This window comes from Streptomyces sp. NPDC030991, assembly GCF_055571235.1.
In genome coordinates this window covers 1-57,058 of record NZ_JBVIFR010000030.1, presented here as the reverse complement: position 1 = coordinate 57,058, position 57,058 = coordinate 1, and the positions used below count along the sequence as shown (strand labels likewise).

Sequence of the window (57,058 nt, the reverse complement as noted above, 5' to 3'; positions counted from 1 at the left end):
ACACGCTCGGCAGTTCAGGCGAGGTTGCGCTCGATCACGTGCCGGGTGATCCGGTGCAGCACGTTCGCCTCGGGGGACGGCGGCGGCAACGGTCTGAGCCGGCACCAGGCGTCTTCCAGGGTCTGCCGCGCCTCCTCGGCGCAGGCCTTCAGCGCGCCGCAGTGCTCCAGCTCGGCGATGGCCCGGTGCACAGTGTCGGGCTGCTCGACGCCGTCGCGTACCCGGTGCCACAGGGCCCGGATCCGGTTCGTGGGCAGCAGAGCGATCGCGTGGGCCAGCGGCATCGTGACCTTCCCGTTGCACGAGTCCTCACCGATGACCTTGGTCGGCGTTCCCGCCCGTCGCACTCCGCGCAGGTCCGCGACGTCGTCGCTGATCTGATCGGTGTGGTCTCTGTCGTGCCCCCGGCGATCCCCGCGCCGGGGGCACGACAGCCGTCGCGACTTGGCCGAGAAGTGCCCTTCTAGAAGAGGCCCTTGTAGCCTTGCCAGCCGGTGGCGATCTTCGTGCGCGCGCCGAACGAGCCGTTGCCATTGCCGTTGTTGCGGTACAGGCCGCCGCCGGTGTCCCGGGAGACCAGGTCGGCCTTGCCGTCGCCGGTGATGTCGCCGACTCCGAGGATCACGTTGTAGGAGCCGCCCCAGTTGGAGAAGACCTTCGTGCGGGCGCCGAACGTGCCGTTGCCGTTGCCGTAGTACCGGTACAGGTTGTTCGCCGTGTCCTGGGCGAGGAGGTCGCCGATGCCGTCGCCGTTCAGGTCCCCGGCGCCCACGACCTTCTTGTACGTCTTCCAGTTGTCATACAGCTTCACCCGCGCCGACAGCGTGCCCGTGCTGGTGCCCTGGTAGAGGTAGACGGCCCCGGTCGTGGTGTTGCGCGCGATCAGGTCGGGGCGGCCGTCCTTGGTCACGTCACCGGGTGCGGTCAGCACGTCGTACTGGTTCCAGCCGGACGTGCCCAGCGAGGTGTAGGGCGTCGACGGCTTCAGCGCGGCACCGCAGCCCGGCTTGTAGGCGCGTAGGGCCCCGCTGCTCAGCCGCACCAGAACGTCGTTGCAGCGGTCCCCGCTCAGGTCGCCGAACGGCACCGCCTTGACCGAGGTCGGCCATCCGCTGCCGCTCACCTTCTCCGAGAAGGTGCCCTGCCCGGTGCCCTGCTGGAACGTGAGCGCGCCGGAGGAGTTGAGGGTGAGCAGGTCGCTGATGCCGTCCCGGCCCGCGTGATCTCGCCGCACGGGGGTGGCGAGAGTCCCGGCCGTCATCAGATGGATGCGCTCACCGGCGTCCACGAAAGCCGCGCGGCCGCTGTCGGGGTCCAGGCTCCAGCGGACCCGTCGGTCCGAGGTACTGCCCTCGGGCATGAGATTCTTGGTCGCCGGCAGATCCGCCAGGTCAGAGGTGACCGCCTGTCCGGAGCGGACGTCGGTGCGCACGAGCTTGCCGCGCTCGTTGTCATGGCGGACCAGGAACCCGTCGGCCAGCAGCGCGTCTCCCACGGGCACGGCCACCGACCGGCCGCGGGAGCGGTCGAACACGCCGGCCTTCTTCTGCGCGGCGCACGCCCAGTAGACGAAACGGCCGTGGACCTGCAGCTCGCCGGGCACACACGCCGAGCCGACGTTGACGTCGACCGCAGCGGCAGTTGAGCCGAGGTGGCTCATCGACAGGTGCCCGGCAGTGGACGTCGTGGTCCACAGCTGTCCGTCCCACAGGGTGGCGGCCACGGCCGTGCGGGTCGACACGACCTTGGACTGCGTCCAGTCGACGAGGAAATGCTTGCGGTTCGAGCCGCCAGAGAGCAGCGCGTACCGTCCCTCTGCGGAGCTCACCTCACCGTAGAAGCCGTCAACGGTCAGCGTCTGGACCTCACCGGCGGGTGTACGGCGGTGTATCTGCTGGGAGTTGGCCAAGTCGTTGTAGACGACCGATCCGTCGCCCGCGCCGAACAGCCGCACACATCTGTTCACGAAGATGCACGGCTTGAGCCCTCCGCCGGCCGGGCGGACCAGCCCCACCTGGGGGACCGCGTCGGCCGACACAGTGCGTGTGTGGAACATGACGTCGTAGGACGGGGGCGCGGTCTCGTCGGTCCAGGCAAGGGTGCCGCCCGCCAGCGAGAGCCCGTCGATGGGTGCGGGAACCGGAGGCAGATCCATCAGCTCATCGGTGACGATCTGTCCGTCCGGCGTCTCGGAGATGCGGTGCATGCCCCAGTGCGCCGTGTCGGGACCGCCCGTCACGACGGCAGATCCGTCCGCCGATGCATGGACCCAGCCGTCCATCTGCGGGAGCAGTATGCGCCATTCCCCGGCGTCGGTGAGGGGCCGGGTGAGCACGGCACGGGTCTCGTCGCCGTAGGTGGCCACCACGACGTGGTCACCGACGATCGTGAAGTCGGTCTTTCCCACGGTGCCCTGGGCCGGAACGGTGATCACCGGTCCGTCCAGTGCGTCGCGGCGCAGCAGTCGCGCGCCGGCTCCCGGATACCACCAGCCGACGTAGTCTTCACTCAGGACGGGAAGTCGGGCCGAGTTGGTGTTGTAAGGGGTGAACACTTTGGCCCAGGTCCCGTCGCGGACATCGACGAGTACGAGCTGGTTGAGGAAGACCTGGGGGTCCTCGGTCGGCACGCGGTAGCGCAGCAGCAGCGAGCGGTCGTCCTTCCCGCTCAATGCGAGGAGCTGCGCGTCGGCGGGCCAGCCGGTCACCTTCGTGTCCTCGGTTGCGCCCCCGGCCGCCCGCTTCAGCAGGTGCAGTTCGCGTACGTTCGCAGCATTGCCCAGGTAGGCGACCACGACGCCCTCGCCGGCCGGGCCAGCGTAGGCCAGACCGGCCGGGACAGTCACCGTGCCCCGGTCCTCGCCGGAGCCGATCGCGCGAAACCGCACGACGCGTCGGCCCTCGGTGTCGGTCGACAGGGTGTAGGCGGTGTCCGACTGGGCGAGCGCGGTGGGCTGCTGAGTACCGGCGAACTCGGTCACTGCCCGGGTCCGGCGCGTCGCGTAGTCGGTCCACAGCCAGCCGCTGGATCCCTCGGGATTCGACAGCACACCCGTGTCGCCGAAGCCGATGAACACCGGATTGCGCGTGGCACTCCGGTCCGCGGCGGGCAGCACGACCTCGCCCGATCCAACGACACCAGCCCCGACGGCCACTGCCGTCCCTGTCGGCACGGCGGCCGGAGCACCCACGGCGAGGGCGACGCTCACGGCCAGGGCCGCACCCCATCTGCCGAACAGATGGCGTCGCACGACCTTGATGACCCCCACGGAACCCCCCGGTCCCTCGTCCTGGCAGTTGTGACCGGACAGGTCTGCCAGTCTGTGAATGAAATGTGCATGCCTTGAGCGGGCGACGGGAGCATATCAGCGCACACCAGTGGGGCCGCCGGGATTACCGGGGCGGCGGAAGGCGGCCCGAGCGAGCAGAGCGGTGAAGACTCTCTCCCAGGTGCCGTCGACAGCACACTTCCGCAGCCGATGGTGAGCGCCCTTCCACGAGCCGAAGTGATCGGGAAGGTCCATCCACGGCGTGCCGGTGCGGTACTTGAACGCGATCGCGTCGATCACCTGCCGGTGATCACGCCACCGACCACCCCGCTTCGGAGTCCGGCCCGGCAGCAACGGCTCGATCCTCGCCCACTGGGCGTCAGTCAACGACACACCCGATCAACAATCAGATGATCTGAAGGCCACTGCTCAACTTCCTTGGTGCTGCTGACGCTCTCGAAGTCGTCGCACATGCCTGGCGTACTGCCCAGCCTGCGACCTCTGGGCGCGATCGATCGAAAGCACCTGGGGATCCGCCGCGCGCTCGTACAACTCAACCTCGCAGGAGTCCGGTGTCCACCTCGACAAGCCGGGCCAGGGCCTTCCGATCCTGCTCAGTTGTCGGACGTGCTCAGACCCCGTCCCTCCACACCTGACCGCTCGCCTCGGCTTCGTCCATCTCGCCAATATACGTGCGGGCGGAAGGGCACGAAGCCCGCCCAAACCAAAATCCTGAACGGCCTGGTTGGCGAGCGGTGCCAGATAGGCCACTCATCTCACGCGCGCGGCTGCGCGGGACGGGGGAGAGGGCGGGGCGTGTGGAGTATCCGTCGACGTGACGCTGGCGCAGCAGGTTCCTGCCCTGCCCGAATGCGAGGGGTGGTGGTACGAGGCCAAGCTCGACGGTTCTCCAGACACCTGAACTTGTGTCAAAGCCTGTCGTGAACTGCCGTCGGCGAGTCAGGATGGCGGCTTGGTACATGCTCTACCTGTGTTCCGCAGTCTGCGCGGGCAGGACCGGCCTCCCCTGCTACTCCGAGTGGCTAGTGCAGCTCGAGTTCCCACTTTTGAAACGGCGGCTCGCGATCTGCGACCAGAAGGACGCAACGTTCGCCACGTGCATGTCGACGACGTTCTCCCAGGCCCAATGGCCCCGAGGAAACGACATATCAAGGAGCACGATCGAGTAGGCCCTCCACTGCAGGAGCTCCGCCGAACCGCTGTTCACGGACAGCCTTCGCCCCTTGCTGATGAGCTTTCGCGCGGCGGCAAGGCGCCGGTTCGTTTCCACACCTGAGTAACGGCAGACCGCGTACTGCGGGACTGGAGATCACTCGGGAGGCCTACGGCAGGGGGCTCTACCTGTCCGGGCCGGCGCTCACAGCGGGTAGCGCTGCGAGCTGCGCCTCGACGCCGATGATGTCCTGGGACTCTCCAGGCAGGCCTCTACCGACACGCCCTCCGTCCGCACCAGGAGATCCTTGTGGAACGGGTCTCCGCTCCCGACGAATGTCCATGGCTTCGCGCCCCCGCGCATCCGCTCCGCATCGGCTTTGAACAGCACTGTGATCCCCTGCTCGGCCAGCGCTTCCACGACCCGCGCCACATCCACCGAGACGCTCCCTTGCGCTGCTCATCGAACAGTCAGCAAAGCTACTGCTCTGACCGCCTAGGTTCACCGACTTGGGGCGGTGTCCGGAGCTGGAGGTATCGGGTTGGGGCCGTCTTATCGTTCGTTGGGGGTGCTCTCCATCGCCCACCTGCGGAAGAGGACGAGTACCTCGGTGAGGTTGCCTGGTCCGCATGCGGCGTCGAAGGTCATGTCGGAGGTCCGGGCCACGACCCAGTCATCTTTGCTGCGTTTGAGGTCCTGGCGGGGGAAGTCGTGTCCCTCCAGGTCGGTGCCCTCCAGGTCGATGCGGACGGACCAGCCGTGGTTGTCGAGCGTCTCGATCTTGACACCCCACTCGTGCTCCCAGTCCTCGTTGCACTGTGCGGAGTACCAAACCTGCAGCCACTCCAAGACGTTCTCGGCTCTGCTCATGGCACCAGTGGCCGAACACGGGCTCGCACCACCGCTCCTGCTGATGGGCACGGACGGAAATACGGACACCGGCCCCGGCTGGCAGAGCTGCCTGCCTCAGGTACGAAGGCCGTCTCTCCACCAGCCCGCACGACACCACGCCAGCAGCGGGCCGCGCGTGATGCTGCGACGCGCCCCGAAGAATCGTGGCCACCCTCCGTCGACGTGGCCCAGGACGTGGCGGTGTGGCCGGCGCGTCCCACGGCGGTTCTGTCTCGGTGCGAGGACAGCTGCACGAAGTGCACGCAGTGCAGGCCCTACTTCGAGTCTCTACGAGCGGAGTCCGTACGCCTGCGTCTGCGTTTCAACGAGCCGGAGCGGTATCCCTACGCGGCCGGTCAGCACACCCTGCACCGTACTGCCTGCAGGGAGATCGAGCAGACGGTCGGCTGCGTCGAGACCAGCGAAGACTCCCCGTGGCTGGAGCATGCGTCGTCCGACCTGGCGCACCGCAGCAGCAGTTCGGGAGGCTGGTACACGCACATGAGGCTCCTGACCAGCGAAGAGGCCTCGGTCTGGATCGCCGGGCGGGTGGGGCCGCGTGGCGGGTTGAAGTACCGCCTGTGCAAGATGTGCACCCCCACGCTTCCAGAACCCGCATAGCCGCCCGCCACCTCCCAGGGCAGCAGCCAGCGGCGGCAGGGGTGCTTACCAGCTGGGCGGTGCCGTGCGGGGCCGGTCGACGGTGCCGCGCGGACCCTCAGAGCCTGTCTTTGAACCCCCGTCTGCGCAGCGACGCCCGGCACGCACCCTCGCCGCACACCGATCGCACGCACCGACCGCCGCTGCGCCCGCGCTGCGCGCGGACGACGGGGGTTCAAAGACAGGCTCTCAGCGGCCGACGGACTACGGCTGTCCATGCCCGTCGACCGGACGGTGCGGGTGGCACCGCCCCTCGGGAGCGTCCGTCTGTCCCACTCGTCTCCCCGCACGGATGGAAGCCCTTGATCACCCGCGAGATTCGACGGCGCCCGCTCCTACCGTCCGCCCGGCCAGCCCCGGCCCGGGCTGCCGCGCTGCACGCGAGCAGTGGGGTCCCCGTCACACCTTCTATCCCTCGGGGTCACCCGCCCGGCCCCGCCTGCACCACCGAGTAGCTTCGGCCCCTTGGGCTGGAGGCTTGCACGTGAGGGGCGCGGTCATCCCAGAAGGCGGCGCGGTTAGCGCCGCCGGCCGCCGCCGATGCGGCGGTCGTCGGCCAGTGCGGTCAGCGGGCCGAACTCGCGGGCAAGCTGGTTCCACGTCAGAACCTCGCCACAGCGGGCCGGGAACTCCTTCGGGTTGAACTCGGGCATGGTCCAGGTGCCAGAGACCCGGTCCCGCAGCCACAGGTCACCGTCACCGTCGACCACACTCGGCGGTACCGGTACGGGCTCGGTCTGATCGGTGGGCTCCCAAGTGACCCGGCCCGGGTGAGAAGCGCGGCGCAGCTCGGTGGTGGCCAGCCGCGCGGCCGCGTCACGGGTGGACTCTTCGGCCGCCTCGACCGACGCGAGTCGGAAGGCGTCGTCAAGTACGGGCAGGGCTGGATTCTTGCTGCGCTTTGAACTCATACGCTGATTACCTCCGGTGGGGGGCGTCACATCCGTTATGGCACCCCGAGGAGGAATACGGTATCCGAAGCGGGAGCCGGGCCGGGCTACGACCACTGGCCAGGAGGGCGCTGGCGCACCAAGGGGTGGGGCCAGGTGGTGAGTTGGTCTTGGATGGGGCGCAACCTGTGGTGGTAGCGCTCAGATACGGCGGTCCGGGTCTGAGTAGGTGAGGCCGCCGGGGGCGAGCGGACGTCGGGCCGGGGCAGGTGCGGGCTCGGGCTCGCCGGGCGGCTGGCGGAAGTCGGCGCCCTGCTCGACCGGCCAACAACACGTCAGGCCCAGCCCCGGTGGACAGCCCGCCCCGCCCCGCCCCGCGCTCCGCGACGGGGCGCGGCGGACGACAGATCTCCGGCACATCTATCCCGGAACTCGCCCGCAGTTGATGCGCGGGCCCCAGAGGATCTTGACCACCAAGTGCCCCGTCATCGGTGCAGGGCAGCAGTGGTAGTAGGACTCCGTTAGGTCTTCCCGTTTGCGCTGATCAAGAGCATGTTGAGGAGCGTGGACGTACATGAAGTGGAGCGTATGCGGGTGGCGTTGTTCGTGGCGGATGTGTTGGGTCGGTGCCGCGCAAGGACCAGCGGGCCAAGAGCGACTGTTATCTGCGGGGCCTGATGATGGAGGGTCGCCGTAAGTCGGTCCAGGCCATGGCCTCGCGGCTGCCGGACGCCAATGAACAGAACCTGCAGCAGTTCGTGAACCAGTCCACCTGGGACCTGGTGTCGGTGCGCCGGCGGATCGCCGAGCGGCTGGTGCCGCGCATCGACCCGGACGCCTGGGCGATCGACGACGTGTCCTTCCCCAAGGACGGGAAGATGTCGGTAGGGGTCGCCCCGCAGTACTGCGGGGCGCTGGGCAAGCAGGCCAACTGCCAGGTCGCGGTGAGCGTGCACGCGGTCTCCGATCGCGCCTCGTGCCCGCTCACCTGGCGCCTCTTCCTACCGGCGGAGTGGGCGCTCGATGGCGACCGGCGGAGGCGGACCGGGGTGCCCGAGGAGGTCATGCACCGGCAGAAGTGGCGGCTGGCGCTGGACGCCCTGGATGAACTGGCCGCGTGGCAGCTGTCGCCGCCGCTGGTGGTGGCCGACGCCGGCTACGGTCAGAACGCCGACTTCCGCGCCGCCCTGACCGAGCGGGGGCACCATTTCGTGGTCGGTATCCGCGGTGACCTGATCGTGCAGCCGGATGCGGCGGTCCCTGTATTGCCGGCCTGGTCCGGCATCGGCCGCCGGCCGGTGTCCCGTTACCCGCAGCCACCGGTGTCGGTGGCGGAGTTGACCGCCGGCGCCGGTCGGGAAGCGTTTGGGGAAGTGACCTGGCGGGAGGGTGCACGCGGCCCGATGGCCTCCCGCTTCCTCGCGCTGTTGGTCCGGCCGGCCGGAGTGCGTCCGCGCCGGATGATCAAGGCGGCCGCGGTGGCCGCGCACGGCCGGTGGGACGGCGTCCTGCCCCAGATGCAACTGCTGGCCGAGTGGCCCGACGGTGAGGACACCCCGACCCGCTTCTGGCTGTCCGACCTGCCCGCCGACACTCCGATCGCCGCCCTGGTCCGCCTGGCGAAGATCCGCTGGCGCATCGAACATGACTACCGCGAACTCAAACACGGCCTGGGCCTGGACCACTTCGAAGGCCGCTCATGGACCGGCTGGCACCACCACGTCACCCTGGCGACCGCCGCCCACGCCTTCCTGACCGAACAGCGGCTCCCCCCAAAAGTGCCCGCACGGGCCTGACCCTCTACGAGGTCCTCGACATGCTCCAGGACACCTTGAGGTGCTGGACCGGTATCTGCACCACCTGCCAGCAGCCGCTGCCCAGAAACCGCAGATCAGCACCAACTTAACGGAGTCCTACTAGTACTACAGCCGGTTGCTCACGTGACGTGACGGCGGGTGCCTCGTTGCTCCATTCGTGGGACTGATGCTGACGCTGGGCGTGGTGCAGACTGGCGAGCTGAACGAGTTCGAGATCCGGTCGCTGGATGGCGAGTTGGAAGCGCTGTGCGCATCTGTGGACGATGTGTTCGCGCGTCCAGCCTCGCGGGAGAACCTGCGGGCGATGGTGCGCGGGCTGCTCAGCGAGGTGCCGCGCAAGAACCTGTGGCAGCTCGCCGAGTTCGCCGGGTACCCCAACCCCGACCGGCTGCAGGGCTTTCTCGCCAGTATGCCAGCCGACGTCGACCCTGCCGGAGGTTGGTAGGAGAAGCGTTGGGATACCCGTGGCACCGTTTTGTTCTGCACGTCGGCACCGTCCGGCACGTCACGCCATTCCCAGAACTGTGACGAACGGCAGCAGCCAGCCCGAATGAGTTGAGGGCTGCATTGGTTTTTGATGACGTCGCACGTTGAATGGGCCAGGCTCTGGACCCGGGCCCCCTCGTAGTGGCTGGACACTCGTGGCGGTATTCCTGCGGCGGGCCGTCGGCACGACTGCGGGGAGGCGAATGTTCTCGCCTCCCCGCGGACTGGGCCGAAGGCCCCCCGGATCACTCCCTACTCGGCCGCTTTCGAGTGAACGTAGATCTCACCGGCCTCCGGGTGCTCCACGGCCGGGGAAAGCCGCAATTCGCCGGTTTTCTCCACATGGTAGGAGTACAGGCCGAATTCTCCCGGCGTCGGCCCGCACTCTCCCGCCGCGAAGTTGACGGACACCCAGGTGTCCCCACCCGCGGGAACAGTGTCGATTCCCCAGGAGAATGTGCATTCCGGCTTCGTGTCGGCCTTCTCCATCAGTTCACTCAGCTGGAGCTGCGCCCCGTCCGAGATGGTTCCTCTGCCTCCCTTGCGGAAGGTGATCCAGTCACCGCCCTTGTTCTTCCACGAGCCGATGATCTGTCCTTCGCTCGGAACGGAGTCGGAAGCCGACTCCGAAGTGGAGACCGACGCGGAGATCGGAGCAGAGGCGAGGTCGGATTGCTTTGCGCAACCGATGGCTCCCGTGACGAGGAAGGCGGAAACGGTGACGGCGAGAAGCGCCCGCCGTCCGCTCCTAATTCGGTACATAGACTTCCTCGATCCAGTTGATCCGTACGGTGATGTCCTTCTGACCGTCGGGCCAGATGTGCTTAACGGCGTCGGAGCCCGCCTTCATGACTCCGTTGGACTTTCCGTTCTTGTACCCGTCGTCCGAAAGGCTGCGGGTGGCCGAGGCTACCGTCATCGTGTTGGAGATGGAGACGCGCACCTGTCCGACCAGCGCCCCGTGATCCCATTCCGAGTCCGTCCGGGCCGGCTCGCAGGAGACCCCGAGCAGTTCGTAGTCGAGGTTGTAGGACCCGAGGGCCATGCTCGCGGGGCTGCCGCCGTAGATCCCCTCGGTGAAGAAGCCGGTGAGGTCCGTGAGCCCCTCCCAGGCCTTCGCGACGTTGCTGCGTTCGGCGTGCGACTTGTCGAACGATCCCTTCGCGGTGTAGGTGCCGTCCTTGATCAGGCCCTGCATCTTGCGGATGAAGCCTCTAAAGTGGTCCTCCGTGCGTAGTTGCCGCACGAATTCACCGTCCGGAGGCAGCGTCACGTCGGACGGTCCGCCTTTCGCCCAGAGCATCACCAGCTCCTGAGCAGACAAATCCATCACCTTGCCCTTCTTGCCTTGCTTGCGCTCCGGTTCGGGGTTCGGCCCCTTCTTGAACTTGGGCTTGGGCTTGGTGTAAACAGCGACGTCGACGGAGGTCGTCCGGCCCGACGTGGTTCGTACCGTCGCGCTGATGTACGTGCTGCTCGTGCCCGGAACCTGGACCGTGTAGGTCTTCGTGGTGTGGTACACCCAACCGCCGTTGGGCCCCATGCCCATGTAATCCGTGTACGTGCCGCCCTTGCCGTCGCTGCAGCCCCGTTCGCAGTCCGTGATCGGGCGCAGACCGGTGGGGTCCGTCTTGGTGACGGGGGTGTTGTCGGCGTAGGCGTAGCCGTTCAGCGACTCGTGGTCCTCGGTGACGAGAATCGGGTCGACGGAGAGGAATCGGCCCGTTGCCGGGTCGTACTCGCGGGCTCCGACGTGGACGAGGCCGGTGTCGGAGTCGACGGGTTTGCCGAGGAACCCCTTGTCGTCGGGCCAGAGCGAGGGCACCGCGCCACGGCTCTCGCCGAAGGGCTTCGAGTAGCGGCGGGTGACGGCCTGGGTCGTCGCGTCCACCGCCATGGAGGCGGTGCCGTGGTGGTCGTCGACCATCCAGGTGAGGCCGGTCTCCCTGCGCACGGCGGTGATGTCACCCGCTGGGTAGTAGCGTTCGGCGGTGAACTTCTTGGCCCCTGTGTCGTAGTGGAGTTCCTGACCGGACAGGTAGAGCACGCTCGTGCCGGCCCCGCGGCGGATCAGGAGGTCGCCGTTGGCGTCGTAGAGGTAGTCCGTGGTCTTCGTTCCCTCGGTGAGCCGGACGAGCTCACCCTCGATGTCCCAGGTCAGGCTCTGCGCCGTGCCCGTCGCGCCGTAGCGCTTGGTGGTGTTGCCCTGCTCGTCGTACTCGAAGGTCTTCGCCGGGCCGCCGTCGACCGCATCCGACGTGAGCGAGTGGGGCTGGCCGCCGCCGTTCGCGTCGAGGTTCGGATAACCGTACGCGGTGGTGGTGTCGCCGGCCGTCTTGTGCTCGACCTGAGTGTCCCGCAGACCGCCTGGCTTGTAGGTCCAGCTCGTCCAGTACGGCGCGGGACCGCCCAGCGCGTTCGCCGCGCGTGCGGTGGCGCAGTCGCTGGACGACGGGGTCCATGCCTCGGTGAGGCGACGGTGCCCGTCGTAGGCGAAGCACTGGGTGTCCTTGCCGTTCGCCTTGTCCGTGATGGCCTTGACGTTTCCGGTGGCGTCGTAGGTGTAGTCGACGTCGCTGGTGTACCCGGAGTTGGTCTGGTCGACGGTGTGCATGTTGGACAGCCGGCGTGTGCCGTCCTCGTAGCGGTTGAGGACCTGCAGTTGCTTGGCCCCTGTCGAGGTTCCCAGACGGGTCTCCTCGATCTCGCCGTACGGCGAGTAGCCGATGTTCTGCACGTAGTCGGTCATGCCGTCGGTGCCGGTGAGCAGGCCGAGCTCGTTGTAGCTGTTGGTGACCGTCTCCGCGGGCAGTCCGGCCACGGCTGGCATCGAGGTGGACTGCACCGTGCCGTCGATGTTGTACGTCGTCGAGGTGGTGAAGGTGTTCGGCGCGCCCGCGACCACCAGGGGGTCACTGGCCGCGATGACGGACTTGGTGCCCTTCGGACGGCCGAGCGCGTCGTAGCCGGTGACGGCCTGCGAGTAGATCTTGCCGGTGGTGCCGCCCACGTAGCGGATCGAGGCGGTCGGCTGTCCCTTCGCCAGGGTGTCGTAGGTGAACTTCGTCAGCTGGTGCGCGCCGTCCTTGACCCCGTCCCACGTACCGATCTTGCGGCCCAGGTCGTCGTAGTCGGTGATCAGGGTGCGCGAGGTCCGGTTCAGCGTCGTGGTGGTGGTCACCGGCTGGTCGGCGTCGTTGTAGGTGGTGGTGACCTTCCCCTTGTCCGGGTCCGTGGAGGTGGTCTTGCGCCCGCGCAGGTCGTAGTCGTACGACCAGACGGCGTTGTCCGGACCCGTCATCTTGGTGAGCCTGCCCGACGGGTCGTGCTCGAAGAGGGTGCGGGTGTAGTCGCTGCCGGACGGGGCCGGGCCGCCGTACTCACGGCGTTCGATCAGCCGCCCGCGGGCGTCGACGATGCTCAGCGTGCCGGTGCCCCCGGCCGCGGCGGTCACGGCGGTGCGGTCGCCCTGGTACTCCGTCTTGGTGCGCCACTTCTCCTGGTCGTAGACGCGGAAGATCGATGCGGTAGCGCGGCCGGCGGCGTCGAAGACCGTCTCGGTGGAGGCGGGTACGGAGCCGGGGTAGGTGTTGGCCAGCGCACCCGTGGGCGCCTTACTGTCGTGGACCTGGTCATTGGCCATCGCGGTCAGGCCGCGGTCGTCGTAGAGCGTCTCGGAGATCACCCGGCCGCCGTTCGGCGCGGGTACCTGTGTCTGGCGGGACCGCAGCAGGGAGTCGAAGATCTCGTAGGAGCTGTTGTAGGTCTTGCCGTCCGCCTTGAGGGCGTCGGTGCGGATCCAGGTCTCCTTGTCGTTGTTAATGCTGTAGTCGTAGACGAGGGTCGCCGCGTCACCCAGTGCGCGGGAGCGGTCCGGCTTCCACACCGACCCCAGTCTGCCGAGGGCGTCGAGGGACCACTCGGTGACGTTGTTGTTGGCGTCGGTGGTCTTCGTAGCGGTGCCCCACGCCGGATCGACGACGGTGGTCGCCGTGTAGTTCATCGGGTCGGTGGTGGTCTTGGCGGTCAGCGGGCCGTAACCGGTGTCGTCGGGGACGTAGGCGGTGCCGACCGTGGCGCCCCGGGCGTTGGTCTCCGTCAGCGGGCGTCCCAGCTCGTCGAACGTCGCCCCGGACACCTTCTGGTAGACCGGCGCCTTGTTCGCGTCGTAGCTCGCGACGCGGTACGTCGACGTCACGGCGCCCTTCGTGGGGGCAACGCCGACGGCCTGGTTGTCGTAGGCGGTCGTGGCGTCGGAGACGACGTCCTTGGGAAGGGATGGCGTGGCCGAGCAGCCGACGGAGTAGACCTCGACCCGGCTGGGCGTGTTGACCAGCCAGTCCGTGGTGTTGCGCGCGTACGTGGTCCGCGTGCAGGTCTCGTCACCGCTCTTGGCGGTGTCGCCGAAGTCCTCCACGGTCGTCGGCATGCCGTACGTGGTGTCGTAGGTCGTCTTCTGCCCGACCGTGCGGGTGCCGGTCGAGGTCTTTGTGCGGGTGGAGATCTCGCTGGGCTGGACGATCCAGGAGTCGGTGGTGCCCCAGCTATAGGTGTGGCTGCCGGTCTTGTACGACCAGGGGGTGTTGACGGTGCCGCTGACCTCGTCCGAACCGTTGAGGACAATCGTCTCGCGGACAAACCCCGCGTACGGGCGGGAGTCGTCGATGGCGGTGCCCGTGGAGTTGGTGACCTTCTCCACGCGCGCGGTGCCGTCGAGCTCCTTCTCCCCGTTCAGGCCGCGCATGTACAGGGTGGACTTCTTCGAGCGCGGGCCCTCGGAGTCACCGGCCGTCTCGACGACCTTGCCGTAGCCGCGCCAGGCGGACCAGGTGCGGTTGGACGGCTTGGTCAGACCTTCGTCGTCGGCGTACCCCCAGCCGGCGCCGCCCTGGTAGTCGTAGGACGTCTCACCGGTGTCACCGTGGCCGTACGGGTCGTCCTGGAGAACGGAGGTGACCACGTACTTGTGGAACCAGTCGGTGGTGGGAGTCGCCCCTGACTGCGACCACTTGACGGGGAAGCAGCGACGGGAGTTCTTGTCGACGGCCGAGGGCATGTCCGAGCCCCAGACGCAGTCCGGGTCGGAATAGTTGGCGGTGAGGGTCGAACCGCTCTCCGACTTGATGGTGCGGACCCGCCACTTGAGGTAGCGAAGAGTGTCCTGGCCGCTGCCCTCGACGTGGTTCGGCATCTGGATGCCTCCGAATACGACCGGGGGGAGCTGCGCCGCGGTGCTGTTGGCCTTGCCGGTGTTCTGGATGGACTTCAGCCACAGGCTCGCGGAGGAGGCGTCGCCCGTGTCGGGGAAGCTCTGCTCCAGGTGCCAGGTGCCAGGTGTCCACGTTGCGGCGGGTGGTACCGGTACCCGTCCAGACCGAGGTGGTGATGTCGGTGAGGCGCTTACGGGTGAAGAAGGCCGGGCCGATCTGGGTGGTGCACTTGGTCTTGGCAGCACAGATCATGTCGAAGGGCACGTCCGGCCAGTTGGCCTTGGTGTCCTTGTTCAGGCTGTCGCAGCCGCCGGACGTGACGCAGCGTTCCGCATAGCTGAAGAGAACCTGCTGGGCGGCGGGCTTGGCGTAGATCAGGTCGCTGCGCAGGCCGTAGTCGATGCGGTCGAGGTGGCCGCCCCGGGTGTAGCCGGTGCCGTCGACGGTGGTGTCGGCGTTCTTGGAGTAGTAGTTCGTCTCCTTGGTGTACCAGTACGTGGAGGCGTTGCCGTGCGGGTCGACGTTACCCCGACATCCTCGGCCTGGCCCCCACCGGTAGCGGAAACGACCACGCCCGCCAGGCCGTCGCCGCCCACCTGGCGAACCTGCCCCACCGCAGCCTGCAGCTCGGCCACGACGCGGCCGCCAACGCCGACTTCCTCGCCCAGCACCTGAGCCGCTGACCCCGCCCCCGTCTCTCACGGGCCGCTCGGCGCCACCAGAACAGAACTCGCATATGACCATCACGGGTGACTTCGGCAAGCTGCCCCCGCCGCGCGACCCGACCCGATCCGCAGGACCGCAGCTACGACGGCTGGCTTCGCAGGTGTTCGTTGACTCCGTTTGTAGATGGACTCTGACTCCACCCGACGGCTCCCGGGTCTACTCTGGTAGGTGAGAACTGGGTTCTGGCACAGATCTATCTGTGCCAGAACCCCAAACTCACCTACACAGCCATCCGAGCGGGACAAGCTGTCGGCCGGCAACTTCAGATCGGCTGAACGCTTGCGTCGAGCCCGTCGGTTGACGTGAGCCCTTCGACGAACGACTCGAAGTCCGGAGCAAGGACGAGGTCGCTCTCCGCGTCGGCGTCCAACCACGTGACCGACGGCTCGCCTTGCCCGCCGCAGTTCCGGTAATCGAGCGCCACCCAGTAGTGGCCGTCGCCGGACAGAAGGACAATCGGCGCCGGGAGGTCCCATTCCTCAACTAGATATGGCGTGTCCAGAAGCGATGTGATCCGCTCACGTCGGCCGATCCCCATCAAGTCACTGAACGGCACGTGGTTCTCGCTCCACGAGGTCGGCATCCGGGTGGGAAACACGTTCCAGCGCCCCGCCACCCCACCGCCGTTCCGCACCCGCAAAAGCGTCAGCAGCGAAGCAGGAAGCGAAACGCCGAGCAGGCGTTCGGCGTCTTGAACCATCTCTTCCGTCAGCGAGGGCTGGACTCCGTAGTCGTCGTCGTTCCAGAACGATGCCCTGACCTCATTGAAGCGCGTCACGATCAGCATCGTATGGCTCGGTACCTGACGCGCGGAGAAGGCCACCGAACGTCCGAGCGCATGGAAACTCGGCGACATCGATCAAGCCGCAGGGCTCCGACGGACATCGAGGCTCGGCGACAAGCGACATCCCCGACAACCCTCACCGCCAGCTGACCACCGGTTGACCGGACGCATGTGGTCTACAGCACATTTTCCCGCGCGAGTGCTGAAAGGGGCTTCTGCCGGGCCTTGTAGTAGGGCTTCACCGCCCGACCAGACCAGTACCTAGCAGGAGGAGTACAGACCGTGGGCGCATTACCTCCCGTGCCGCCACCCGTGGGAGTCGAGGGTCTCGACTACGTCGACCTGCAATATCCCGTCGCCAACATCACCCAGCGGCTCTCGATGATGGCGGGCATCTATCCGCCCCGCAATTCCCTCTCGGTGTCCGAGCAAGCGATGCTGGGGGCCGTGGCGGCGGACATGGCTCGGCGGCAGGCCCTGTTCTACGGGCCGGTGACCAGTCTGCTGGAGGGCCAACACGCGGCAGTCCACGGGCATCACGAGGTGGTCGAGCACGTCGCGCGCCACACTCTGGGCATCCGCGGCGTGCGAGGGTCCCGGTGGAGGGAAGCCGTCTCCACAGCACTTCTAGGCGACTGGGTCCCGATGCTGCACGGGAGTGACGCGGCGCTCCTGATTCCCCGGCACGTTAAGCGAGAGGCCGAACGTACCCACACTCAGCTCCAGCCCCTGTGGGAACACAAGATCAACGGCCGTCAGGTGTCCCTGCTCGACACACCGACCACGGATGGACTCGCCCTCAGCGACCTCGCGGCCGACACTGTACGGCCGGACGGATCCTGCACCGAGCAGACGATCGATGACCCGCGCGCACGGGAGGTCCTGGCCGCGCTCGACCCGGACGAGCGCGACGTCGCCCTTCTCTATGTCCGTGACCCTTCCGTCCGTAGCTGGACCGAGGCCGCGCGACGGAGCGGAGCCACAGATCCACAGCAATTCGGCGAGCGGGTGCGCCGCAGGCTGCACCGGCTGGGTGACTGGCAGCGCAAGCAAGGGGCCGCTGCAGAGCCGCGACCGGGTGAGGGGACATGAACGGCGAACCCGGCGTGAGCCGACACGACAGCGTGCCGGCGCCGAATCACCGGTGGCTCAGCCTGATCGGCGTCCTCACCGCGTTGACGTCAGTGGTTGCTGTCGTAGTTCTCGCGCTTGTCCACTGCACGGAAGCGATCCCACCCGTTGCAGCGGTCGGCGCGGCCGCACTCGCCACCGTCAGCGGATCCGGCCGAACTGGCGGGCACTCGCAGAGGTGAGATCCCCACACACCGCAGGGACGGCGTGCGCCGGCCAGCCCACACGCAGGCCGTGCCTCGTCCCACCCGAACGCGGCCAGCGTTGAGCTGACCGGCTCGGACGACGAAGAAGAGGAGAAGGAAGAGCTGGAGAATGAGGATGACAACTTGAGAGACCTTCGGATGAGGGCCCCATCAGGACGTCACACGACCACCGTGCGAGCGGACACGCTCATAGCAAGGTGGAGGGAAACCGCCGCTACGGGCGGGCTCCGCGGCGGGAACGGGCCCCCGGCTCCGACTCCACGACTGGTCACCGCCGCCCAACCAACCGCCCCGCGCCCGTAGTCCGCCCGCGAGCGCCCGTTTGCCGGTGCCCCGCATGTCCTCCGTGCCTCCGTTTCGATGCGGGCGCTATGGTATGTCCCGCCCAGCTACGCACCGGTCACGTTTGGGGGGCATCATCAGCATGAATCGGTGGCGCGTGAACGTCGGCCGGGCGGGTTCGGGGAAGCGTCCGTCGCAGCGTCGCAGCGTCGCAGCGTCGCGACGGTTGGCCGATGGGGAGACGCGAGAGATCCTCGCGGTCCCGGCGCGGTGGGCGCCCTCGTCGTGCCCACGCCCCAACTCGGGTGCGTATCCACAGAAGAGAGGACCCTCAGGTCTGTGAAGAGTCGACCGCCCGCATCGCATGGGGCCAAGCGAGTTTCCTGTGTTCCCACGTCGCTCGGCATAGACAGGGGATGACTGTGCGGCAGCGGGCTGAAGATCCCACAGTGGGTGTCGACCACAAGCTCGGAGCCGAGGAGGAGGCCGTCTACCGGCAGATCGCCCTCCACCGGCAGTTCGACCCGGCGCGGATGGCAGCGGAACTGGCGCTGAGCGAGGCGCAGGTGACCGACGCCGTCGACTCTCTCCTCCAACTGGGCCTGCTCCAGCGGGACACGGTGGGCCACGGCGTGCTCAGAGCCGTCGATCCGCACCTGGCGGCCGCGGTGGCGTCGGCGCCCGTGGAGCGGGCCATCCGCGAGCAGGAGATATCCCTACGGGCCCTGCGCGACCAGTTCGTGCAGCTCTCCGCACACTACGAGGAAGGGTTGCGCGGCACCCCCGCCACCCTGGAGACCATCCCTGCTCTGAGCGAGGTACGGGCCGCCCTGGACCGGGCCGCCGAGATGTGCCGCGAGGAGATGATCACCGTCCAGCCCGGCGGCACACGCGCCCCCGAGGTGCTCAAAGACGCGCTGGCCAGAGACAGCGAGGTGCTCGCGCGCGGCGTACGGATCCGCACCCTGTACCACCACACCGCGCGCTTCAACAGCCCGAGCCAGGCCTACGTGGCGCTGGCCAGCGCCCTCGGTGCCGAGTACCGGACCGCTCACCAACTCTGCGGCCGGATGATCGTCTTCGACCGCACCCTGGCGTTCCTGCCCGACCACCGGGGAACGTGGGGGGCCGTCGCCATCCGTGAACCGTCGGTCGTGCACTTCCTGTGCGAACTCTTCGAGCAGGCGTGGACGGAGGCGCAGCCCTTCTCCGACGCGGCCGCCGACGGACTGGAGGCCGTGGCCAAGGACCTGGACCGCACCATCCTGCGGCTGCTGGCCACCGGACGGAAGGACGAGACGATCGCCCGCCGCCTCGGCATGTCGCTGCGGACAACCCGCAAGCACATCGCGGACATCATGCAGACGCTCGGCGCTGAGAGCCGCTTCCAGGCCGGATTCGCCGTCGCCACACGGGGGTTGCTCAGCGACGACGACCCGGCGTCCGAGGGTGAGGAACTCCAGAACTCCGACTCGTGAACCGACGCCACGTCAAGAACCCGGGCTCTCACTCGGGTTCGTTCAGGACGAGCTCCATCAGGACCGTCGGGGTGTGCACATCGAGGAGGTCATAGGCGTGGCCGCGGGGCACGAAGAGTGTCCCGCCCGCACGTAGGCGCAGGTCCACCGCATCCTTCGGAGATTCTCCCGCGGCATCGGCATCGCGCGTGACCCGGCACCGGCACGCGCCGTCGAGCACCGTCACCATGTACTCGGCCGCGCACGACGCCTGCCGGGCGCCGACCGCCCCGCAGGAAAGGAACCGGTAGGACGGGCAGACCAGCAGGCCCAGCTGCTCGCCGAGCGCGGCTGCCAGCAGCTCGGCCTCCGGGCCGACGGCCCCGGGTTGTCGCGGCGGCCCGGCCGCGGGGGATACCCGCGGTCCGGGTGCGCGGGACTCGTCACCGGGCGGGCGGCCGGAGCGCGCGAGACGTTGCAGTGCGGGCAAAGTGCGGAGATTCTCGGGCCAGAACAGCGCTGGGCCCTTGTCCCCGTTCGTCGCGACGCACAGCGCGATCTCCCGCACGAACGCATCGAGCGGCTTGTCCAGCCGTTGGGGCTGCGGCACAACTCTCCGATCTCGCCTCGGCCCGTCCCAGGCCGGAAAACCGCGGGCTCCGTCGAGTCGGTGCCGCTTCCGTCGCTGCACAGAATTACCACCGGTCCCGGCACCCGACGGCGGTGTGAACGGCATTGTGACGTTCGCGCGTCCGTCCGCGTAGTCACGAGTTTCCGCGACACCGCGCGGATGTGCTCCCCAACAGCCCGACCGCCCGGCAGGCTGAGGGACGGCCTGCCGGGCGTGGTCCTCCCCGACCGGAATCGGGGTCATCCGGGGGCGACGGGCGAGCGCTCGCGGTCGCGCAACGGGGCCGGAGCGGAGGGAGCCAGCGGCCCGCGGTGGCGGTGCGCGCTCAGCTGGACGCCTTCGGGGGTTCGACGCTGCCCCAGCCGCTGTCGGCCGGCGCGACGGCCGTACGCAGTTCGCCCGAGGCCACGGGGGGCTCGACACTGCCCCAGCCGCTGTCGGAGGTGTTCGCCGCGACGGCGGCGGAGTGCAGGGCCGTGCCCTCCGCGACGGAAACGGCACCAAGGGCGAGCAGTGCGGCGGTGATCACTGCGGTGACGGGGCGTCTGGCGTTCACTGGGACTCCTGTCGTGAAGTGGTGCGGAATCGCGGCGGTCGGGCTCTCGGTCCGCAACCCCCGCTGACTCAAGGTTCTCCGGTACGGGCCCCGCTCGCCATGGGATCAGGGGCTCACCAACCTGCTCGGCAGCAAGACGAACGGTCCGCAAAAGGTGCGAAGATTGAACAAAACGGTGCTCCTCGGCCGGACTTCTGCCGACGCAGCCGCCGGGTGTCCGGCGTCCCACGGTGCCGAGGGGGCGGACGGATTCAGCGGCTCGGCCACTCGGCCTCCCAGACAGCGGTCGAGATGTGGCGCTTGATGTCGTCCTCGTCACTCTCCCGCGCCTCGCAGGTCAACTCGGGGGCGGCGGACGGTGTCGTCGAGTCGCCGTGCACGTAGTGGAACTCGTCCCTGACGGCCTTCAGGAACTCGTAGCCGTCCAGGAAGTCGAGACTGATGGCGTACCGGTGGATGTCACCGGGGAACGGCGTGCCGATCGAGGCGAAGTACCAGCGCAGGACTTCCTTGTCCGCCACGTGGCCGGGGCCGGACGGGTCCGCGAGTCCGTGCGCCGCGATGAAGTGCTTCTTCGCGCGGGCGCGGCGCACGACGCGCGCATGGTCGGCGTCCGAGCGCAGCGCCCGGAGCAACGGCAGGTTCAGGGCGCCGCCGTAGGGGCGGTGGCTGCGGGCGAGGACCTCGTCCTCGACGAGGGAGGTGAAGGCCTCCTGCGTGTACTCGCGTTCGGCCAGCCAGCTCCGCCACCGGGCATCCGCTGTCAGGTGGTGGGTCGTGCGGAATCGGGCCAGCGCGGTCGATGTCCTGGTCCGCGCGTCGCAGGGCGGTGTGCCCAGGCGGGATACGACGGCGCCGAGCGCGTCGCGGCGCAGGCGGAGATAGCGGGCGGGGCGCAGCCTGACCTCGTTGAGGATCGCGTTGATCCGCAGGAAGTCGCCGTCCCCGTCGTGGACCAGACCGTTGCTGTGCGACCGCTCGACGAACGCGTTCCGCTGGAGGGGGAAGCCCGCCTCGGATCTGGGGAGCGTGCCGTGCTCGCCCCGCATGACGGCGAGCATGGCGAGGGCGTCGCACTTCTTCTGGTCGACCGAGTGCTCCGCGACGAATGCCGAGAGCGCGTCGATCTCGTGCTCCGGCAGCCCGGCGGCGCGGCCTTCCGCGAGGGTCAGGCGCAGGTTGCGCTGCGGGTAGTACGTCGCCTTGGCGAGGTCCAGGAGGCGCTGCTCGGTGGCGTCGCCGATGACGTCCCGGGCGCGCGCCTCGCGGAGCGTGGCCCGTATGTTCACCATCGCGTCGGAGAGTTGTACGTGGTCGTCGTCCCGGCCGGCGTGCGCGACGGTGACCTCGTCGTCGTCCTCGAGGGCACCGCCCAGGTACTGCTCGAAGACCCTGCCGATGCCGCGCATGCCGAACGGGGCGAGTTCGACGGCGCGCAGCGCTCCCATGCTGGCGCTTCCGTAGACGGGGATGCCGGCGTGCAGCGCCTCCAGGATCTCCTTGTGCCAGACCGCGGGCACATCGTGGAACCTCCCGTCGATGATGCCGATCGCCGTCGGGCCGTCCTGCACCAGCGCGTTGATATGGCCCTGCTCGACCGGCGGCAGGTACACCACGTCCCAGTCCCGCGGGCGGTCCTCCTCGGCCAGGGTCGGACCCACGAAGACGAACGCTGTCATTGTCTGGCTCCTTGGTCGGTCACCGTGCTTTGCGCCGCTCACTCCATGGGGGCCAGCAGGCCCGGGACGAGCACCTTCATCACCGGGATTCCGATGTGCGTCTTGGTCAGGTCGACCACGACGATCTGCGACTGCCCCCTCTCGTGCAGCGCGTCCACGATCGTGAGCACGTCCTGCTCGAACGTGTCGTGCCGGTGGCTCGGCGTCTCGTGGAAGGCGCGCGTGCCGCCGCTCCCGCACATCTCCTTCCACTTGGCCGTGAGCCGCAGCCTGTCGCGCTGCGAGTCGTACACGTTGCGGGGCAGATCGTCGCGGGCGCCGGAGATGAAGGTGAGCCGGGTCTGGGCGGCCTCCGTGAGGGCACGCAGAAGGGCGATCTCGCGGCGCAGATGCGTTCCCCAGCCGGTGTTGATCGGCAGCGGACTGTGCGAGGTCCCCGGGTCCTCACCGATGCCGCACTCGAACGTGGGGATGCCCAGGTCGGGTGTCAGGTCCCGGACCGCGACCCGAAGGCCCGCGGACAGGAAGACGTCGAGGACCTGTCGGCAGGCGGGATCGTCCACCGTGGCGAGGTCGACCGTGTTCCGCGGGGCGGCGGGCCGCACGGAGTCCCTGATGAACGTGTCGCGCTCGACCAGTTCGCACAGGGCGTGGGCCAGGGCTTCCATGGGGTGGTTGCCGGAGGCCAGCCCGTTGGAGTTCCCCCACGGCGGTACGGTGGCATGTCCGAGCAGGTCGAAGCCGTCACAGCGGAAGTCCATGGTGACGAGGGCGTGGGGGACCCAGACGGCGCCGCCGCCGGTCAGGTCGCGTCCCTCCACCCACAGCCGCCTGCGGTCCCGGACGTCCTCGCTCTGGAAGAGTTCGTGCCGCTCCAGGTCCAGCACCTGCCCGAGCCGCGCCATCTCCCGAGGCGTGCCCAGACGCAGGGGCAGGGTCATGTTCTCCGCGTGCCACCGCTCCAGGCTCTCCATCACACAGGACGCCCGCGCCGCGTCGAGGGTGAGGCCCTTGCCCTGGTGGACGGCGAGGGAACGCGAGTTGGGGCGGACCGACAGCACAACGGGTATACCGAGCACGTCCAGACCCGTCACGTTGGCGACCCGGGTCAGACCGATCTCGGCGAAATGGGGGCGGACCCTCTCGAAGGTATCCCGCGGCGGTACCAGACGGTCCGTCCCGTGCCGGTGCCCCTTCGCCGTGGCCGCTGACTTGATGGTGTCCAGCGAAAGTTCCATCACGCTGATTCCTTCGTCAAGGGTGGGTTCCGGCGGTACGGGCGATGTCTGCGGGACGCATTTTTCCGGAGTCCGGCACGCGCCATAAGTCCCGAATACTCGTGACGGCCGCACTTGCCGACCGGAGCGATGAAACGGCGGAGCCGGTGCCAGGATGAGAGCGGCGCAAGAGATCCGGCGGCCCGTCACCGCGGAGAGCGGAGGACACCGGAAGGGAAAGGACCGGAAACCATGGAAACCAGCTATGCCCAACTCCACCTCGATCCCGAACTGAACCACAGCTCGGGCTATTTCACGAGTGACACCCTGTCCCTGGAACAGGCGCAGCGCGCCAAGACCGAGGCGATCTTGACCCACTGCCGGATCGAGCCCGCCATGCGGGTCCTCGACGTCGGCTGCGGTTGGGGCGCGACCGCGAGGGCCGCGACGCAGCGGTACGGGGCGCACTGCATCGGCATCACCCTGGACGAGGGGCAATTGGCCTACGCGCGCCGACGGGACGCGGAGAGCGGCGGCCCGCGCGTGGATTTCCGTCTCAGCAGCTGGGAGGAGTTCACCGAACCCGTCGATCGCATCGTCTGCGTCAACGCCTTCGAGAACTTCGAGGACAAGCGGGGCTTCCTTCCGCACTGCCGCACGCTGCTCCCGGTGGGAGGCATCATGGTCATGCTGACGGTGACGGCCGACCGCCGGATGTTCCGCGTGCCGTCGAAGGACGAGATCGTGGAACGCGCGCGGGAATCGGGATTCGACGTGCACACGTCCGGCTCGCTGGCCGCCGACTACGCGCGCACGCTCGACCTGTTCGTCCGGAACCTGAACGCCAACCGGACCGCGCTGCTTTCCTTGGTAAGTGAACGGCGACTGGACTGGCACCTGAATTACTACGCGAAATCCGCCGCATACCTCAGGTCGGGTCTGAACGACATGTTCGAGTTCACGTTCACCGCCCTGTGACACGGAACACCGCCGACGTCACCCGGCATCGGGACAGCCGTGCCGCCAGGTGTGTCAAGAGAACTCGTGATGGTGGCCCGCAAGCGGCCCTCTCTAGCATCACCGCATGACTGTTCCCAGCCGAGAACTGACCCCCGACGACCTCGAACTCATCGCATTCGCCCAGGAGATCGTCGACGCGCACTCCGACGGCGACGTCAGCGCCCACACCATGGCCGCAGCCGTCAGGGGCGCCGACGGAAAGGTGTACGGCGGGATCAACGTCTACCATTTCACCGGCGGCCCCTGCGCGGAACTCGTCGCGCTCGGCCACGCCCGGGCCTCCGGCGCCAGGGAGCTGTCCACGATCGTCGCGGTGGGCGACGCGGGCCGGGGACCCGTCGGCCCGTGCGGCAGGGACCGCCAGGTGCTCTTCGACTACCACCCCGGCATCCGGGTCCTCCTCCCCACCCCCGACGGCGTGCGGAGCGTCCGGATCGAGGACCTGCTGCCGCTCGCCGAACACGCCGGCCGCGCACAGGTCCTGAGCCGGCTCCGCAAGAACCGCCGGGCACGGACCGAGCCGCCCTCGCCCACGGCGCGCGCCTGCCGGTGACCGCCCTCGCGAGGCGGGTCACCCGGGCGCGCCACCACACGTCAGCCCGAAAAGCCGTCCCGGCCCTCGCCCAGCCACTCCGCGGTGGCCTCTTCGCCCACCCCCACGTCCTCGGCGAGCGAGGTCCCGAATACCCGGTCGGTGTGCCCGCAGGCCCACGCCACCGGCCGGGCGAGGCCGTGGGCGGCGACCGCGTCGCGGACCGCCGCGCGCTCACCGGCACCGAGCCGGCGCCACTCCCGCAGCACCTCCGCCACCTGGGACAGATTGGCGCCCTTCAGCCGGGCGAACCGGTCGACCCACCCCTCCCGGAACAGGTGCAGGCACACGAACAGGAAGGAATGCGCGCCGGACAGCGCGGGCAACGACGCCCCGCCCGCCGGCAAGCTCCGCCGTCCGGCCAGGACCTCGTCCATCGGCACCTGCCACGTCGCACCGTGCCAGGTCAGACTGTTGGCGACGTCCAGGACGACGACCGGCACCACCGGGTCCGGGCCGAGCCGGTGGAAGTGCGGCAAGTGGTCCGGTGACAACTGGTAGATACGCAACTCGGCACGGGACCGGGGCAACAGGCGCCCCGAGACCGAGTCCCAGACCTGCTCCGCTACATACCCGGCATCAACCAGCGCGGCGCTCAGCCGATCCCGGTCCCCGGGCCGGATCATCAGGTCGATGTCGTTGAACTGACGCACCGCGCGTCCGTCGTAGAGCCGGTCCTGCGCGACGACCCCCTTCGTCCAGGCGGCGGCGATCCCGGCCGCGGCGACGGCCCGCGACACCCGGGCGGCCTCCGCTGTCAGTACGGCCGCCCGGTGGCGGGCGATCTGATGGAACGACAACAGCGGCACCCGCAGGGGGACGGGGAACGAGCGGCGCAGCCCGTGCCGGTGCACGTAGTCGGAGAGCGCCGCGCCGAGCTTGTGCCGCAGAGCGTGCTCGATCAACCGCCCGTGGTCGAAGTCCGGCCGGCGCAGCAACTCCCCGACGTCGTCCGGCACCTGGTCGAGCCCCTGACGCTCGGCCACCGCCAGCAGGACGGTCCGCTCATCGCCCTCCAGCGCGAACGGTCGCTGTGTCCCGCCGGCCGCGGGGACCGGCGCGTGTGTCGATGAGGTGCTCACTCGTTCCTCCATGAGGACGGGGTGGCCGGCGCATGCTCCGCGGGCCCCTGATGGACGCTCTGACGAAAGCCGTCGGCCGCGACGGCGACGGCGGACGGCGGCGCGGGATCACCGCAGGCACAGGCGTCGTCCCGGCAGGCGCTCTCCAAGGCCGCACCGAGCAGCGAGGCCGTCGCGCCGTCACAGTGCCGTGCGGGGCTCCACCTCAGTTGCCGCACGGGCACCTCCGCGACGAGCCGCGCCAGTGCCCGGCGCGCGGCCGACGGATCCTCCCGGAAGGGCCGGGCGGCGAGCCAGTGCGTCCGGTATGCGGGGTCGGGCACGAGCAGATGGGTCTCGAGCGCGCCGAGCGGGTCGGCAGGACGGGTCGGCTCCGGTCGGACGACGTCCTGCGCCCGCAGTTCGACGATCCCGTCGAGGGGAGCGGCGCTCAGGCAGCCCCCGCCCACCAGGGTGCGCACCTCCTTGTTGGCGAGCGACAGCTTCCCGGCGCTCCGGGAGCTCTCGCTCAGCACCCCGGAGCGAGCGAGCTCCGCCAGCCAGTCCGGCCTGGAACGGCCCACCGAGGCCTCGCCCATGAGCTGGGAAGCGAGCCCCAACGCCGCCACCGCACCGGCACCGAGGCGGGTGGTGGACGGCAGGCCGACCATCCACCAGCCGTGCGGACCGCGCGCGCCACCCGGCGGCAGCAGGAGCAGCCGGTCGGTGGCGACGACACGGCCGCCCGCCTCGGCCACCCGGACGGCCGACGAGGTCTTGCCCGCCCCGGCGTCGCCGGGCAGCATCACGGCCCGGCCGCCGGGCAACACCGCGGCCCCGGCGTGGAACATCAGCGCCCCCCGCCGTACCAGATCCTCACGGATCAGCTCACGCAGCAGTCGGCCCACGGCGACAGCGGCTCCGTCCACCGCCGCGCCGACCACCGTCCAGGAGACGAAGTCCTCGGTGAGCAGGACGTGATCCCACTCCTGGCCCTCGCCGGAGGCAAGCACCCGGCCCGCTCCCTCGCCCGGCCAGGTCTCGTACCACCATCCGGCGAACGACTCCACCGACGTGGAGGGCCGTCCGGCGCTGGCCGAGCGGACGCGCTCGACGAGGCCGGGGTCGATGACCAGCGTCACGCGGTGGTCCGTACGAGAACCGGGGGCGGCGTCCAGTACTTCGTGCTGCGCCGCGATCTCGGCGCGGACGCCGTCGAGGGTGGTGACCACCTCCAGGCGCAGGTCGAACCACGACACGGTGACCGGCGGGGCGGCGACCTCGGCAGGGACGGGTGGCCACGGGCGGCGCTTTGATGCCGGGTACGGCGCGTTCACAGCAGACCCACCTTCCGGTCGAGCAGCGCGAGGGAGCCGTTGGCCGTCAGCAGCCGGTCGTTTGCGTAGTTGAGGGCGGCAGACCGCAGGTCCCGGAAGACACGCTCCAGGCGCAGCGGACTCTCGGCGCCGTAGCCGGCCGATAGTCCGGCCAGCTGGACCATGCGGTCCACCGCGCTGAACGACAGCTCGGAGGCGGCGAGTTTGAGGGTGTTGAGCTGAATCTGGAGAGCGGGGGCGTCGAGGCTGCCACCGACGGCACGCACCTCGTCGACCCGTTCCCGCATCCGTTCCAGATAGGCGCTGACCAGCTCCAGTTCGAGCCGTACGCGAGCGAGGCGCTCGCGGACCAGCGGGGACGTCGTGTCATGCGCGGAGCTGCCGCGCAGCCACCCCAGCAGTCCGCGCAGCGCACCACGCGCCGCGCCGAGCCAGCACGCGCTCCAGCCGAGATGGGCGAGCGGGATCATGCTGTCGGTCGCCACCCGGCGGAACCCGCCCGGAGCACCGACGACCTGATCGGCCGGGACTTCGCCCCGCAGCCGCAGCGGCCCGCTGTCGGTACCGCGCATGCCCAGGGTGTTCCACCCGCCGGTGGACTCGACGGTCAGGGCCGACCGGTCGGCGTAGACGAGGGACACGGAGTGCCGGCCCGCGTCCTGCGCCGCGCGCATGGTGACGAGGAAGCCGTCGGCGTGACCGCCCCCGGTGACGACGGGGGCGGTCCGCTCCAGCCACAGACCGCCGTCCTGCGACGCGTCGTCGGTTGTGCGGCGCAGTGGTTCGGCGGCGGTCAGCAAGTGCCCGCCGGTCACCGGCCCGGTCGTGACGGAGGCCAGGTACAGCTCGCCGCGGGCGACGGCGGGCAGGAGCCGGTTCAGCAGCCCGGAGCCGGCGTGCCGGACGAGGACATCGACCTGCTGGCAGTGCATCACCCAGATCATGGCGGTCGACAGGCAGCCCCCCGCGAGGGCCTGGGCGGTCGCCACCAGCCCCGCCAGGTCCCCGCCCATTCCCCCGTGCTCGGTGGGGACCAGAAAGCCGAGATACCCCGCGCGCCGCAACGCGTCCACGCTCTCCTCGGGGAACGCGGCCTCGCGGTCGGCCGCGTCGGCGTGCTCGGCAAGGACCGCGACGAGCCGGGCGAGCGTATCGGGCTCCTCGATGTGCTCACGAGGTGCCGCGGGACGCTGCGTCCCGCGCAGACCGGTCTCAGGCATGGATGTCAACTCCCGTTGTCCGCAGCGTTAGTTGTCGGGCCGCCACCACCGTGCGTCCGTCCACCGTGATCTCGACGGGCGCCGGACGGCTGAGGAAGCCCAGCAGACTCGCGGTCAGTCCGTAGGCGCCGGTGTTGGGCACGGCCAGCACCTGGCCGGGCCGCGGATCGGCCAGGTCGGCGGCCGGATTGAGTACGTCCAGAGGGGTGCAGAGCGGCCCGACGAGGCTCACCCGCTCCGCGCGGGAGGGGGCGGGCACGGTCGGCGGCCGGGCCCCTTCAGCGGGCAGGACGGGCACCGGGACCGTCCGGGGAGCCATGAGACGGCCCAGGCCGGACATCCCGCCCAGGACGTTGACGCCCGCGTCCAGAACCACGAAGGTCCGGTCACCGGAGCGCTTGACGTCGACGACCGTGGTGAGCAGCGTGCCCGCGGCGGCGGTCAGATGACGGCCCGTCTCGAAGGCGACACCCGGTCCGCCGTCCTGGCCGCGACCGGGGAAGTGCGCGTCGAGAGCGGCCGCGAGGGTTCCCGCCAGCGCGGGAAACCGCGGAGGCGGGCCCGGCCGCGCCATCGGAGCGGGGAAGCCCCCGCCGAGGTCGAGGAGTTCCGGTACGAAACCGGCGCTCCGGGCGACCTCGACCGAGGTGGCCAGCGCCTGCCGGAGCTCGACGGCCAGCGCCCGCGGGTCCTCGACGTTGGTGGCCGAGAAGGTGTGGGTGCCGACCGGCCGGGCGGGCCCGGCCGGGGTGAACAGCGCCGCCAGCTCCTCCCGCGCCTGCCAGTCGGTGCCGAAGGCCGTCGGGCGTCCGGTCATCCGCAGCGAACCGCCACTGCTGCCGCGCGGCCCGTTGAGCCGCACCAGGTACTCCGCCCGCGTGCCGGTGTCCCGGCAGGCCCGGGCAAGCCGGTCGCGGTCGGCGAGCGACTCGACGGAGAACTGCCGCACGCCCGCGTCGAGCGCGCCGCGCAGCTCACCGGGGGTCTTGCCCGGTCCCGTGTACAGGGCGTCCGCACACCGGGCGCCGGCACTGCGCACCGCCGCCAGCTCGCCCAGCGAGCTGATCTCGGTGCGCAGACCGCACCTGGCGAGCTCCCGGACGACCAGCGGGTGCGGATTGGCCTTCACCGAGTACAGCAGCGCGGCCCCGGCGGGCAGATCGGCGCGTAGAGCGTCGGCGGCCTCGCGCAGGGCGGCCAGGTCGTAGACGTACGCGGGGGTGCCGAACCGCTCCGCGAGGGCGTGCAGCCCGGCGTGGTCCAGGGGCCCCGGCGCCCCGTCGGCCAGGGCGGCCGTGACCGGGCTCATCGCGCGGCCCCTTCCGGCGCGGGCAGTGCGGCCCGGTCGACCTTGCCGTGCGCGGTGCGCGGCAGGTCGGTGACGACGACGCACCGGTCGGGGGTGCGGGCGGCGCCGAGGCGCTCGCAGAGACCGCGCAACACCCCCTCCGGCGCGAGGTCGGTGACCGCCCACACGGTCAGGGTGCCGTCCGCGGCGGGCGGGACCGCCGCCGCGGCCCGCACTCCGGGTATGTCGAGCATTGCCAGCTCCAGTTCCTGAGTGCCCATGCGCCAGCCGCGCCGCTTGAACAGGTCGTCGGCGCGACCCGCGAAGTACAGCCGTCCGTCGGCGTCGAGCCGGCCGTGATCTCCGGTGAACACCGCCGGACCCGCGCCGTCAGGCGCCGGGCGGAATCGCACGGCGTTCTGCTCCTCGGCCCTCCAGTAGCCGGCCATCACGTGGGGGCCCGCCGCCACGATCTCCCCGCTCTCGCCGGGCGGCAGGGGCCTCCCGGCGGGGTCCACCACCCACAGGCGGGTGCCGGGCAGGGCCTGGCCCACGGTCGCCGGGTGGGCCAGGTCCTCGTCGGGGTCGGCGACGGTGATCCGCTTGCACTCGCTCATGCCGTACATGCAGACCACCGCCGCGCCGGGGAAGGCGCCGCGCAGCCGGTGGACGTCCTGACCGATCAGCGCGGCACCGGTGTTGGTGAACAGCCGGACCGGCAGCGGACGCCGGTCGCGGGCCGCGAGCCGCGCCAGCATGGCCGCGTACGTGGGGACGACCGGCACGACGGTGGCCCCGGCCGCGCGCAGCGCCACCAGTTCGCGAGACGAGGCCGTGCCGTCCGGCAGCACCAGTTCGGCCCCCGCCAGGGCGCAGAGGAAGATCTGGTAGAGCCCGTAGTCGAAGGAGAGCGGGAGCCGGGTGAACACCACGTCGTCCGGGCGGTAGGCCAGCCGCCCGAAGATCGCCCGGGCGGCGAAGGCGACCGCCCGGTGCGGGCAGACGATGCCCTTCGGGCGTCCGGTGGAGCCGGAGGTGTACAGCAGCAGGGCCGTGCCGTCGGCAGGAACGGCCACCGGCTCGGCCACCGGTCCGTCCAGCAGCTCCGCCGGGGTGACCGGCCTCGCTCCCACGCGCTCGGCGAGGGCGGTGAGTTCGGCGCGGTCCGACACGAGCAGCCGGGGCGCGGCGTCGGTCAGCACCCAGCCCAGTTCGAACGGCGAGGCGGAGCCGCCCGCCGGTACGACGACGGCGCCGACGCGCAGCGCGCCGAAGAGCACCGCCGTGAACGGACGGCCGGGTGCCAGCACGACCAGCACCCGGTCGCCCGGAGCGACCCCCCGGGCCAGCAGGGCACCGGCGACGCGACGGCTCGCGGCCTGGAGCCCGCGCCAGGTCCAGCTGCCCGAGTCATCGGTGACACCGGGCCGCTCCCCGAAGCGCCCGGCCGCCGCGTCGAGCAGCGCCACCACATCAGGTACGGGCGGCTCGCCGCCGCCGCCGCTCGCCGCGGCGGCGGTGCCCGCGCACGCGAGCCGGTCGTCGGTGTGCGTCGCCGTGGATCTCCCGTGCGCGGCCCTCACGAGGCCAGCTCCCGGTACAGGCCGTCGGCGGCCATGAGATCGCGGTGCCGGCCGCGCTGCACGACCCGGCCCCTCTCCAGCACCACCACCTGGTCGGCGTCCTCCACCGCGGTCAGCCGGTGGGCGATCACCACTAGGGTGCAGTCCAGCGCGGTCAGCCGCCGGAACACCTCCCGCTCCACCACCGGATCGAGCGCGCTGGTCGCCTCGTCGAGAATGAGCAGCCGTGGCTTGCGCACCAGCGCACGCGCCAGCACCACCCGCTGCCGCTGGCCGCCGGAGAGCCCGCCGCCCCCCGGGCCGAGCAGGGTCTGGTAACCCATGGGCATGGCCGCCACGTCCTCATGGATGCCCGCCACCCGGGCCGCCTCCTGCACGTCCGCGTCCGACACGTCTGTGCCGCCCCAGGCGATGTTGTCGCGGATGCTGGCGCCGAACAGCCGTGCGTCCTGGGCGACGAAGGCGATGGCGCGGCGGTAGTCGGCGGTGTCGACCGAGGCGAGGTCCTGACCTCCGGCGAGCACGCGCCCCGCGGTCGGGCCGTACAGACCGGCCAGCAGCAGCCCGCAGGTCGACTTGCCCGAGCCCGACGCCCCGATGAGCGTGGTGAAGCTGCCGCGCGGCACGTCGAACGAGACGTCGGTGAGCACCGGGGGCCCGCCCTGGTAGGCGAACGAGACGTTCTCCACGGCGAGTTCGCCCGCGACGCGCGGCCCCGCCGTACCGGGCAGCCGCTCCGCCGGGGACTCCAGGATGTCGCTCAGCCGGGAGAGGGACGCGCCGAGCGCCGACGTCTGCAGGCCGACCTGGGCCAGGTTGGCGAGCGGCACCAGCAGCCCCATGGCCAGCACGCTGAAGCCCAGCACCCTGCCCTCGGAGATCCCGCCCTGCGCGATGCGGACCGAGCCGGCGACCAGGATGAGCAGCGGAGCACCGACCTGCAAGGCGATGCTCAGACTCGACGCCAGGGCCGCCAGGCGCCGACTGCGCAGCCGGGTGTTCAGCTCCTCGGCGAGGGTCTGGCTGAACCGTCGCCCGGCCACCGCTTCCAGACCGGCCGACTTCAGGGTGCCCATGCCTTCCAGGAGTTCGGTCAGTTCCCCGTCCGCCCGCGCCTGCGCCTCCAGGGCGTCGGCGCCCGCGTACCCCTGGCGCCGCCAGAACAGGGCCACGAGCGCGACCTGGAGGAGCGCCAGCACGATGACGAAGGCGGCGAGCAGCGGATCGGCGATCAGCAGCAGGGCCATGTAGACGAGGATCAGCAGCCCGTCGAAGACGCTGGCGAAGGCGGTGGCGGAGAGCGTCTGCCGCACGGTCGAGCTGGTCCGTACCCGCTGTTGCAGATCGCCCGGACTGCGGCTGGTGAAGAACCCGTACGGCAGCGCGAACAGCCGGTGCACGATGCCGAGGGTCACCGTCTCGTCGACCAGCGTCTGGATGGTCAGGAACGCGGCGGAACGGACGAACTGCAGGACGAAGTCGAGGCCGACGAGGCAGCCGAGCCCGACGGCGAGGAACTCCAGGTGGCCGAGGGCGTGCCCCGGCGCCACGCTCTCCACCACGTAGTTCGTGGCCAGCGGGGTCGCGAGGTTGAAGCCGAGCAGCAGCAGCGAGCAGACGACGAAGGGCGTCCAGCGACGTGTCCTGGGAAGGAACAGCCGCAGATACCGCCAGGGCCGGTCGGTTCCCGCCGGGCGCTTGGGCCCGCGCCCCGCGGAGGGGTCCTCGAGCGGCGGGGTCAGGACCAGTGCCACCCCGGTGAACGAGTCTCCGACCTGCTCGAGCGGCAGCCGTCTGCGGCCGTGCTGCGGGTCGACGAGGTAGACCCACCGCCCGCTGACTCGCTCCAGGACCACGAAGTGGTCGAAGTTCCAGAACAGGACGGCGCCGGTGGGCAGATCGTGCAGCCGCGGCAACGGCACCCGCACGCCCCGCCCCTCGAACCCGTACCCGCGGGCGGCGTCCAGGAGCCGGCGGGCGGAGACACCGTCCCTGCCGGTGGCGGTGGCCTCTCGCAGCTCCCGCACCGGCACGTCGACGCCGTGCAGGGCCAGCACCATGGAGAGGCTGGCGGCGCCGCAGTCGCTGGTCTGCGCCTGGAGCCGCACCGGCACGCGCCGCCGGTCGCGCGAGGGCAGCCACCTCTCGGTCAGCCGACGCAGCAGGAGCGGTCGGCTCAGCAGCCGGCCGGTCTCCAGGGCCGGGCCCAACTCCCGGGAGCCGCCGCGTGCCTTGACCGCCTGCCGGCGGTAGCGCAGCGGGCCGGGACGGGGTGCCGGGGCCGGTGGTTCAGTGTGCGCCGCGGGGGCGTCGTCGCCGCTGTGGGGCGACGACGAGCGGGAAGGGGAGGAGGGGGACATGGTCACGAGGGGTCTCCCGGGAAGACGGCCCACGGCGACGCGGAGCGGGCGACGGCGCCGAGCGCCGTGTTCAGGTCCGCCGTGAAGCGGTCCGCCTGCGCCACCGAGAACTCACGGGGGTCGAAACAGAGGACGAACGTCACACTCTGCTGGTATTCGTTGACGATGAAACTGATGCCGTCGCAGGTGTAGTTGACCTGCGGGGCGAACGCGTTGTGCGTGAGACGCAGCCCGCCGGGACCGGCCTCCACGAAACGCTCCGCGTGCAGGGTGTAGCGGACGATGGCGCCGCGCAGCCCGTCGCCGTCCGCCCGGCCCGGCGCTCTCCGCGCCCGGCACAGGTCGGTATACGCGATGTGCTGATGACGCATCGTCTGCATCAGTTCGGAGCCGATCCGGCGCAGGAGCGTCGTGAGATCAGTGGAGCGTTCGACGAGAATCGGCAGGCCCCGGGAGAATTTGCCCACCACGGTCCGTTCGCCGGTGCTCCGCGTGTCCAGCGGAAGCGTCATCGCGAGACCGGGCCGCGTCGTGTGCAGGAAATAGATGCGGGCGAAATGGGCGAGCGCGAACTGGAAGAGCGTCACTTTCGCCTCCCGGCAGCTGAGCCGCAGGGAGGCGACGGCCGGGCCCGGAATGAACGAGAAACGCGTGATCGCGGCAGGTGCCGGATCGTCGGAGGGGGCGTCGGCTCCGCTCCCGGCGTTCTCCGGCTCGTCCAACAGCGCGGCCATGGCCTCGAATTTGCGGGACCAGTAGCGGTGCTCGACCGTGGCGGAACGCCGGTCGTGCTGCTCGCGGGCCCGGCTGATCGCGGCGAGCAGCCCGTCACCCTCACCGTCGCTCGCGTACTCCTGGTCCGCCAGCGCGGCGCCGTACGCCTCCCACAGCCGGCCGCGGACGAGGGAGCGGCTGGCGAGATCGGCGGTCAGCGTCGGCAGATCGACGATGAGCGCGTGCAGCTGCTCGGAGTAGCGGAAGAGACGGAAGCGGAAGGGAGGCCGGCTGCTCAGGTCGAAGGGCTCCGCGAGCGCCTGGGCGCGGGCCCCGGCCAGGTACGTCCCGAACTGCTCCGGTGAGCGGGCCTTGATCCGGCGGGCGTCGAGCAGGCCCTCGGGCGGGGGCGCGTCGGCGAGCCACTGCACGGGCCGGCCGTCGGACGCCGTGCCCACGCGCAGCCGCAGCGCCTCGTGCATCGTCACCAGCGCCGAGAGGGCGCGATGCAGGGCCGGCACGTCCAGCGGGCCCTCGATCCGCTCGGCGAGCTGAACGACCTTCGTGGGCTGCTGGGTCTCCCGCAGCCGCCCGTACTCGTGCTCCTGCGCGTAGGAGAGCTCCGACACGCCGCCGGTTCGCTGCTGGGTCACTGGGCTGCCTTTCCGTACGTACTCCGGACGCGACGGTGGCCGGGGCGGGCGCGCCGCGCCCTCCCCGGCCACCGTGCTCACTCAACGGGTCTGCTCAGCGAGCTCAGATGCACCCGGCGGCGATGACGGGCGCCGTGCCGCCGACGATCTCGTCGAGCTCTTCGTCCGTGAGAGCATCGATTTCGACGGTCTCGAAGGAAACGTTCTCCATATGCCTACTCCTTTGTTGTGAAGGAATCCCCGATCGGTAATTCCGGGGCGCATGAAGAAAATATCAGCGCGGCGTCCGGGCCTTGCAGTCACGCGAGTTCGTGACACGCGGCCCGGAATACCTGACTCATCGAGTGACCTTCGCGTCGCGCGCGAGAATGTCCCGCTTGGACCGCAGACGACGCATTGCCTCGGCGCGGGAGATGGGGTGCGCGTCGTCCCATTCGATGGTGCGGCGCATCATTTCACGCAGCGTCGGATGGACCGTTTCGAGATAACCGGGCTCGCGCATGAATCTCCACGAGGTCTGGCCGCCCACCGGCTCGTCCGCGGCCTGGAGGTTCATGTGGAGCGTCCGGCGCGGGCCGCCGTTCTCGCAGGAACCCCGGTGTACCGCGTGGTGGTTGAAGAAGAGGACGTCGCCCGCTTCGCACGGCACCCGCACCTCGCCCGGCAGCTCTCCGCTGCCCAGGCGGCCGATCTCCGCGCGCTCGGCGTCCGTGAGAGGCCTGCGGTGCGAGCCGGGCACCACCCGGAAGGCATCGTCCGCGGTGAGGCAGACGTTGAACTGGACATGGGTGGGCCGGCCCGACGCCTCGTAGTGCTCGTGCTCCTCGTTGTCCTTGTGCCAGCACAGCTCGTAGTCCACGGTCTGGGGCGACCACAGCGCGTGCGCCGTCCAGAACCGCAGGCGCGGTCCGAGCACCTCCTGTACGAAGCCCAGCAGGCCCGGATGGGCGAGAACCTCCGCGAGCCTGTCGTCGTACAGCTCGGGCGTCATGATGTGGCTGACGCCCCACACGTCGATCGGGCCGGGCGGGCGCGAGCTGTAGCGGACGGCGTGCTTCTCGGGACCGGCCAGGACGGTGGCCCTGAGCTCCTCCAGGGCGGCCAGGGCCGGCGCCACCTCGGCGGGGGAGAACAGGCCGGGGACACGGACGAATCCGTCCCGTCGGAAGGCGTCCGCCTGTGTACTGGTCATCGGCTCTCCTCCTTGTCCTTGGTGCACACGAGCACCAGGTGCCGCGAGGTGGCGGTGCACGGCTCACCGGCGAATCCGCCGTGGCGTCGCGTCACCGTGAACCCGCCCTCGTCCAGCAGCCGTTCGGCCTGCTCCAGGGTGAGCATCCGGCTGTGCCTGGTCACCCGCTCGACGTGCTCGACGCCGTCCCTGCGGTACTCCATCTCGTCCACCAGGACCTGGCTGACCGGGTCGTAGTGCCGGGCCCGGCGCACCGCGACGCCCCGGCCGTCGCGCGGGTCGCGGTACTGGAAGGCGGGGCGCCACCGGCCGTCCGCCTCGGTCGGTAGGGTGGCCGCCGGGTTCACCAGGTCGAGGGCGAAGACGCCGTCGTCGGTGAGGTGTTCGCGCACCCGCGCCAGACACGCGGCGAGATCGCTGTCGTTCAGCAGGTGGCTGATCGAGCTGCACGGCAGCAGGACCAGCCGAAAACGCCGGCCCAGGTCGAAGTCGCGCATGTCGGCCTCGTGCAGCTTCAGCCGCAGCCCGGGGGTCCGCTTGTGCTCGGCCTCGCGCAGCATGGCGGGGGCGACGTCGATCCCCGTGACGTCGTGTCCGTCCTGTGCCAGCGGGACACTGATCCGGCCGGTACCGGCGGCCAGTTCGAGGACGTCGGGGCCGTGCCTGCGGGCCAGATCGCGCCAGAACGGCACGTCGTCGGCGTAGTCGGCGTAGCGCTGGTCGTACACCGCCCCGTCGTAGTACAGATTGTCGACCAGAGCGGCGGCCCGCACGGGGCTCGGCCGCCGCGCGCCCGGCGCGGACAGGAACCAGGCCAGCACCTGCTCGGAACCGGGAACGTCCAGGACCTTCTTGAGGTACTCCGCGCTCCCGGGCCTGCCGGGGTAGCGGTCGGGCAGCCCGATGCGGCGGAAGGGCACACCCCCTCCCGCCTCCGCGACCGTCTCGGCGACCGCGCTGCCCAGGCCACCGATGACCGAGTGCTCCTCGAACGTGGCGATCGGGCGTCCCTCCGCGACGAGTTCGGCCACCCGGGCCGTGTCCAGCGGCTTGATGGAGGGCATGCTGACAAGCCGTACGGCTAAACCCTTGCGGCGCCACTCGTCGACCCAGGCGACCGCCTGCTCCAGCACGTGGCCGGTGGCGATGAGGGTGCCGAGGTCGCCCTCACGCAGCACCGCGGAGCGGCCCAGCCGGATGCGGGTGCCCGGCGGATGCAGGACCGGCAGCACCGTGCTCTCCGTCGGCAGGCGGATGTAGGCGGGCCCCGGCAACCGGTCGACCTCGGCCAGCAGGTCGAGGAGTTCGGTGCGGTCACCCGGCGCGACTACGGTCATGTTCGGCAAGGCACGCAGGACGGCGATGTCCTCGACGGAGATGTGGGCGTTGCCGTACATCGCCCGGCTGAGGCCGGCGCTGGTGCCGATCAGCCGCAGCCGCGCGTTCGCGTGGGCCGCGTCCAGCCGGATCTGGTCGAACGGCCGGTACAGCAGGAACGTGCTGATGTTGGACAGGTAGACGTTCTTTCCGGACTGGGCGAGCCCGGAGCCGATGGACACGGCGTTCTGCTCGGCCATCCCCACGTTGACGAAGCGGTCCGGATACCGCCGGGGGAAGGGATCCGACTCGGACATGCTGTCCGCGGTGATGTAGTACAGGTCCTCGTCGACCGCCGCCCGGTCGGTGAGGAAACGCCCGAACAGGGCGCTGACCCCCTCCTCCTCCACCGCCGCCGTGGTGTCGGCCGCGGGTATCGCCGGGGCGCTCACCGCAGCTCCCGCAGGGCTTGCGCGAGTTCGGGCCTGGTGATCCTGCGACCGTGCCAGGTCACGTCGTTCTCCATGAACGTCAGTCCTTTCCCCTTGACCGTGTGAGCGACCACGCAGCGAGGGCCATGTCTGGGCCGCAGCAGGACGTCGGCGAGCGCGTCGCCGTCGTGCCCGTCCACCTCATGGACGTCCCAGCCGAAGGCCGCGAACCGCTTGCCGGTGTCGGAGCGGGGCATCAGCGCGTCGGACGACGAGAACGCCTGGAAGCCGTTGTGATCGACGATGAGCGTGAGGTTGTCCAACCCCAGCGCGGGGGCCAGCGTCGCCGCCTCCCACACCTGCCCCTCCTGGCACTCGCCGTCACCGGCCAGGACGTACACCTGGTACGGCCGCTCCCTCGACTGCGCGGCCAGCGCCATACCGATCCCCAGGGACAGGCTGCGCCCCATGGACGTGGTGGAGGCCTCGACGCCCGGCAGCAGTTCCGAGCGTTCCGTGACCGGGAACAGGCCGCCGTCGGCCTTGTAGGCGGACAGCCGCTCGGCGGGGAAGAACCCGCGGTCGGCGAGGACGGTGTAGAGAACGGCCGACGCAGTGCCCTTGCACACGAACCGGTCCCGGTCCGCCCAGTCGGGCCGGGCGGGGTCGACGTCGAGCACCTTCGAGTAGAGCGTGTGCACGATCTCCACCGCCGAGAGATTCCCGCCGATGTGCGCGCTTTCGGCCCGCGCGACCATCTTGATCATCGAGCGCCGGATGTCCTGTGGAGTGATCACACCATTCCTTTCTGTACGGTTCGGGGCCCGATCGGTCAGGGGGCCAGGTCGATCGGCTCGGCGGGCGCGCCGTCGGTGAGCAGGTCGACGAGCCTCGGATACAGGTCGTCGGGGACCAACCGGTCGGCTGTCGCGGCGAGTTCGGCCGGCGACCACCAGCGGTGACTGACGATGGAGGAGCGTTCGTTCTCGGTGAAGCCGTCGGTGCTGATGTCGAAGGCGGGGACGCGGGCCAGGTAGTAGCGCTCGTGGAAGAGGTAGGCGACGCCCCCCATCACTCCGGTCTTGCGGCGCCGCCACACCTCCGTCGCGAGGACGAGCCCGGTCAGCCCGGTCTCCTCCGCGACCTCTCGCGCACCGGCCTCCTCGTAGCTCTCGCCCTGCTCCACGCCGCCACCGACCGGGTACCAGAACGTGTGCCCGTCGCTCTCGTCCTGGCTGGAGAAGAGGAGCAGACGGTCGGCCTCGTCGAGCAGGAGCACCCGCACCGTGGGCCGCAGGACGAGATCCGCCTCTGCGGGCTCCGCGTGTGCTTCCTGCGCCGTTGTCTCGTGCATTCTCGAGTTCCTTTCCTTCACGAACCTGACGGTCTCGTACCTGACGCTCTCGTCCCGTGGGCCATGTCCCGGAAACGAGGGACGTCGTCCTCAGCGACGGTCAGGTCGGCCGTTTTGATACGGCGGGGGGTGTGCTCTGTGAACCCGGCCTGCGGTGGGCCCCCGAGCAGGGTGTGGCTCCACGGCGGCCGCGACGGGCCGTACCGGGGGAGGCGGCGGCCTGTGACAGGCGGGCCGCCCGTTCCGGACCGAAGCCCGACAGGAAGTCGGCGAGGGGCCGGTCGAGGCGGACGTGGGCGCAGCGGGCGCAGACCTCGTCCGCCCCCTCCACCGCCACCCCCAGACGGCAAGCGGCGAGCAGACAGGCGTCGTTGAACGCGTCACCGAAGGCGGCCACCGCATCCAGGGCCGGCCGACCCGCCCGCTGCGCGAGATAGGCCGCGAGTCCGGACGCCTTGCACGTCCCCTGCGGACGGATCAGCAACGCGCCGAACGGGCCGACGCGATCGGTGTCGTGCCGCGCCGCGCACCGCCGGGCGAGGTCTTCGGACGCGTCGAACGCCGTGACGGCCGTCAACTCGCCGCGAGCGGGGGAGGGGTGGGCGTCAACCGTGACGACGGAGCGGCTCAACGCGTACATGCGTGTGTACAGCAGGGCCGCACGCCGTGACGAGGCGACGAGCTCTCCGCCCGCCTCGGCCACGAAGTCCCGTGCGCCGCCGTCCGCCAGGGTGCGCAGGACGTCGGCCGGCAGCCACCGCAACGCCGTGACGCGACCGGTCGACCGCCGCAACACCACGGCGCCGTCCCCCAGCAGCACCTCGTCCGCCAGCACCGACGACGGCAGGCGGGCCAGCGCGAGCTCGCGGAAGGAACGGACGGCCCGGCCGCTGACCACCAGCGGCGCCAGGCCGCTCGCGGCGAGTTCGGCGAGACGGTCGGCCAAGCCCGGCCGTAGCCGGCCGCGTGTGTCGAGCAGCGTCCCGTCGAGATCGAACGCCGCGTAACGGACGGCGGGCAGAGATCCGGCTGCGGCGACGGCCATGGCGGGGGGACTCAGCCGATCCGGTACTGGCGCAGGACGCGCGTCGCCGCGTAACTGGCGGGCACCGGCCGTCCCGTCGACGGCGAGATGCTCGTGGTCCGGGCCACGCGCACCGGCTTGCGCCGGTCGGTGAGCAGGTGGTGACCGCCGAGCGCGCGGTCCAGCAGGGCGGCGCCGTCCTCTGCGCCGACGAGCAACCGGCCCGGCGGACGTTCCCCCGTGGAGTACGTGATGTCGCACAGGAGCGTGACCAGCACCGAGCCGCCCGCCCGGGTCCGGTCGGCGAGCAGCGCGACCGTCTCCTCGACGCGCTCGGGGTCGGCGCTGCTGTGGTGGACCGAGTCGAAGCAGACGACCGCGTCGAGCGTCGCCGGCGAAAGCCCGCGCAACCAGCCGAACGCGTCCCCCTGAAGGATGTCGCAGCCGTCGAGCCCCTCTTCGTCGACCGCGCCCCGCAACTCGGCGACGGCGTGGGCGCTGTGGTCGATCGCGGTCACCCGCAGGCCCTGGCGCGCGGCGTGCAGAGCGTGCCGCCCCGCACCGCACCCGAGGTCCGCCAGGTGGGGCCGTCGGCCGTCCGCCGAGGAGGCCAGCGCGTCGATCATCGCGCGCGCCGTGTCGGAGGGCGGCCGGATTCCCTCCTGGGCCCAGATGTCCCGGTACACCAGGTGGTCACGGGCCGTCTGGCTCGTCCCGGTCGGCCGGCCACCGGGCTCGGAGGCTGAGGCGGACCGGGCGGGGGCAATCAGCCGGGATTTTTCCATGGAAGTCCCTCGCATTGTGGGCTGAAAAGAGTGTGACGGTCTGCGTGCCTTCTGCCGAAGGGTCGTTCTCCCCGGCCTGGAATGACGGGGCCAGGAGATCGCAGTGGACGCCTTGCGTGCAATCTGCGGTGCCGTCGATTGTAGTCGGCGATGTGGAGCGGAACACGCCGCGGGCCGTCACGAGATTTCGCTACTTCTGTGCCCCGTACCCCCTGTGACAGGCTGTTCGCCATAAGAAACGCGGTGTTGTCCGGCAGCCGCCCCACCGCGTGTGCCCCGGGACCGGGGCCGTCCATCGCGCCGCTCAGGCACCGTACTTGGGAGTGAAGAATGCGAGGGCTCGCGGGAAAGACCGTCATTGTCACCGGCGGTGCGCAGGGAATCGGGCGCGCCGTGGCCGACAGGGTCGTCCAAGAAGGCGGAAACGTGGTGATCGCCGACTCCCATGCGGAATTCGGAAAGTCGGCCGCCCAGGAGATCGACGAGACTGCGGGCCGGCCCGCCGCCCTATTCGTGCACACCGACGTGTCCGACGAGGAATCCGTCCGGAACATGACGGGACAAGCGGTCGACCATTTCGGCGGTGTCGACCAACTGGTGAACTGCGCCGCGGTGTTCATCATGCGCGGCCTGGAGGCCACCGTCGAGGAATGGCGCCGGATCATGGACGTCAACATCATGGGCCAGGCGCTGTGCGTGAAGCACGCCGCCCCCTACATGCGGGAACGCGGCGAGGGGTCCGTCGTCAACATCGCCTCGATATCCGGGCACATCGCGCAGCCCGGGTACCTCACGTACAACGCGACCAAGGCGGCGGTGGCCAACATGACCCGCTGCATGGCGATGGACCTGGCACCCGACCGCATCCGCGTGAACGCGGTCAACCCCGGCACGGTCTGGAACAAGAACAACGAACGCTTCCACCGCGAGCAACTCGGGATGGACCGGGCCCAGGCCGACGCGGACCCGGAGATCGGCGGCCGGCACATGCTGGGCCGCACCGCGGACCCCGAGGAGATCGCGTCCGCCGTGGCCTTCCTCCTCTCGGACGAGGCCAGTTACGTCACCGGCGAGAACCTGATGGTCGACGCCGGCTACACGGCGATGTGAGGCGAGCGCGTTGATCTTCGATCTGCACACCCACCACCGCCGCTGCGGTCACGCCCGCGGCGAACTGAGGGACTACGTCGAGGCGGCGCTCGCCGCCGGCCTGGACACCCTGGGCTTCTCCGACCACTCGCCCTTCTTCGCCGAGGAAGCGGACCACCACAAGCCGTGGGTGGCGATGGCCAGGTCGGAGTTCGGGGCCTACCTGGCCGAAGCGGCCCGGCTGCGCGAGGAGTACCGCGGCCGCATCCGGCTGCTCACCGGGGTGGAGTCGGACTTCTTCCCGGACCACGCGGAGCTCTACGCGCGGACGTACGCGGACCTCGAACTCGACTACATCATCGGCTCCGTACACGTGGTGGGCGACACGGACATCTTCCACCGGGACCGGTGGACCGGAGCCACCGAGGAACATCTGCTCGCGGAGAAGGAGCGGTACTGCGACCTCGTCGCGGCCTCGGCCCGGTCGGGCATGTTCGACATCCTCGGCCACATCGACGCCCTGCGGGGCAACTGCCCCCGCCTGGACGAGATCCGGACGCCGGCCGAGGACCGCATGGTCGAGGCCATCGCCGCATCCGGCGTCGTGGTGGAGGTCAACACCTCCGGAAGCACCAAGCGGTGCGGCGGCTGGTATCCGAGCGACCGTCTGCTCGGGCGGCTGCGGGAGCACGACATACCGCTGACCTTCGGTTCCGACGCCCACGACCCCGAACGCGTCGGGGACCAGTTCCATGAGGTCCGGCGGCGCCTGCGCGCCCTCGGCTACCGCGAATGGCACGTCTTCGAGCGCCGGGAACGCCGTGCGGTCCCCCTGTGACCGCACCCGGCACAAGGACGGGCACGACGGCCGGACGGCCGGTGGGCCGGTCGGCAAGGGCCCGAACACCGGTGGAAACCCCCAAGAACTCTGCTTTCGCACTGAACGTGAGGTGTCTGATGACCAAACGCACCATCAGGGTCGCGCTCGCCGGAGCCGGCTCGTGCGCGTCGAGCTTCGTCCAGGCGGTGGCCGCCTCCGCCCTCACCCGTGATGAGGAACAGCCGGGCGTGATGTACGACCGGATCGGGGGCTACCACCTGTCCGACCTGACCTTCGTCGCGGCTTTCGAGGCGGACGCGAACAAGATCGGACGGGAGCTCGCCGACGCTCTGCGCCAGAGCCCCACCGTGGCCGTCCAGCACGTCCAGGTGCCCGACACCGGCGTGCTGGTCCGTCCCGGACCGGCGCTGGACGGCATCGCCGGACGGCTCGCCGGTGTCGTCGACGTCGCACCGGCCGCGCAGACGACGACGGTCGAGGACGTGACCGCCGAACTGCGCAGGACAGCCGCCGACGTCCTGGTGTGCTTCCTGCCCACCGGGGCCACCGACGCCGTGCGGGCCTATGCGCGGGCCTGCGCCGCGGCCGGCACAGCGTTCGTCAACGCCACGCCGGAGGCGGTCGCGGGCGACGACGGCCTCGCCGCCCTCTTCGAGGACAGCGGCGTCCCTCTGCTCGGCGACGACCTGCGCAGCCACCTCGGAGCGACCACGCTGCACACCGCGCTGCTCGATCTGCTCATCGGCCGCGGGCTCACGGTCAAGGACACCTACCAGCTCAACGTCGGCGGCAACACCGACTTCCTCAACCTCTCGGACCCCGCGCGGTCGGCCAGCAAGCAGGTCTCCAAGCGCCGCGCCCTCACCAACGCGGGGATCGACGCGACCGACGTGGCCGCAGGCCCCAACGGCTACGTGAAACACCTCGGCGACCGCAAGGTGTGCTTCCTGCGCATCGAGGCCGAGAACATCATCGGCGCGCCCGTCGCCATGGAAGTGCGGCTGGAGGTGGAGGACAGCCCGAACGCGGCGGCCGTGGTCGCCAACGCCGTACGGGTGGCGAAGGCCGCCGCCGACCGCGAACTCGCCGGCGTGATCGATCCGGTCTGCGCCTTCCTCTTCAAGAGTCCCCGTGAGGGCATGTCCGAGCCGCAGGCACTCGCCGCCTTCCGTGCCTTCGTCACCGCCGTGCGGTCCGAGCCCGGCGACGCCCACGCGCCTCTGCCCTTCACCGCTTCGGTGGACGACCACTCTCTCGTAAGGACGGCCTGACATGGACCGGAAGATCGTGCGGGACATCATCCGCACCGAGCTGGAGCGGCTCCTGGGCACCGCGGTGACGTTCGGTGACGACGAACCGCTCGTCGACCACGGACTCGACTCGCTCCTCAGCGTGGAACTCACCCTCAACCTGGAGGACGCCTTCGGCATCACCTTCGAGGACGACGAGCTGTCATTCGAGAACTTCGCCTCCGTGGGGGCCGTCGCCGACCTCGTCACGGCGAAGGACCCGGCATGACCGCCAAGGCCCCGGCCGGTTCCGACGCGGCGCCCGCCACGGCGCCGCCGCCCGCCCTCTCCGGGCCGGTGGACAAGACCGGCTGGCAGCCCTGCGCCGCCGACGACCCCGGCCCGGCGGTCCTGCGTACCGGCTGGGGCCTGGACGCCTCCCGCGCCGAGCGGCTGTGCCGCGAAAGCGTCAACGACCTCTGGCGGTTCCGCACCGACCGCGGTGAGGTCATCCTCAAGGCGTTCGGCCAGCCCACCACCGCTGCCTGGCTCGACTTCCAGAGGGCGGCCGGCGAACTGGCCGCCGAAGCCGGGCTCCCCGTCCCGCTGTCCGTGCCGACCCCCGACGGCGCCCCGGTGGCGCACCACCACGGCCGGCAGTGGCAGCTCCGCCCGTACCGGCCGGGTCAGCCCTTCGCCCCCGACTCGCCCGCTCACCTCACGCAGACCGCACGGGCGCTGAACACCCTGCACCGGCTGCCGGTGACAGCGTTCGGGCACGCCCCGACCAGCCCCGGCGACGAGATCGCGTTCTGGCGCGCCGCAGGCGAGGAGAGCTGGAACCAGCTCGACCGTGCGCTCGCGCCCGTGCTCACGGCGCCGCGGCGGACGAACGCCGTGGCCGCCTGGCGCGCCGTTCACCAGCGGGCCGTCGCCGAGCTGGGCGGTGCCGGCTACGACACCCTGCCCGCCGTCCTCACCCACGGCGAGGTCGCCGGCTCCAACCTGGTCTTCGACCGGGAGGGCACACTGCGCGCGCTCCTGGACTGGGACGCCGTCCAGCTCCGACCCCGGGCGTACGACCTGGCGAAGGCGGCGCTGTTCCTCGGCCGTATCGCCCGTGGCAGCCTGGACATCGATCCGGACCGTGCCGCCACCGTGGTCGCGGGCATCGCCGGCGGGCAGCCGTTGGCAGACCGTGAGGCGGCAGTCCTCACCCCGCTCCTCGAGCTGTACTTCGTGCCCACTCCCGACCGGCTGCGGCGTATGGCGCACACCGTCCCCCGGCACCTCGACTGGTACGTCCACTGGACCCTCGACGGAGCCCGGCGCGCGCGCCGCCTGCTGGACCCGGTGATCCGGCGCCTGTCCGGCGCCGGCACGTCATGACGGCCGTGCGCGGTCCGGGCCGGGCCGACGCGCACACGGCGGTCCACCTGTCCGTCCCCGGTGCACGGGTACACCTGACGGGACCCGCGCGCCTCGTGAGCGGCGCGGCGGTCCGGCTGGCTCCGTTCGTCGCCGTCTCGCAGCCGGACGCGCACCACCGGCCGGACAGCACCTGGTCGATCCAGCACTCGCCCGAGGCGGGGGCGGACCCGGCCGAACTCGAACACGTGACGATCACCGCCCCGACGGAGCCCACGGCCACGCTCACGGTGGACCATGTGCGCCGCCGTCTGTTCCTCGACCCCGCCTGCGCCCTCGACTTCGCCACCCACCTCGCCGCCCGGTACGCGAGAATCCTGCTCCGCCTGCAACGCGCCACGCGGGCTCAGGAGTTGTTCCTGCACGCCGGGATGGCGGCGCCCGCGCCGGGCGCCGGTCGGGCCGACCGCGGCATCGCCGTGATCGGGCCCAAGCGCACGGGGAAGACCTCCACCGTCATGGCGGCCATGCGCGCCGGCGCCGCCTTCGTCGGCAACGACGACCTCAGCGTCACCCGGTCCCCGGACGGCTGGACCGGGCACGGCTGGCCCCGGTCGGTCTCGGTACGGTCCGACACCTTCACCGCCCTGGGTCTCGCGCCGCCCGAGCGCTCCGCCCACCCGGCCCGCCCACCCGGCCCGGGAGGACCGGCCGGGAGGCCCGCCCCCGTCATGCTGCTGCCCGCGGAACTCGTGAACCTGCTGGGCGCCCCCGGGGTCCGCCCGTCGGCACCGCTCACCGCACTGGTCTTCCCCCGCTTCGTCCCCGACGCCGCGGACACCGCACTGCGAGAACTGACCCCCGAGCAGACGGCGCGGCGCCTGCGCCGGGAACCCCCCGTCCAGGTGGTGAAGCAGGCCGACTTCCTGCTGCCCTACTTCCCGCGCCCCTCGCCCGCCGAGACGGACGAGGTGTGGCGGCTCCTCGCCGCCGAGGTACCAGGGTTCGAGCTGGCCCAGTCCTTCACCGGCCTGACCGCGGGCGCCCAGCACCTGCGAAGCCTCTGGAACTGAGGAAGCCCGCCTCCTCCGCGACCCGCCCCACATGCCTTGCACGCACCACCCGCACACGGTCGAGCCGGTCCACCGCCGAGCCCCGCACCGATCCGTTCCCGCCCCAGAACAGGGCCGTCCGGCCCACCCGAACGAGGAGCAGCCATGTCCGCAGCCACTACTCCGCACAGCGTCTCGGTCTACGCCGACCACGCCCAGCAGATCGAGGAGCTGCCCTACGAGCTCGTGGAGCGCAAGGGCATCGGGCACCCCGACACGATGTGCGACGCGATCGCGGAGCGCGCCTCCCAGCTGTACTCCCAGTACTGCCTCGAACACTTCGGCCGGGTGGCACACCACTGGTTCGACAAGGTGATGATCTTCGGCGGGGAGGCCCACCTCGACTACGGCCGGGGCGAGCTGACCAACCCGTACACCGTGCTCTTCGCCGGCAAGGGCGCCTACCGGTGCGGCGACCGGCCCATCCCGCTGGAAGAGATCCTGCGACAGGCCGCCGCCGAGGTCCTCGACCGGGTGAGCACCGGCTTCGACGCCGAGCGCCACCTCGTCATCGACTGCCGGATCGTGGACCACCAGGGCGCGGGGCGCCGCAACTCCCGCTACCGCCCACGCTCCGCCGACGACCTGATCGCCATCGGCGACCCCGGCCTGGTGTCCAACGACACCAACCTCCTGCACGCGTACGCGCCCTTCAGCCGCCTCGAACAGGCCGTGCTGGACGTGGAGCAGTTCATCAACGGGCCCGACTTCAAGGACCGCAACGCGGACACCGGCTGGGACGTCAAGGTGTTCGGCAGCCGCAGCGGCGAGTCGTTCAACTTCGTGGTGAACATGCCCTTCCTCGCGGGCCGCATCACCTCCTTCGCCCACTACCTGGAGCGCAAGAAGGCGTGCCAGGCCGAGATCCTCACGCTGCTCACGCGGAGCGTGGGCAGCACACCGACGCTCACGGTCAACCCCACGGACCGCAACGGGCTGCCCTACCTCACCGCCCTGGGTTCCGTCGCGGACACCGGTGACGTCGGCGCGGTGGGCCGGGGCAACCGCGTGACGGGGCTGATCACACCGATGCGATCCATGAGCATCGAGGCGCCGGCCGGCAAGAACCCGCTCGACCACACCGGCAAGCTGTACGGGGTGCTGGCCAGGAAGCTCGCACTCCAACTGCACGACCTGCTCGGCAAGCCGGTCGAGACACACATCTTCACGTCCAAGGAAGCCCCGCTCGACCGGCCCGACGAGGTGGTGGTCCGGGTGCACGGACTCTCGCAGGACCCGGCGGAGGAGGACCTCGTCCGCAAGACGGTGGACGACGCGCTGGCCGGCACCGCCGAACTGACCCGCGAGATCATCGTCACCGGGGTGACGATGTGGTGACGGCACACCCTTCGCTCGCCGCCGACCTCCTCGCTGCGACCGCCGCCGTCACCGCCGACGGCCCCGCCGCCGCGGAAAGCGGCTGGGTCCGCCCCTACTCCCCGCCGGACCCGGACGACGGCAGCCAGTTCCTGCTGATGCTGAAACCGGAACTGCTCGCCGAGGCCGCCCTGACCGGTGCCGGTCTGCTGGGCCGAGTACTGGACAGGCTGACCGCCGGCGGCCTGCGTCTGGGCGCCGCCCGCGTCGTCGGCGCGGCCGACATCACGGCGCGGCGCATGCTGGAGCACCACTACGCCGTACTCAACCGGGTCTCCACCCAGGGCCTCGACGCCCTGCCGCCCAACGCCCGGCACCGGCTCGCCGAGCGGTACGCCCAGGACGCCGCCGAGCACCCGGACGCCATACCGACCCGCATCCTCGGCGGACACCAACTGCTGGCGCAACGACCGGATGTGACGGCAGCAGCACTGGACGCGCTCGCCCGGAACCTGCCGGTCGTCAAGGCCGCTGCCGGGGTCTACACGACGGAACTCCTGCTCGACGGCGAGAGGTTCGTGGTCCTCAACGCCTTCCACCCCATGCAGCTGGCCCACTTCCAGCAGCCCGGCGGCGCGGTCGCCCTCCTGACCTGCACGACGCACCGGCCCACCGACCAGATGCGCCGCGATGTGATCGGCGCGACCGACCCGGCCCAGGCCCGGCCCGGCTCGGTCAAGCACATGCTGTACCAGGACCGCGCCACGTTCCGGGCGTGGAAGGTCTGCACCCGGCTCAACGGCGTGCATCTGTCTCCCGGTCCCGTCGAAGCGATGTTCACCATCCAGAAGTACTTCACCGACGATTGGACACCGATGCCCCTCGCCCGTACGGCGTTGGGCAGGAGGCTGCTGGCCGCGGGCGCGGACGCGGACGCACTGGCGGCACTCGGCGGCAACCCGGTGGTCGAGTACGGCGGCGGTGTGCACCTCTTCGACGTGACAGAGGACATGACCACGCAGGAGAGCGAGCACATGCTGCTGCGCCTGCTGGAGCGCCCGCGGGCCGTACGCCCGTACGCGGAACAGGAGACGACGGCGTGACGTGCGACCTCAGCGGCACGGACATGCCCGGACGTGCCCCGGCGCCCCGGCGGATCTGGCTGCTGGGGCCGCCCGGCGCGGGCAAGACCACGCTGGGCCGACGGCTTGCCGCCCGGCTGGGCCACCCCCACCACGAACTGGACGCGCACTTCTGGCACCAGGGATGGACCCGTGCCGACAGCGACGCATTCCACGCCGTCGTGAGCGGACTCGCGGCAGGGGAGAGGTGGATCATCGACGGGCAGTACCACGACACGCACCCGCTGCTGGCCGCACGAGCCGACACCGTCATCTGGCTGGACGTCCCGCTGGGCGTCGCCCTGTGGCGGGTGACCCGCCGCACGCTGCGTCGTCTGCTCACCCGGACGGCGCTGTGGAACGACAACCGGGAGACCCTCGGCAGCGCCCTGGGACTGCTGGCGTGGACCGTACGCAGCCACCGTGCCGTCGCCGTCGTCAACCGGCCGCTGCTCACCCGCCTGGCCGCCCGCGACGTGCGCACCCTCCGTGCCGCCTCGGTAAAGGCCGCACTCACCGAACTGCTCGGCGCGCCCCCGCCGGACCGGCTCACCAAACAGGGCCCGCCGGCCCCGGACGCAGCCGACCCCCTCCCACCCGGCAGGAGACCATGATGCCGCCCCCGCACACCACCACCCTGGCGCTCCTCGGCGGCGAACCCACGACCAGCAGGCTGCCGGACCCGCGGCCGAGACCGCCCACAGAAGAGGACCTGGCCCTCGTCACGGCGATGCTGCGCCGCGGCGAGGGGGCCTACGTCGGCGACGAGGGCCAGGTACACGAACTCGAAACCGAGTTCGGTCGCCTGGTCGGCGCCCGACACGCACTCGCCGTCAACTCCGGTACGTCCGCGCTGTACTCCGCGTTCTTCGGGATCGGCCTCGAACCCGGCGACGAGGTGCTCGCCCCCACCTACACCTTCCTGGCCACCGTGATGCCGCTGTTCGCCGTGAACGCCGTACCCGTCCTCGCCGACGTGGACGAGCGGACCGGGAACCTCGACCCCGCCGACCTGGAAAGGCACCTGACCCCCCGCACCAGGGCCGTCGTCGTCACCCACCTCAACGGCGTCCCCGCCGACATGCCCGCGCTGACGGCGTTCGCACGCCGGCACCGGCTCGCCGTCGTCGAGGACTGCTCGCAGGCGCACGGCGCGATCTGCGCCGGCAAGCACGTGGGCTCGTACGGCGACGCGGCCGCGTTCAGCCTCCAGGCAAAGAAGACGGTGAGCGCCGGAACGGGCGGCATTCTGCTCACCGACGACCAGCGGATCCACGAACGCGCCGTGATGCTCGGCCACTTCCTCGACCGCGCCGAACAAGCCGTGACCAGCGACGAGTACGCCCGCTTCGCCGGCACCGGGTTCGGCCACAACCTGCGCATGCACCCCGTCGGCGCCGCCCTGGCCCGGGGCTCCCTGCGCGCACTCCCCGAGACACTGCGCCACCGGCAGGCCAACTACGAACTCCTGGACCAGCTGCTCACCTGCATCCCAGGCCTGCGCCCGCCCGCCCGCGCCCCCTACATGGACGCGCTCGGCTACTACAGCTACCAGCCGCTCTACGTCCCCGAGGAACTCGGAGGCCTCTCCGCCGAGTTGTTCGTACGCGCGGCGGCCGCGGAAGGGGTGCCGCTGTCGAGGCCGCGCTCGGCGCCCCTGCACTGCCAGCCCGTCTTCACGGACCGCAGCTGGCACTCCCGGACCTTCACCCCGAACGTCGGTGCGGGCCGCGGTTATCGGCACTACCACCCGAAGGAGTTCCCGGGCTCGCTGCGCTACCTGGAGCGCGCTCTGCGGCTACCGGTGTACTCGACTGACATCCGCGACCACGTGGAGCGCTGGGGGCAGGCGTTGGCCAAGGTCGCCGCACAGGCACACGTGCTGCGTGCCCACGAGTCACGCTGAGCCCGCGGCCCCGACCGCCGGCGACCCCGGAAAGTCGGTGATAAGTACGGTCTTGCGCCCTATGTCTACTGTTCTTCATGCTGCCGGGCCACTTGCTGAAGAGGAAGCGTGCTGGAGGTCGAAGTCGATGCGGTGACACTCTCATCGCATCGCACTGTCCCGAAGAATCAGGGAGCCACGGTGACTTCGACCGACTCGACACACGCCCCCATCACTCCTCGCGAGAAGCAGGTGCTCTCACTTCTCGCCGAAGGTCTCACCTACGGCAGCATCGCCAGAAGGCTCGGGATCAGCCCGCACACCGTGGACACGCACTTGCGGCGCCTGCGGGAAAAGACAGGGGCAGCCAACCGCATGCAACTCGCCGTCCTGAGTCACACCTTGGGAAACGACAGTATGCGGAGCGCCGGCTGACGGCACACCCCACGCAGGCGGCTGAGGTGAGGCACACACTTCTCACGAAACAGGAATCCCATGAATTCGACAGAGATGCATCGTTGGGTGGGCGATGTCGAGACGTTCGGCTCCACGTATTGGCGGCGGGAGCCCGCGGTCTTCGACACGGCGCCGCCCCCACCCATGGGCCTCGACGACATCGACGCCGCTCTGGCACAGGGAACACTCAGGTCTCCGCACGTCGAAATGGTCCGAGCGGGCAAGGAAATGGCGCTCAAGGAGTACACGGAAGCCCGCGAAGTAGGCGCCAGACCGATCGTAGGTTTCGCCGACGGTCCAGCCATACTCGCCCATCTGCAGAAGGGAGCGACACTCCTCCTGCGGAACACCGAGCAGTGGCATCGCCCCACCGCCGAACTGGTGGCCCGCCTCGCGGACGAGACGGGCCGGCGCGTGGAGGCGTTCTTCTTCGTCACGCCACCGGGAGCCCAAGGGCTCGCGGTGCACCGGGACGACGCGGACGTGCTCCTCCTGCAAGTGGCGGGCAGCAAGCGGTGGACGGTCCGAAGCGGTCCGCCCGATCACCACTGGCAGGCGGGAGAGGTCGCGGGAGACGCTGGTCCCGTCCTGCTCCAAGCGACAGTGACCACGGGGCAGGTGCTCTACATCCCGCGCGGATACGCCCATTCCGCGGTGGGGGACGAGGGCTTGTCGGCCCATGTGTCCCTGACCGTCCGGGAGATCGGCGGGATCCACCTCACGCGCGCCGTCCCGCGCCTGCTCGTCGAGGGGGTGCGGCTGCCCGCGCGACCCCTCGACGAGTCCGGACTGCTGGAGTCCGCGAGCAAGCTGCTCGAAACCGCACGCGAGCGACTGGCGGCCCTCGAGCCGCAGGACCTGGTGCGGTACGCGCGAGCGATGCAGCGTGACCAGAAGCTCAACACCGCGGAACCCGCGTCTGTGGCCCGCTTCGCAGAACAACTGACCGCTGAGGCGGGGTGATGACGCAGCCAAGACAACACGCGCCGGGCGCCACCCCTGGTCCGGCCCGCCCCTGACCGTGCGTTCCCTCTTCGGTCCCATGATGGCGGCGCGCCAGCGGAGGAGGCGAAGGAGTCGGGGAGCGAGCCGGACGTCGTCACTTCACCACGACGTTGTCCCCGGACGAGGTCGAGGGGCCGGTGGTGGTGTTGCCGTAGTAGGCCCAGCGCCAGGTGCCCGTCTTGGTCGCCTTCACGGTTGTCCTGAGGGCGCCCGAGCCGTTTGCGTGCACCTTTTTCACCGTGGTGTAGGAAGAGGAACCGCTGGGCTTGAACTGGAGGCTCACCAGCCGGTCCGCATAGGTCGCGTACTTCTTGGTCTCCCAGTTGGCCCGCGTGACCTTGCCGGTCACGGTGATCGTCTTGCCCTTGACCACCGGTTCGGGTGCCGCGTTGACGGTCAGACGACTGTTGCGCTTCAGGTAGACCGTGAGGTCTGTGCCGTCGGTGTCACCGCCGCCGCCCGAGAAGACCACCTGGGCCCCGACCTTCCAGGCCCCGGCCTGGCTGTTGAGCGTGTCCCACTCGCGGGGGTCGAAGTCCAACGCCCCGGTGAAGTCGCAGACGCCCGGACCGGCGTGGACGCAGTCGCTGGTCTCGACAGCGTGCCACAGCGTGTTGCCCGTACTGCCCCGGTACAGGAACACCGCGGGCCACTTCCACTTGTGGGTGGTCGTCATACGGAACGAGGTGGGCGCACTGACCGCCCCCACGCCCATCACGATGGGCTTGCCGCCGTTCACCTTGATGCGGGTGAACGACACCCCGCCCTCGGCCGCGCCCGCCGGTGCCGCCGAAACGGCAGCGAACACCGCCGCCGCCCCGCCGGCCACAAGGACTCGCCAGACCTTCTTCCCCATCTGAACCCCGATCTCTGTATGGATACGTGCGCTGATCTGCACGGAAAGGCGCCGGAAGCCAACCCTCCGGCGCCTCTCTGACCATCAGGTGGGGCGTGAAGTTGCGCAGCGCGGAGTCACGATCACGCATCGGCAGCGGGGGCGGTGGACCCGGGAGTGCTGGACCCGGCCGCGACAGCGCGGCACGACCAAGCGATGGCCGTGCCCGGACAACCCTGCCAAGCACATCCGCCAGTCGCCACTGCGCGTTGAACCGCGTATGGACGCACACGACCCCACCACCGTCGCCAGCCTCATCCCGGCACAGGATGCTGCGGCCCCACGCCTGGAGGTGCTCACCCTCGCCGAAGCCCATGACCTGCTGCGCCTGTTGCAGTTGATTGCGGGGGGGTGCCTCTATGTTCTTCGTCAAGCGTGCGGGCAACTCCGACCCGAACTTCGATCTTCTTCGTGGAGCATGAGAGTGTCTGGCCGAGCCAGAGATGACAGGTGGGTTGCGGGCCGCTTTGGCTGAGGCGTCGTCTCCTTCATGGACGCAACGTGCTCGTGCCGGGGCCGACCTTGCTTCCTTCGCTGGTGTTCCCGAGGCCGCGGAAGCGCTGGTGGGGCTGCTGCTGGACGTCGAGGACACGGCGGTGACTCGGCAGACGGCAGCGGCCCTGGCTCGGGTGGGAACGGTAGCGGCGATGAGCCTCATCGCTCTCGCGGTTGCCGAAGCTGACGACAACCAGGCTGACTGGCTGCAGACCGGGGTGCATGACGCGCTCGTGGGATCGGACGGTACGCCGGACGTCGCAGCGGCCTGCGGGAAGCTCGCCCGGGATCCGGAAGAAGCTGTCCGTCGTGGCGCTGCGGATATCTCGATGTGGACAGACGACACGAGGTAATGATCTAGATCGACCTGTCTGCGTGCTGGTTCATGCAGTCGGTGCCTGGGGGGCGGCGGTGTTCGTAGAAGGATCAGATCTACAACCACCTGTTCATCGAAACGCATCAGCTCGACGCGGGAATGCTGCGATTCGACGCCAATCCGCGTATCGCCAGGGCCTGGGAACGCCTCCAGAATGGAAATCCACACCCCAGCGATTTCGATCTGCTCGCACATGAACTGTACGAGTCGAACTGGATGCGTCAGCACGGCGACCAGAACTATCGCCGCGCCCACCAGGCGACCCTGGACGCCGGCCACACCTGGGACGAACATGCGCCCGCGGCAGACGGTATAGGGTTCAGGTGATCAAATCCCTGGCGCGAGCGAACTGGTGGAAATCTCCGTGACAGCATCACTGACGTGCAGGAAGATCCACTCTCTCGAAGCGGGATCCATCTACGCCTGGGAAAACGCGGAAGGGGGCACCGGAAGCATCCTGATCGACCCGGAAGGATCAGTCGCCCGCCTCTGCACACCGGAGGGAATAATCCTCGGCGACATGCTCCTCGACAAAAACGTCGGGAATGTGGAAAACCCCGACCCGGACCCGAAAGTCCGCCGCTCTTTCCTGATTGCGGCGTCGGTGATCTTCCAGGAGGGGGAGCGGCAGGGGCGACTGCCTGACAAGATCACCCGTACCTACTGGTAGGCGCCACGTCACCACCCGAGAGGCCGTGCTCTCCCAGAGCCCGGCCTCTCGGCATTCCACTGGGAAATGTGCTTCGGCTCATGAGAGCGGCGCGGCGGCCCGCGTAGCGGCCCCGGCAACGCCCCAACCCGCAAGCCACTCACCGACTGACCAACGCGAGTATCCCGTCTGCCCCTCGCAAACAGAGCCGTGACCTGTAAATGTCACGAGGCACAGGACTCAGTGGCCGTCCCACTTGCGGAGTTACTCCAGCCAGGGGGCCGACGCAGGCAGGGCGGCGATTCGGCGCTCTCCCTGCACATACGTCTTCTTCTTCAGCTCGAGGTTTTCGTAGTAGAGGTTCGCTGTCACCGTGGCGAGCGCGTCGAGCTTGCCCTGCAGCTCGGTCGCCCTGGTGGTGGCCTCGCGGAGCCTTTTGCGCAAGTCAGCGATGGTTTCGTCGCACTGGGCCTCTCCCGGCGTACGGAGCACAGGCCGGGCGACCTTGGCGCTCCACTCGGCCAGGATCTCCTCGGCGCGGTGAACGGTGGCGTGGCTGACCTTTGCCTCGCGCGCCAGGTTCTCCTTGGTCAGCGCGCCGTCGGTGTGCAGCGGCTCACCGGCCAGCAAACGGGCCATGGCCTCGCGGAGTTTCGTCTCCGTGGCGGCGGACACCGGCATCAGGCGTTCTCCTTCATCTTGTCGAACTGCGCGGTTGCCGAGCGGACCTCGGCGAGCCGGGCCAGGGCCTGCTCGCGCCGCGGCTTGGACAGCTTCTTCTTCAGCAGCTCCAAGAGATCGGCCTCCTCCATCCGTCAGATCGGCTCATGGGCGAGCGTGAGTACCGAGTTGCGACACCGGGACGGCTGACAGGCCCCCAGCAGCGGTGCCTGGCCGCGCTGGTCGCGCGGGAGCTGGTTCTGGCACTCGGCCGTGGGAGCGTTCCACAGGCAGTGGTTGACCGTGCCGAGGTGGAGGTCGGCGAACTCGTCCCGCAGCAGGGTGTGATCTCCAGGCGTTCGTCGGCGACCTGGGCGCGAAGCGTCCCGGCCTGGTCCATGACGTCGTTGACCTTGTCGAGTCCGGCGTGGAATCGCGCCGCGCCGGGGCCGACGGCAATGGTCTGGCCGGCTCCGCGGGCCTGGAGCAGGGAGACCAGCTTCTTGGCGGCGGCGACCCGCAGTTGGTTGTCGAACTCCTTACCCCACTTCGCGTCGGGCTTGCCGTAGGCGAGCGTGGTGCGGTTCGCCATCGCCCGCCGGGTGGCGTGCTTGAGCTGCAGCCCGAGCGCGATCTCGCCGTCGGGTTCCTGGGCCGCGATGATCGACATGGTGTGACGGAACATGTGGGGTCGCACCAGCGCTTCGGGGATCTCTTCGAGGCCGGTGTGCTCGCGGTTGGCGTTGACGGTGGCGATGAAGTCGTCGATGTCCCTCGTGGCGTCGAAGCCACCCTCGCGGTCCTTGACCTGCGCGATGACCGCGGTGAAGACCCTCGTGTCGTGCCGTGTGAGCTGTTCAGCGACCGCGATGGCTCGCGCGACGGGCTCGATGATCCACCAGTAGCCGCGGGCCCGGGAGTCGTCCCCTTCACCTTCTGGGAGGCGAGCGCGGGGGCGCCGTAGTACTGGGTGAGCGCCCCGCGCTCGATCTCGTGAATCTCGCTGGCGCGCATGGCGGTCAGCGCCGCGCGACGAAGACGTAGCAGGCTGCCCGCAGCATGCGGAGGTTGAGGCCGTGATCCGTCGCGACAGTGCGCTTCGGATCGCGGGCTACCTCGCGGACCCACCGGCGGCGTTGCTCGGCTCTGGCCTTGCTGCCGCGCCCGAAGACGTAGCTGGGCTGGCCGTAGACGAGGCGGGCCAATTCCGTCCAGTTCGGTTCTCCGGCCCACGCGACCTGGTCGTGCACCGGATGGACGGGAATCAAGCTGTCCGAGTTGTCCAGCCATTCGCGCAGGACTCGATCGCGGTTGGCGAGCCGTTTCCCAGCGGGCGGGGCGAAGGACGGTGAGGCTGACCCTTTGGAGTGGACACCCTGACAATGGATCTTGAGGGTCCAGGGAGGGATGTCCAGGTGGGACGGAAGTCTCCGTATCCGGAGGAGTTCCAGAAGGATGCTGTCGCGCTGTGTCGCGCTGTATCGCGCGTCGGGCGGTAAGCGGACGTACGCGGCGGTGGCCGCGGATCTCGGGATCACCGGGGAGACGCTGCGTACATGGGTCC

The 57,058-nt window shown here is 70.1% G+C and carries 53 protein-coding genes and 2 pseudogenes (1 of these 55 cut by a window edge); 24 read left to right on the top strand and 31 right to left on the bottom strand.

All coding sequences use genetic code 11. The features are described from left to right. The 6 genes from ACZ45E_RS36090 to ACZ45E_RS36065 all read right to left on the bottom strand — a co-directional run. On the bottom strand, positions 1 to 4 hold the start of the coding sequence (locus ACZ45E_RS36090; RefSeq protein WP_468229619.1) for a hypothetical protein. The gene continues 86 nt to the left of window position 1, outside the view; the window shows 4 of its 90 coding nt (coding positions 1-4); it begins with the start codon at positions 2 to 4; its stop codon lies off the left edge, out of view. Positions 5 to 14: 10 nt separating this feature from the next. After that, on the bottom strand, positions 15 to 347 hold the full coding sequence (locus tag ACZ45E_RS36085) for a hypothetical protein (RefSeq protein WP_468229617.1): 333 nt from the start codon (positions 345 to 347) through the stop codon (positions 15 to 17). A 116-nt stretch (positions 348 to 463) separates the two neighbouring features. Further along, positions 464 to 3,268, bottom strand: a complete 2,805-nt coding sequence (locus ACZ45E_RS36080) for an FG-GAP repeat domain-containing protein (RefSeq protein WP_468229615.1) — start codon at positions 3,266 to 3,268, stop codon at positions 464 to 466. A gap of 96 nt (positions 3,269 to 3,364) precedes the next feature. Next, a complete protein-coding gene (locus tag ACZ45E_RS36075; protein WP_468229613.1) occupies positions 3,365 to 3,661 on the bottom strand; it encodes a transposase in 297 nt (98 codons plus the stop codon). 985 nt (positions 3,662 to 4,646) lie between these two features. Further along, on the bottom strand, positions 4,647 to 4,880 hold the full coding sequence (locus tag ACZ45E_RS36070) for a hypothetical protein (protein ID WP_468229611.1): 234 nt from the start codon (positions 4,878 to 4,880) through the stop codon (positions 4,647 to 4,649). A gap of 114 nt (positions 4,881 to 4,994) precedes the next feature. Further along, positions 4,995 to 5,312, bottom strand: coding sequence for an immunity 53 family protein (locus ACZ45E_RS36065; protein WP_468229608.1), 318 nt, complete (start codon positions 5,310 to 5,312; stop codon positions 4,995 to 4,997). A gap of 204 nt (positions 5,313 to 5,516) precedes the next feature. Between ACZ45E_RS36065 and ACZ45E_RS36060 the strand changes: the two genes are divergently transcribed. After that, complete coding sequence (locus tag ACZ45E_RS36060; protein ID WP_468229606.1) at positions 5,517 to 5,954, top strand: hypothetical protein; 438 nt, start codon at positions 5,517 to 5,519, stop codon at positions 5,952 to 5,954. Positions 5,955 to 6,511: 557 nt separating this feature from the next. On the opposite strand, the gene ACZ45E_RS36055 is transcribed toward ACZ45E_RS36060, so the two are convergent. Next, entirely contained in the window at positions 6,512 to 6,904 is a 393-nt protein-coding gene (locus ACZ45E_RS36055; protein ID WP_468229603.1) for a hypothetical protein, read from the bottom strand. 543 nt (positions 6,905 to 7,447) lie between these two features. Between ACZ45E_RS36055 and ACZ45E_RS36050 the strand changes: the two are divergent. Both ACZ45E_RS36050 and ACZ45E_RS36045 read left to right on the top strand, forming a co-directional pair. Next, positions 7,448 to 8,679, top strand: a pseudogene (locus ACZ45E_RS36050) (IS701 family transposase). Positions 8,680 to 8,857: 178 nt separating this feature from the next. Continuing rightward, a complete protein-coding gene (locus ACZ45E_RS36045) occupies positions 8,858 to 9,145 on the top strand; it encodes a hypothetical protein (protein WP_468229601.1) in 288 nt (95 codons plus the stop codon). A 293-nt stretch (positions 9,146 to 9,438) separates the two neighbouring features. Here ACZ45E_RS36045 and ACZ45E_RS36040 read toward each other — a convergent pair whose 3' ends face one another. The 3 genes from ACZ45E_RS36040 to ACZ45E_RS36030 all read right to left on the bottom strand — a co-directional run bounded on the left by ACZ45E_RS36040 (position 9,439) and on the right by ACZ45E_RS36030 (position 15,909). Beyond that, positions 9,439 to 9,948 carry a hypothetical protein gene (locus ACZ45E_RS36040; RefSeq protein WP_468229598.1) on the bottom strand — a complete coding sequence of 170 codons (510 nt, stop codon included), beginning with the start codon at positions 9,946 to 9,948 and terminating at the stop codon, positions 9,439 to 9,441. Further along, positions 9,935 to 14,377, bottom strand: coding sequence for an RHS repeat domain-containing protein (locus ACZ45E_RS36035; protein ID WP_468229595.1), 4,443 nt, complete (start codon positions 14,375 to 14,377; stop codon positions 9,935 to 9,937). Before ACZ45E_RS36035 ends, ACZ45E_RS36040 begins: the two co-directional genes overlap by 14 nt. A 1,007-nt stretch (positions 14,378 to 15,384) precedes the next feature. Further along, positions 15,385 to 15,909, bottom strand: coding sequence for an SMI1/KNR4 family protein (locus ACZ45E_RS36030; RefSeq protein ID WP_468229594.1), 525 nt, complete (start codon positions 15,907 to 15,909; stop codon positions 15,385 to 15,387). A 279-nt stretch (positions 15,910 to 16,188) separates the two neighbouring features. Between ACZ45E_RS36030 and ACZ45E_RS36025 the strand changes: the two genes are divergently transcribed. Next, positions 16,189 to 16,998 carry a hypothetical protein gene (locus ACZ45E_RS36025; RefSeq protein WP_468229591.1) on the top strand — a complete coding sequence of 270 codons (810 nt, stop codon included), beginning with the start codon at positions 16,189 to 16,191 and terminating at the stop codon, positions 16,996 to 16,998. A gap of 976 nt (positions 16,999 to 17,974) precedes the next feature. After that, the gene (locus tag ACZ45E_RS36020; protein WP_468229589.1) at positions 17,975 to 19,003 is read left to right on the top strand and encodes a helix-turn-helix transcriptional regulator; all 1,029 of its coding nucleotides are present in this window, start codon (positions 17,975 to 17,977) and stop codon (positions 19,001 to 19,003) included. A 28-nt stretch (positions 19,004 to 19,031) separates the two neighbouring features. Here ACZ45E_RS36020 and ACZ45E_RS36015 read toward each other — a convergent pair whose 3' ends face one another. The 4 genes from ACZ45E_RS36015 to ACZ45E_RS36000 form a co-directional block, all read right to left on the bottom strand. Beyond that, positions 19,032 to 19,592 carry a hypothetical protein gene (locus tag ACZ45E_RS36015; protein WP_468229586.1) on the bottom strand — a complete coding sequence of 187 codons (561 nt, stop codon included), beginning with the start codon at positions 19,590 to 19,592 and terminating at the stop codon, positions 19,032 to 19,034. A 346-nt stretch (positions 19,593 to 19,938) separates the two neighbouring features. Continuing rightward, entirely contained in the window at positions 19,939 to 20,169 is a 231-nt protein-coding gene (locus tag ACZ45E_RS36010; RefSeq protein ID WP_468229583.1) for a hypothetical protein, read from the bottom strand. Positions 20,170 to 20,420: 251 nt separating this feature from the next. Beyond that, complete coding sequence (locus ACZ45E_RS36005; RefSeq protein ID WP_468229581.1) at positions 20,421 to 21,848, bottom strand: TfuA-like protein; 1,428 nt, start codon at positions 21,846 to 21,848, stop codon at positions 20,421 to 20,423. 38 nt (positions 21,849 to 21,886) lie between these two features. Continuing rightward, positions 21,887 to 23,086, bottom strand: a complete 1,200-nt coding sequence (locus ACZ45E_RS36000) for a YcaO-like family protein (protein ID WP_468229578.1) — start codon at positions 23,084 to 23,086, stop codon at positions 21,887 to 21,889. A 231-nt stretch (positions 23,087 to 23,317) separates the two neighbouring features. On the opposite strand from ACZ45E_RS36000, the gene ACZ45E_RS35995 reads away from it, so the two are divergent. Continuing rightward, positions 23,318 to 24,043, top strand: a complete 726-nt coding sequence (locus ACZ45E_RS35995) for a class I SAM-dependent methyltransferase (protein ID WP_468229575.1) — start codon at positions 23,318 to 23,320, stop codon at positions 24,041 to 24,043. Positions 24,044 to 24,149: 106 nt separating this feature from the next. After that, positions 24,150 to 24,638 (top strand): cytidine deaminase family protein, encoded by a 489-nt coding sequence (locus ACZ45E_RS35990; RefSeq protein WP_468229572.1) that lies wholly within the window; start codon positions 24,150 to 24,152, stop codon positions 24,636 to 24,638. 41 nt (positions 24,639 to 24,679) lie between these two features. Here ACZ45E_RS35990 and ACZ45E_RS35985 read toward each other — a convergent pair whose 3' ends face one another. The 13 genes from ACZ45E_RS35985 to ACZ45E_RS35925 form a co-directional block, all read right to left on the bottom strand. Further along, positions 24,680 to 25,759: a nucleotidyltransferase family protein gene (locus ACZ45E_RS35985; RefSeq protein WP_468229569.1), complete on the bottom strand. Its 1,080-nt coding sequence runs from the start codon at positions 25,757 to 25,759 to the stop codon at positions 24,680 to 24,682. Further along, positions 25,756 to 27,075, bottom strand: a complete 1,320-nt coding sequence (locus tag ACZ45E_RS35980; protein WP_468229566.1) for a hypothetical protein — start codon at positions 27,073 to 27,075, stop codon at positions 25,756 to 25,758. The genes ACZ45E_RS35985 and ACZ45E_RS35980 overlap by 4 nt, the downstream gene beginning before the upstream one ends. Continuing rightward, positions 27,072 to 28,295 carry an acyl-CoA dehydrogenase family protein gene (locus tag ACZ45E_RS35975; RefSeq protein WP_468229563.1) on the bottom strand — a complete coding sequence of 408 codons (1,224 nt, stop codon included), beginning with the start codon at positions 28,293 to 28,295 and terminating at the stop codon, positions 27,072 to 27,074. Before ACZ45E_RS35975 ends, ACZ45E_RS35980 begins: the two co-directional genes overlap by 4 nt. Further along, positions 28,288 to 29,604: a type III PLP-dependent enzyme domain-containing protein gene (locus tag ACZ45E_RS35970; RefSeq protein ID WP_468229560.1), complete on the bottom strand. Its 1,317-nt coding sequence runs from the start codon at positions 29,602 to 29,604 to the stop codon at positions 28,288 to 28,290. Before ACZ45E_RS35970 ends, ACZ45E_RS35975 begins: the two co-directional genes overlap by 8 nt. Beyond that, on the bottom strand, positions 29,601 to 31,166 hold the full coding sequence (locus ACZ45E_RS35965; protein WP_468229557.1) for a class I adenylate-forming enzyme family protein: 1,566 nt from the start codon (positions 31,164 to 31,166) through the stop codon (positions 29,601 to 29,603). Before ACZ45E_RS35965 ends, ACZ45E_RS35970 begins: the two co-directional genes overlap by 4 nt. Further along, positions 31,163 to 33,526, bottom strand: a complete 2,364-nt coding sequence (locus tag ACZ45E_RS35960; protein WP_468229645.1) for a peptidase domain-containing ABC transporter — start codon at positions 33,524 to 33,526, stop codon at positions 31,163 to 31,165. The genes ACZ45E_RS35965 and ACZ45E_RS35960 overlap by 4 nt, the downstream gene beginning before the upstream one ends. Positions 33,527 to 33,528: 2 nt before the next feature. After that, positions 33,529 to 34,893: a condensation domain-containing protein gene (locus ACZ45E_RS35955; protein WP_468229554.1), complete on the bottom strand. Its 1,365-nt coding sequence runs from the start codon at positions 34,891 to 34,893 to the stop codon at positions 33,529 to 33,531. 337 nt (positions 34,894 to 35,230) lie between these two features. Beyond that, positions 35,231 to 36,085, bottom strand: a complete 855-nt coding sequence (locus ACZ45E_RS35950; RefSeq protein WP_356494159.1) for a phytanoyl-CoA dioxygenase family protein — start codon at positions 36,083 to 36,085, stop codon at positions 35,231 to 35,233. Continuing rightward, the gene (locus ACZ45E_RS35945; RefSeq protein WP_468229551.1) at positions 36,082 to 37,854 is read right to left on the bottom strand and encodes a transketolase C-terminal domain-containing protein; all 1,773 of its coding nucleotides are present in this window, start codon (positions 37,852 to 37,854) and stop codon (positions 36,082 to 36,084) included. The genes ACZ45E_RS35950 and ACZ45E_RS35945 overlap by 4 nt, the downstream gene beginning before the upstream one ends. Continuing rightward, positions 37,851 to 38,630 carry a transketolase gene (locus ACZ45E_RS35940; protein ID WP_468229549.1) on the bottom strand — a complete coding sequence of 260 codons (780 nt, stop codon included), beginning with the start codon at positions 38,628 to 38,630 and terminating at the stop codon, positions 37,851 to 37,853. Before ACZ45E_RS35940 ends, ACZ45E_RS35945 begins: the two co-directional genes overlap by 4 nt. A 35-nt stretch (positions 38,631 to 38,665) precedes the next feature. Continuing rightward, complete coding sequence (locus tag ACZ45E_RS35935; protein WP_356494162.1) at positions 38,666 to 39,187, bottom strand: NUDIX hydrolase; 522 nt, start codon at positions 39,185 to 39,187, stop codon at positions 38,666 to 38,668. 100 nt (positions 39,188 to 39,287) lie between these two features. Continuing rightward, positions 39,288 to 40,232 (bottom strand): HAD family hydrolase, encoded by a 945-nt coding sequence (locus ACZ45E_RS35930; protein ID WP_468229546.1) that lies wholly within the window; start codon positions 40,230 to 40,232, stop codon positions 39,288 to 39,290. 11 nt (positions 40,233 to 40,243) lie between these two features. Beyond that, positions 40,244 to 40,996 carry a class I SAM-dependent methyltransferase gene (locus tag ACZ45E_RS35925; protein WP_468229543.1) on the bottom strand — a complete coding sequence of 251 codons (753 nt, stop codon included), beginning with the start codon at positions 40,994 to 40,996 and terminating at the stop codon, positions 40,244 to 40,246. Positions 40,997 to 41,326: 330 nt separating this feature from the next. Between ACZ45E_RS35925 and ACZ45E_RS35920 the strand changes: the two genes are divergently transcribed. The 12 genes from ACZ45E_RS35920 (at position 41,327) to ACZ45E_RS35865 (ending at position 52,377) form a co-directional block, all read left to right on the top strand. Next, positions 41,327 to 42,106, top strand: a complete 780-nt coding sequence (locus ACZ45E_RS35920) for an SDR family NAD(P)-dependent oxidoreductase (protein ID WP_468229540.1) — start codon at positions 41,327 to 41,329, stop codon at positions 42,104 to 42,106. A gap of 10 nt (positions 42,107 to 42,116) precedes the next feature. Next, positions 42,117 to 42,923 (top strand): histidinol-phosphatase, encoded by an 807-nt coding sequence (locus ACZ45E_RS35915; protein ID WP_356494166.1) that lies wholly within the window; start codon positions 42,117 to 42,119, stop codon positions 42,921 to 42,923. Positions 42,924 to 43,042: 119 nt separating this feature from the next. Next, positions 43,043 to 44,197 (top strand): inositol-3-phosphate synthase, encoded by a 1,155-nt coding sequence (locus ACZ45E_RS35910; RefSeq protein WP_468229537.1) that lies wholly within the window; start codon positions 43,043 to 43,045, stop codon positions 44,195 to 44,197. A gap of 1 nt (position 44,198) precedes the next feature. Continuing rightward, entirely contained in the window at positions 44,199 to 44,444 is a 246-nt protein-coding gene (locus ACZ45E_RS35905; protein WP_468229534.1) for a phosphopantetheine-binding protein, read from the top strand. After that, positions 44,441 to 45,544 carry a phosphotransferase gene (locus ACZ45E_RS35900; protein WP_468229532.1) on the top strand — a complete coding sequence of 368 codons (1,104 nt, stop codon included), beginning with the start codon at positions 44,441 to 44,443 and terminating at the stop codon, positions 45,542 to 45,544. The genes ACZ45E_RS35905 and ACZ45E_RS35900 overlap by 4 nt, the downstream gene beginning before the upstream one ends. Next, positions 45,541 to 46,596 carry a hypothetical protein gene (locus ACZ45E_RS35895; protein WP_468229529.1) on the top strand — a complete coding sequence of 352 codons (1,056 nt, stop codon included), beginning with the start codon at positions 45,541 to 45,543 and terminating at the stop codon, positions 46,594 to 46,596. The genes ACZ45E_RS35900 and ACZ45E_RS35895 overlap by 4 nt, the downstream gene beginning before the upstream one ends. Before the next feature lie 144 nt (positions 46,597 to 46,740). Beyond that, positions 46,741 to 47,973 (top strand): methionine adenosyltransferase, encoded by a 1,233-nt coding sequence (locus ACZ45E_RS35890; protein WP_468229526.1) that lies wholly within the window; start codon positions 46,741 to 46,743, stop codon positions 47,971 to 47,973. Further along, positions 47,970 to 49,055: a hypothetical protein gene (locus ACZ45E_RS35885; RefSeq protein ID WP_468229523.1), complete on the top strand. Its 1,086-nt coding sequence runs from the start codon at positions 47,970 to 47,972 to the stop codon at positions 49,053 to 49,055. Before ACZ45E_RS35890 ends, ACZ45E_RS35885 begins: the two co-directional genes overlap by 4 nt. Then, positions 49,052 to 49,687 (top strand): AAA family ATPase, encoded by a 636-nt coding sequence (locus tag ACZ45E_RS35880; RefSeq protein WP_468229520.1) that lies wholly within the window; start codon positions 49,052 to 49,054, stop codon positions 49,685 to 49,687. Before ACZ45E_RS35885 ends, ACZ45E_RS35880 begins: the two co-directional genes overlap by 4 nt. Next, complete coding sequence (locus tag ACZ45E_RS35875) at positions 49,687 to 50,979, top strand: DegT/DnrJ/EryC1/StrS family aminotransferase (RefSeq protein ID WP_468229517.1); 1,293 nt, start codon at positions 49,687 to 49,689, stop codon at positions 50,977 to 50,979. Before ACZ45E_RS35880 ends, ACZ45E_RS35875 begins: the two co-directional genes overlap by 1 nt. Positions 50,980 to 51,087: 108 nt before the next feature. Further along, positions 51,088 to 51,393, top strand: coding sequence for a response regulator transcription factor (locus tag ACZ45E_RS35870; protein ID WP_468229515.1), 306 nt, complete (start codon positions 51,088 to 51,090; stop codon positions 51,391 to 51,393). A 60-nt stretch (positions 51,394 to 51,453) separates the two neighbouring features. After that, the gene (locus tag ACZ45E_RS35865; protein WP_468229512.1) at positions 51,454 to 52,377 is read left to right on the top strand and encodes a JmjC domain-containing protein; all 924 of its coding nucleotides are present in this window, start codon (positions 51,454 to 51,456) and stop codon (positions 52,375 to 52,377) included. A gap of 136 nt (positions 52,378 to 52,513) precedes the next feature. On the opposite strand, the gene ACZ45E_RS35860 is transcribed toward ACZ45E_RS35865, so the two are convergent. Continuing rightward, positions 52,514 to 53,275 carry a hypothetical protein gene (locus ACZ45E_RS35860; RefSeq protein WP_468229510.1) on the bottom strand — a complete coding sequence of 254 codons (762 nt, stop codon included), beginning with the start codon at positions 53,273 to 53,275 and terminating at the stop codon, positions 52,514 to 52,516. Between the two features lie 602 nt (positions 53,276 to 53,877). On the opposite strand from ACZ45E_RS35860, the gene ACZ45E_RS35855 reads away from it, so the two are divergent. From ACZ45E_RS35855 to ACZ45E_RS35845, 3 genes are all read left to right on the top strand, one after another. Next, a complete protein-coding gene (locus tag ACZ45E_RS35855) occupies positions 53,878 to 54,162 on the top strand; it encodes a hypothetical protein (RefSeq protein WP_468229507.1) in 285 nt (94 codons plus the stop codon). Between the two features lie 122 nt (positions 54,163 to 54,284). Then, positions 54,285 to 54,512: a hypothetical protein gene (locus ACZ45E_RS35850; protein WP_468229504.1), complete on the top strand. Its 228-nt coding sequence runs from the start codon at positions 54,285 to 54,287 to the stop codon at positions 54,510 to 54,512. A gap of 37 nt (positions 54,513 to 54,549) precedes the next feature. Continuing rightward, entirely contained in the window at positions 54,550 to 54,855 is a 306-nt protein-coding gene (locus ACZ45E_RS35845; protein WP_468229501.1) for a hypothetical protein, read from the top strand. 243 nt (positions 54,856 to 55,098) lie between these two features. Here ACZ45E_RS35845 and ACZ45E_RS35840 read toward each other — a convergent pair whose 3' ends face one another. Both ACZ45E_RS35840 and ACZ45E_RS35835 read right to left on the bottom strand, forming a co-directional pair. Beyond that, complete coding sequence (locus ACZ45E_RS35840; RefSeq protein WP_468229498.1) at positions 55,099 to 55,515, bottom strand: hypothetical protein; 417 nt, start codon at positions 55,513 to 55,515, stop codon at positions 55,099 to 55,101. 100 nt (positions 55,516 to 55,615) lie between these two features. After that, on the bottom strand, positions 55,616 to 56,164 hold the full coding sequence (locus tag ACZ45E_RS35835; RefSeq protein ID WP_468229494.1) for a hypothetical protein: 549 nt from the start codon (positions 56,162 to 56,164) through the stop codon (positions 55,616 to 55,618). Positions 56,165 to 56,167: 3 nt separating this feature from the next. Here ACZ45E_RS35835 and ACZ45E_RS35830 point away from each other — a divergent pair, with 3 nt between their 5' ends. Further along, positions 56,168 to 56,458 (top strand): hypothetical protein, encoded by a 291-nt coding sequence (locus tag ACZ45E_RS35830; RefSeq protein WP_468229491.1) that lies wholly within the window; start codon positions 56,168 to 56,170, stop codon positions 56,456 to 56,458. A gap of 55 nt (positions 56,459 to 56,513) precedes the next feature. On the opposite strand, the gene ACZ45E_RS35825 is transcribed toward ACZ45E_RS35830, so the two are convergent. Continuing rightward, a complete protein-coding gene (locus ACZ45E_RS35825; protein WP_468229487.1) occupies positions 56,514 to 56,744 on the bottom strand; it encodes a hypothetical protein in 231 nt (76 codons plus the stop codon). A gap of 165 nt (positions 56,745 to 56,909) precedes the next feature. Here ACZ45E_RS35825 and ACZ45E_RS35820 point away from each other — a divergent pair. Next, positions 56,910 to 57,058: pseudogene (locus ACZ45E_RS35820) on the top strand (transposase); the annotation flags it as partial.

Coding starts and splice junctions, on each gene's coding strand:
- ACZ45E_RS36065 (WP_468229608.1), bottom strand. CDS start 5,312: ATGAGCAGAGCCGAGAACGTCTTGGAGTGGCTGCAGGTTTGGTACTCC.
- ACZ45E_RS36055 (WP_468229603.1), bottom strand. CDS start 6,904: ATGAGTTCAAAGCGCAGCAAGAATCCAGCCCTGCCCGTACTTGACGAC.
- ACZ45E_RS36040 (WP_468229598.1), bottom strand. CDS start 9,948: ATGTACCGAATTAGGAGCGGACGGCGGGCGCTTCTCGCCGTCACCGTT.
- ACZ45E_RS36035 (WP_468229595.1), bottom strand. CDS start 14,377: ATGCCGAACCACGTCGAGGGCAGCGGCCAGGACACTCTTCGCTACCTC.
- ACZ45E_RS36030 (WP_468229594.1), bottom strand. CDS start 15,909: ATGCTGATCGTGACGCGCTTCAATGAGGTCAGGGCATCGTTCTGGAAC.
- ACZ45E_RS36005 (WP_468229581.1), bottom strand. CDS start 21,848: ATGACAGCGTTCGTCTTCGTGGGTCCGACCCTGGCCGAGGAGGACCGC.
- ACZ45E_RS36000 (WP_468229578.1), bottom strand. CDS start 23,086: ATGGAACTTTCGCTGGACACCATCAAGTCAGCGGCCACGGCGAAGGGG.
- ACZ45E_RS35995 (WP_468229575.1), top strand. CDS start 23,318: ATGGAAACCAGCTATGCCCAACTCCACCTCGATCCCGAACTGAACCAC.
- ACZ45E_RS35990 (WP_468229572.1), top strand. CDS start 24,150: ATGACTGTTCCCAGCCGAGAACTGACCCCCGACGACCTCGAACTCATC.
- ACZ45E_RS35975 (WP_468229563.1), bottom strand. CDS start 28,295: ATGCCTGAGACCGGTCTGCGCGGGACGCAGCGTCCCGCGGCACCTCGT.
- ACZ45E_RS35970 (WP_468229560.1), bottom strand. CDS start 29,604: ATGAGCCCGGTCACGGCCGCCCTGGCCGACGGGGCGCCGGGGCCCCTG.
- ACZ45E_RS35960 (WP_468229645.1), bottom strand. CDS start 33,526: ATGTCCCCCTCCTCCCCTTCCCGCTCGTCGTCGCCCCACAGCGGCGAC.
- ACZ45E_RS35950 (WP_356494159.1), bottom strand. CDS start 36,085: ATGACCAGTACACAGGCGGACGCCTTCCGACGGGACGGATTCGTCCGT.
- ACZ45E_RS35935 (WP_356494162.1), bottom strand. CDS start 39,187: ATGCACGAGACAACGGCGCAGGAAGCACACGCGGAGCCCGCAGAGGCG.
- ACZ45E_RS35930 (WP_468229546.1), bottom strand. CDS start 40,232: ATGGCCGTCGCCGCAGCCGGATCTCTGCCCGCCGTCCGTTACGCGGCG.
- ACZ45E_RS35925 (WP_468229543.1), bottom strand. CDS start 40,996: ATGGAAAAATCCCGGCTGATTGCCCCCGCCCGGTCCGCCTCAGCCTCC.
- ACZ45E_RS35920 (WP_468229540.1), top strand. CDS start 41,327: ATGCGAGGGCTCGCGGGAAAGACCGTCATTGTCACCGGCGGTGCGCAG.
- ACZ45E_RS35910 (WP_468229537.1), top strand. CDS start 43,043: ATGACCAAACGCACCATCAGGGTCGCGCTCGCCGGAGCCGGCTCGTGC.
- ACZ45E_RS35905 (WP_468229534.1), top strand. CDS start 44,199: ATGGACCGGAAGATCGTGCGGGACATCATCCGCACCGAGCTGGAGCGG.
- ACZ45E_RS35900 (WP_468229532.1), top strand. CDS start 44,441: ATGACCGCCAAGGCCCCGGCCGGTTCCGACGCGGCGCCCGCCACGGCG.
- ACZ45E_RS35895 (WP_468229529.1), top strand. CDS start 45,541: ATGACGGCCGTGCGCGGTCCGGGCCGGGCCGACGCGCACACGGCGGTC.
- ACZ45E_RS35890 (WP_468229526.1), top strand. CDS start 46,741: ATGTCCGCAGCCACTACTCCGCACAGCGTCTCGGTCTACGCCGACCAC.
- ACZ45E_RS35875 (WP_468229517.1), top strand. CDS start 49,687: ATGCCGCCCCCGCACACCACCACCCTGGCGCTCCTCGGCGGCGAACCC.
- ACZ45E_RS35865 (WP_468229512.1), top strand. CDS start 51,454: ATGAATTCGACAGAGATGCATCGTTGGGTGGGCGATGTCGAGACGTTC.
- ACZ45E_RS35860 (WP_468229510.1), bottom strand. CDS start 53,275: ATGGGGAAGAAGGTCTGGCGAGTCCTTGTGGCCGGCGGGGCGGCGGCG.
- ACZ45E_RS35850 (WP_468229504.1), top strand. CDS start 54,285: ATGCTGCGATTCGACGCCAATCCGCGTATCGCCAGGGCCTGGGAACGC.
- ACZ45E_RS35840 (WP_468229498.1), bottom strand. CDS start 55,515: ATGCCGGTGTCCGCCGCCACGGAGACGAAACTCCGCGAGGCCATGGCC.
- ACZ45E_RS35835 (WP_468229494.1), bottom strand. CDS start 56,164: ATGTCGATCATCGCGGCCCAGGAACCCGACGGCGAGATCGCGCTCGGG.